A 57,671-nucleotide genomic window follows, 5' to 3' on the forward strand; every position below is an offset into this window, starting at 1 on the left:
CTTCGACAACTGGCTGCTCTGGTTGAGCTGCGACTTCCGGCTCCACTGGCTCTTCAGCCATTGATGCCATCGCATCTTCTTCACCAAACTCTGGTAGCTCTAGCTCATCGAAGTCGAACTCTTCCGCTTCAGCAACTGGCTGCTCTGGTTGAGCTGCGACTTCCGGCTCTGCTGGCTCTTCAGCCATAGATGCCATCGCATCTTCTTCACCAAAGTCTGGTAGCTCTAGCTCATCGAAGTTGAACTCTTCCGCTTCAGCAACTGGCTGCTCTGGTTGAGCTGCGACTTCTGGCTCTGCTGGCTCTTCAGCCATGGATGCCATCGCGTCTTCTTCACCAAACTCTGGCAACTCTAGCTCATCGAAGTTGAACTCTTCATCTTCAGCAACTGGCTGCTCTGGTTGAGCTACGATTTCCGGCTCCGCTGGCTCTTCAGCCATTGATGCCATCGCATCTTCTTCACCAAACTCTGGCAACTCTAGCTCATCGAAGTTGAACTCTTCATCTTCAACAACTGACTGCTCTGGTTGAGCTGCGACTTCCGGCTCTGCTAGCTCTTCAGCCATAGATGCCATCGCATCTTCTTCACCAAACTCAGGAAGTTCTAGCTCATCAAAGTTGGACTCTTGCGCTTCAACAACTGGCTGCTCTGGTTGTGATGACTCTTCATCAAGTAACCAGTCTTCCTCTTGAGGAACGCCAAACTCGTTCGGAGAAGTATTTGGTGTTGGTGTTACTTTTGGCTCTTCAAACTCAGGCTCAATAACCTCCTCTACCACTGGATCTGGTAGATCTGATGGCTCTGACTCAAGAGCTGATTCAGCTTCAAAGGCAACCTCTGCACCTTCCAAAGGCTCATCTTGAGCTTCTGCTTCAGACAGCTCGTTAAGTAAAGCATCGCCTTTAGGTGAAATCTCTTCCAAATCACCAACGAACTGATTCCGGTCAAAACTGCGCTCTTCCTCAGCTTGTACTGACTGCTCATCTTCAGCTTGAGAGCCTTCTACTTGCTGCTCAGAAACTAGCGCATCAATGTCAAAGTCAGTGTCTAAAGAAGAGGAGCTCTCTTCAACCGCTGGCGACTGCTCTGCTAGAAGTTCCTCAAAGCCAAGTGATGATAATAGTTCATCTTCATTGCTCTCTGTATCGTCTTGACCGATAAGTTCATCAAATGCATCTTTATCGGACTCGGAGTCCTCTTCAAGAAATTCATCAGCGTCCGAATCTAATAATTCATCGAGCAACTCTGTGCTATTTTCATCTAACTCCAATGCCTCTGAATCATTATCAAAACCTGACAGTTGCTCTAATTCATTTAGAGGATCGAAGTCTTCACTATCATCCTCATCTAAATCAATCAGTTCATCGAGTAGGTCTGTGCTACTTTCGTCAATGTGCTCTTCATCGTAGCCTGCAAGTTCTTCAAGCTCTTCAAGTGGGTCTAACTCTGACAGTGAACCGCCATCATCTTCTCCGAGCAACTCATCGAGTAAAGCAGATGCATCGCTGTCTTCACTCAAATCAAACTCATCGTTCGCTGTTGATTGAGCTTCTTCAACCTCTTCGGCTGGTTGCTCATACTGTGCTAATAGCTGATCGATGTCATCATCAGATGCCATTCCAGCGCCAAACGCATTTTCGTTTACTTCACTTGGAGAACTGTCTTCAATCGGAGCATCATCTTCTTCTGCAAGTCCAGAGAACAAGTCATCGAGCATTGATTGATCTAATGCACCCGATTCAAGTTCTTCTGTTGGTTCATCAGCAGATAGTAGTTCTGAGAACTCATCTTCTGACATAGACAAACCAGTATCTGCCGGCTCATCAGAGAGATCGAAAGCAGAGTCATCACCTGAAGCGGTATCATCTAAATCTAGTTCTGGTGATACTTCATCTAGTGCGCGTTCCATCTCTTCAAGACCTAACGCTTTCTCTTCACCATTAACGCTGATTCCATTAGCTGACGAATCAAAGTCATCTAAACCAACATCAAGGTCGCCATCGTCACCAATACCAGCGAATGGATCTTCTCCATCTTCCCCTTCAAGATTGAAGTCAAGATCGTCATCATCCAAACTTGCAAAGACGTCGTCATCCTCTTGACCGCTGTCATCAGAGAACAGCTCGTCATGGTCACTATCATCACCAAAGAGATCATCATCTAGACTCAACTCTTCATCAAGCTCATCAATGGAGTCACCAATAGCGAGCGGTGCAGCTGCCATTTCAGGTGTAGGCGTTTCTGTTTCCGCGGCTTCTTCTTTCGCAGCTGAACGACGTCCCAACAGCATCACGATCAATAAGGCAATCAATACACCTGGAATCAATGCAGCGAGACCAACTAACCAGCCATTGGACAAAATTTTATCCAATGTGCTCGGCTGCATTCTTTGTTGCTCAGCAACGCGTTGACGTTCTTCAGCTAATAATTTTTCAACTTCTGAGCGAATGCGCTCTTCGTCATTTAATTCAGTTTTTAAAGAATCTACTTCGGTTTGAACTTCAGACAGCATCAACCTCAAATGGTGATTCTTTTCTTCGAGTGATTCCAACTCGCCTTGAGATACTTGTAGCTTTTCTTTTAATGCCGATACCTGTTGCTCTCCCTGAGGAGAAGTTTCCACTTTAGGAAGCGGTTTCTCTGTAATCTGAACTTCCTCAGGTTGAACCACATTTATCTTCGGTGTAGTAGTTTGAGGCTCAGGCTTTGCTTGGACTGGGCGTACAGGTTCAGGCTTAGGTTCAACAGGTTTTGGCTGTGTCGCTTGATTGAGTTTTGCCTGATGCGCCTTCATTACAGCCGCCGCTTGAGCGGTTGTAGCAATCCGAGTTTGCTCAAGAGATGGCACTCTTAAACGGCTACCAGGTTCCAAGAGATGGATATTCTGATTCTCAAACGCTTGAGGGTTGATACGATAAATGGCAAGTAGCGTTTGCTGAACAGAAACTGAGTTTGATGGCCTTAACTTAGTCGCGATAGACCATAACGTTTCATTTTGACCGGTAGGGCCGTAAAAACGTGAAGGCTGTAAATTTTCTGGAGTCGCTGGAAGCGCTCTTTCTATCTGCTCTGCATAACTCGGAGCAGCTTGCACTTCACCAGAGGGGCCGACAAGTCGAATTGCTTCAGCCTGTACCACTGACGATGTCTGAGTCGCGCCCATCAGCATTAGTGCAGCTAATAGACGCTTATAGTTTTGATGCATAAAAAGCTCAGTCTGTGTGCTAAAAATAATTTAAATGGTGATCGGTTAAATATATCGGATATAGCGAGCAAAACTATAGGTTTGAGGATAAAAAATGTGGGGCTCGCGAAATATTCGTACTAATCTCACACAATTTTTTTCAGATAGAACAAAAAAGCCTCGCACTGAGCGAGGCTTTAAGATCCTTAATCAAAGTGACCAAGTACCAATTAATAGTAGTCGCGGATTAGAACTTCTGCGATTTGAACCGCGTTAGTTGCTGCTCCTTTACGAACGTTATCCGCAACGACCCACAAGTTTACGCCGCTGTGGTGGCTGATATCGTTACGGATTCGACCAACCATAACATGGTCTTTACCGCCCGCATCGCGAACTTGTGTTGGGAAATCTTCACCGTGGAATACTTCAATACCATCCGTTTGCTCAAGAAGGTTGATAACTTCTTGCGCATCAATTGGAGAACGAGTTTCAACGTGAAGCGCTTCTGCATGACCGTAGAACACTGGTACTCGAACACACGTTGGATTTACTGTGATCGATGAATCGTTGAAGATTTTTTGCGTCTCCCACACCATTTTCATTTCTTCTTTGGTGTAGCCGTTTTCCATCATCTGGTCGATTTGCGGAATACAGTTAAACGCGATCTGCTGAGAGAATTGCTTCTTGTCAGCTGGTAGACCGTTTAGCAGTTTCGCTGTTTGACCTGCAAGCTCATCAATACCTGACTTACCTGCACCAGATACAGACTGGTAAGTCGATACGTTGATGCGCTCGATACCAACTGCATCGTGAATTGGCTTCAGCGCCACCAGCATTTGAATGGTTGAACAATTCGGGTTCGCGATGATGTTGCGGTTACGGAACTCTGCAATCGCTTCTGGGTTTACTTCTGGAACAACAAGAGGAATGTCGTATTCGTAGCGGAAGTGTGACGTGTTGTCGATTACGATAACACCTTCGTCAGCTGCAATTGGTGCCCATTTAGCAGATAGTTCACCGCCAGCAGAGAACAACGCAATGTGCGCTTGAGACCAATCAAACTCTTCTACGTTTTGAACACGTACCGTTTTACCATTGAAGCGGTAAGTCTTACCTTCACTGCGCTCACTCGCGAGTAGGAAGATTTCGCCTACTGGGAATTTGCGCTCTTGAAGCACTTCCAAAATTGTTTCACCGACCGCACCGGTCGCACCTAATACGGCAACATTGTATTGCTGGCTCATTGACTTACCTCAACCTGAAAACCTAGTTCTGCTAATGGTGCAAGATTACATGTTTCATTACCCATTAGCGTGACAGCGCTGTACTCGCGGCGATCCCAGTAGTTCTTACGCATCAGGTCAAAAGAGCCTGGCTTACTGATTTCGCGGCGGAAAAGAGCGTCATCTTTACGCACATCATAGATTAACTGCGTGATGTTGTGCAGCGTCGCTTCATCCCATGCTCTGTCCAATACCATAGTCGGAACAGGCGCGGTTGGCAGTAAATCGCTGGCATGCGCACGTAATTCGTTATTTAAGAACTCACAGTAGCTGTTGAAAATCATCGTCGTACCGCGAGCTTTCCCTTCCAGACCATAGCCTGCAACGTGAGGGGTTGCGAATGCTAGCAGAGGCAGAAGCTCCATATCAACCTCTGGTTCAAATTCAAACACGTCGAGTGCCGCTGTAAAGCCGTCGTTTTTCAGTAAACGTTGCTTAAGCGCTTGGTTGTCCACGACTGGACCGCGTGCCGCATTGATAAGAATTTGATCGCTACGAAGACCATTTAGCACCTTCTCATCAATCAGATGATGCGTTGGGTATGGGCCATCTTTGGTGATTGGCGTGTGCAGCGTAATGATGTCAGAACGTTCGATCAACTCGGCTAGCGGAGTGAAGATGCGAGAATCACCCTCTTCTTGTTTGAACGGGTCATTAATAAGCACATTAATGCCCATGCCCTTCAAACATTTTTCAAGATAGCTACCGACTTGCCCCGCGCCAATGATGCCAACGGTTTTATCGAAAACCGAGAATCCTTGCTGCTGTGCTAACACCATCATGGCACTGAACACGTACTCAGCAACACCAACTTTGTTACAACCTGGTGCTGCGGTGAAGAAAATACCTTTCTCTTGCAATAGTGCTTGGTCTACATGATCCATGCCTGCCGTTGCTGTACCAACGAACTTCAGCTTGTTTGCTTTGCTGATCAGCTCTGCGTTTACTTTGGTGACCGAGCGAATCATTAGCGCATCTACATCCACTAAATCATCGGCTGTCAGTGTACGACCGGGTTTTAGAATCACTTCTCCGAGTTGGCTGAATAGCTCTTCAGCGTACGGCATATTTTCATCAACAATAATTTTCATAGCGCCAGCGTTTAACATCCATTTGTATGAGTTCGTTTATTCGCAAGATGCGAAGCTAAAGCGATTGTGCCCTTTTCTTGAAAAATCTCAACAACTATACCCAAGTGACTTTCAAAAGCAGGTTTCAGAAAAGAAAAAGCCCGGCTAAATTAGCCGGGCAAAGTTCCAGAACAAAAGGATCCTATCCCGCTCTCCTTGGGATAAAGTCTGCGTCTGTTCGATCAGTTGACCTGATCAAGCTCTGGAAACTGGTTTGTTGGTCGGTTCACTCCACGAAGAGAATCACAGCCCAACAAATTCAGTTAGCTTTGGGTCGCTTATGCTTGGTACTTTTTGATTACCAATGTCGCGTTTGTACCACCAAAACCAAAGCTGTTTGACATAACTGTCGTTAGCTCAGCGTCACGAGCTTCCGTTACAATGTCTAGACCTTGTGCTGCTTCATCCAAGTTAGAGATGTTCACACTTGGAGCAATGAAGCCATTGTCTAGCATTAGAGTTGAATAAATTGCTTCGTGAACGCCAGCAGCACCTAGTGCGTGACCTGTCATCGCTTTCGTTGCAGAGATAGCAGGGCTGTTGTCACCAAATAGCTCTTGGATAGCACCTAGCTCTTTCACGTCACCAACTGGAGTCGATGTACCGTGCGTATTGATGTAGTCGATAGCATCAACATCTTGCATTGCCATCTTCATACAGCGAACCGCACCTTCACCTGATGGTGCTACCATGTCGTAACCATCAGAAGTCGCACCGTAACCTACGATCTCACCGTAAATTTTCGCACCACGAGCTAGAGCGTGCTCAAGTTCTTCGATAACCAGCATGCCGCCGCCGCCAGAGATAACGAAACCATCACGGTCTGCATCGTAAGTACGAGATGCTTTATCTGGAGTCTCGTTGTACTTAGTAGATAGTGCGCCCATCGCGTCAAACATCATAGTTTGAGACCAATCTAGCTCTTCACCACCACCAGCGAATACGATGTCTTGCTTGCCAAGTTGGATAAGCTCCATCGCGTGACCGATACAGTGTGCAGATGTTGCACAAGCTGAGCTCATTGAGTAGTTCACACCACGAATCTTAAATGGTGTTGCAAGACACGCAGATACTGTTGAAGACATAGTACGCGGCACCATGTAAGGACCTACGCGTTTTACGCCTTTCGCACGCATTGTGTCTGTCGCAACTGTTTGGTTGAATGCAGAAGCACCACCAGAACCAGCAACGATACCTGTACGATCGTTTGAAACTTGTTCTTCAGATAGACCAGCGTCTTCAATTGCTTGCTGCATGGATAGGTATGCATAAGCAGCCGCATCACCCATAAAGCGCATCTGCTTACGATCAATGTGCTCTGCTGGGTTGATTTTCAGATCACCCCAAACCTGCGAGCGCAGACCGTTTTCTTTAAACTGCTCAGACGCAGTGATGCCAGATTTGCCCGCTTTAAGAGACGCTAGAACTTCTTCGACGTTGTTACCGATACTTGAAACAATACCCATACCGGTGATTACGACTCGTTTCATTATGACATTCCTATAATTCAAAAATCAGCTAGATAATAACTAAGATAGTCAACAAAAGTGGTCAGCTTTCCCATAAATTCGTACAATCGACGAATTCTAACCGCGCCAAATCACATATTTGCACCATTATGACTTCAATTAAAAATGCAGAACTTGGTTGGAACGAAGCTGGGACACCAGTTTCTGACCAATTTGATGATGTCTATTTCTCCAACGTAAACGGTCTTGAAGAGACGCGCTACGTGTTCCTCAAACAAAATCATCTACCAGAAAGATGGCAGGAATTTGACCAAAGACGTTTTGTTATTGGTGAAACCGGATTTGGCACAGGGTTGAACTTCTTAGCTGTGTGGCAATGGTTTACCGAATTTCGTCGCGAATATCCAGAGGCAGCGCTAAAAGAATTGCATTTTGTCAGCTTTGAGAAGTACCCACTGAGCAAGTCGGACTTAGAAAAAGCGCATCAATCATGGCCAGAATTGGCAGAGTTTGCCGAAAAACTGCAACAGCACTATCCTGCCGCAGTGCCTGAGTGTCATCGCATTGTTTTAGAAGACGGCGCTATCACACTCGATCTTTGGTTTGGCGATATCAAAGACTGCATGCCGCTTGTTCCTTATGCTGAGCAAGGCTTGATTGATGCTTGGTTCTTAGATGGTTTTGCACCAAGCAAAAACCCAGAAATGTGGAACCAAAACCTATTCAACGGCATGGCAAAATTGGCGAAACAGGATTGCACGGTCGCAACCTTTACGGCAGCGGGCTTAGTGCGTCGAGGCTTAAACGAAGCGGGCTTTGCAATGAAGAAAGTCAAAGGCTTTGGCACCAAACGTGAAATGATCGCCGGTTCGATGGAACAACGTGAAAGGCATTCAAACCACTTACCTTGGTTCAACCGCACTGCGTCAAGTAATCACGATTCCATTGCGATAATAGGTGGCGGTATTGCAAGTGCGGCTCTGGCAAAAACGCTGGTTCGCCGCGGTCAAAATGTCACACTCTACTGCAAAGATGCTCAACCTGCTGAAGGAGCATCAGGAAACCGCCAAGGTGCTGTGTACCCATTATTAAATGGTCCCCACAAAGGCGTTTCTCGTGTGTTTGCTCCGGGCTTTTTGTTTGCCCGTCAGTTTGTTGACCAAGCAGCGCAAGATATCCAATTTGATCACGATTGGTGTGGCATCACGCAACTCATGTGGGATAACAAATCTGCAGACAAGTTGGAAAAAATGCTTGCTGGTAATTTCACGCCAGAGTTGATTCACAAACTATCTGCTGAAGAGACGGCTGAAAAAATTGGCTTGCCGATCGATATGGCATCGGTTCATTACCCTCTTGGCGGTTGGTTATGTCCTGCTGAACTAACTCGTGGTTTGATTTCTCGGCTAGAAAAAACAGAGCTTTTTGAAGCGAAGTTCGAGCATCAAGTAAAATCACTAGATTGGGATGACGCGCGTCAGCTTTGGACATTGAAAGCGAACGGTCAAAGCTTTGAGCACTCCACTGTAGTGGTTGCTAATGGCAGTGAGTTCCAAACACTAAGCCAAACCGCTGATCTACCAATGGGTCAGGTAAAAGGTCAAGTTAGCCACGCACCAGCGACAGAAACCTTGTCCAAGCTAAAAACGGTACTGTGTTACGACGGTTACATGACACCTGTTAACCCAAATAATCAGCACCTATGTATCGGTGCAAGCTACGACCGTAGCCACCTCGATTACGAGTTTGACGAGGAAGCACAAAAAGACAACGCCGAGAAGTTGGTGAAGTGTTTGCCAAACCAAGCTTGGACGAAAGAAGTGGATACCTCTGGTAATTTATCACGCCAAGGCATTCGCTGCGTTAGCCGTGATCACCTGCCGTTTGTAGGTAACGTAGGCGACTTTGAAATCATCAAAACGCAATATGCGGATCTACAAAATCAACAAGAACAAGACATCGAAGCGATTCACCAGTTCCCTAACCTATTCTGTTTCCTAGGGTTAGGTTCTCGCGGTTTGAGCTCAGCGCCCCTAATGGCAGAAGTGTTGGCATCACAAATCTGTGGTGACCCGTTACCACTGCCTGTTGATGTACTGACTGAGCTGCACCCAAGCCGTATGTGGGTTAGAAGACTGCGTAAAGGTAAGGCGATTACTGAGTTGTAACGCGTTTCGAGTGCGTAAAGACCCCCTCCTAGCCTCCCCTTAAAAAGGGGAGGAACAAGTTCTTAGCCCCACATTCGTCCTACCCCTTTCCAAGGGGGAGTTAGAGGGGGTAGCTCTGAGAACAAACAACCACTTCTCGCCTCATTTTGAACAAGTGAAGAACAAGTTCTTAGCTCCGCATTCGTCCTCCCCCTTTCTAAGGGGGAGTTAGAGGGGGTTACCAGTTTTTAGTTCAATGCTGCCACAGCCGCTTTCACTTGCTCGGCAACTTCCGCATTACGGAACTGACCTGTTTCCAAATCAAAGTTATCGTAGAAGCTTGGAACAGATTGTGATGCTTTCACTTCAGCACCGAAGTAAGGAGCAGAACCTGTTGCCGCAGCCAAAACCGTTTGTGCACCACCAGGACCTGGTGACGTCGCTAGGTACACCGCAGGTTTATTTTGGAATACGTTGCGCTCGATACGTGTCGCCCAATCGAATAGATTTTTGTAAGCCGCTGGGTAAGAACCATTGTGCTCAGCAAAAGAAACCACCAACGCATCAGCCGCAGCGATGTCTGCAAGGAACGCCTTTGCACCTTCCGCTTGCCCAATTTCTTTCTCTTTGTCTTCACTGAACAGAGGAACATCGTAGCTATTGAGGTCTAACACTTGCACATCTGCACCTTCAACAAGGTTGGCAGCGTAAGTCGCAAGGGTTTTATTGATAGAGGTGGAGCTAGTAGAAGCGCCGAATGCGATAATTTTCATGGTTGTAATCCTTTGGTCACGTTTTGTACTCACTAGAGTAAAAGGTGAGCCTAGGTGCTACAACCACAAAAATTTTAAGGAGAGATTCGAAAATTTCGAAGGAGTTTATATCAACTCTTTTTAGTTTTGACTAGAAGCTTAGAGCAACTAACCGAGCCTTAAGCTTGCGCTTGGAGCTCTTGCCACAGATCGCTCACTATCACGCGATCCGCAGGCGTCAGTTCTGAGCGCGCTGCTTCGAGGCTATTTTCGATGCGAGATTTCAGCTCTGTCACATCGTTAATGCCTTCTTCTTCACACGCTGCAGCAGACAGAGAAATGTGACCACGCAAATAACCACCAGCAAACAATTCATCATCCGATGCCGTTTCAATGCGAGCATCAATCAGTTCTAGTAGTTTTTCTTCAAATTCAATAATCATGGAGCTTCTCTGAGGTTATTTAACGATAAAGTCAGACGTTTCCAGCGGCTTGGTTTGGTAAAAAGCACACAACGCATCCGATAGCATTTTCACGCGAGGCGGAAGACCGTTTTCTAGAATACCCATTACTTCATTGTGCACTTTGTGCATGAAACCAAGACGATCTGGTTCAAAATCGCCGTGTAGATTGTCACAACTGACGTTAAAAGGGAAGTCAGCACTTTTCGCTAGAATCCACTCATACGCTTGAGGGCGAATTTCCACTTTTTCAAACTCAGCTTGAACCTCGGCTGTGCGGCCGTCAGGTTCATACCAGTAACCAAAATCTTCCAGCAAACGACGCTCGGGTCCTGCTACGCACCAATGGGCAATTTCGTGTAGCGCTGACGCATAGAAACCACGAGCAAAAATAATCCGATGATGGGGATGCTCTTGATCTGCTGGTAAGTAAATCGGCTCATCACCACCGAGTTCTAGCTTAGTATTAAAAGACTCGAGAAATGTATTATTGAAAATGGTGATAAGGTCTTGATATTCGTGGTTCATGATCGATTCTGTACTTCAAATTGATATGCGGTGCGCATTGTCGCTGTTTTTGTTACGCAGGTAAAGCCACACAACAAGTTTGGTTATTAGCTGAGTTTATCTGAAAGCGGCTTTCTCCATACAATTTCTCATTCGTCACAGATCACATTTCCCACTACACTCACGCCTTATTTTTAAGCTTAATGCTGGCGACTTCAACGCCACTTAAAGCGAGATTCTTTTTGGGTTTGAGCCCCTCCCAAGGCTTAAATCTTGTTGGTAAGTTTTGCTGCTGTTTTCCTTAATCTCAAGGATCATGACAGAGCCCTTTTATTTGAGTGTCCCCTTATGCTGCTAAGTGTGTTGTACATCATTGGTATCACGGCCGAAGCCATGACTGGTGCATTGAGCGCTGGTCGAAGAAAAATGGATTGGTTTGGCGTTATGTTGGTAGCTAGTGCAACGGCAATTGGTGGCGGTACAGTACGCGACATTCTACTAGGTCACTACCCACTGGGTTGGGTAAAGAACCCAGAATTTCTAGCAATCACATGCGTTGCCGGTGTACTAACGACTGGCTTAGCAAAATGGGTAATTAAGCTGAAAGGTCTATTCATTCGTTTAGATGCACTTGGCTTGATCGTATTTAGCATCATCGGCACCAAGGTAGCGATTGGCATGGGCTTGCACCCTGGAATCTGTATGGTATCTGCATTGGTAACTGGCGTATTTGGTGGTCTGCTACGCGATTTGATTTGTCGCCAAACACCACTTGTATTGCACGAAGAGCTTTATGCCTCTGTGGCACTTATTGCATCTGGTTTATACCTAGCTCTGCTTGAATTCAACGTACCAGATGTAACCGCGACGATTGTCACTCTGATTACTGGTTACATGCTGCGTATGGCTGCAGTACGCTTCAAATGGCGCTTACCTTCATTCCACTTGGAAACAGAAGGTTCAATTCACTAATTGAATTCGAAACCAATTGAAACCCCATTAAAAAGGCAGCTCATTGAGCTGCCTTTTGTGTTTATAAGCTAAAACCTCCATCAATATCGAAAGCAGCACCTCGCAGCCCAATGGATGACTCAGATAGTAGAAACTCTATCGCAGGAACTATGTCCTTTGGCGTTAAAATTCTACCTGCTGGTGTCTCTTTCATCGCCAATTTCAACCCATTAAATGCTTCTTGAGACATTCCTGCTTTCTCTTGAATATCGGTAGCTGTTACTCCTGGCCGTACGCTGTTAATACGAATCCCTCGTTCAGCAAGTTCTAGATTCAATACTCCCACTAGACCTTCTAGCGCCATTTTACTCGACGTATAAAGTGAAGAATTCACAAAGGCCTTTTCAACAACCAAACTGGAGACCATCACGACACTGGCCGGGTTATTCATCACCGGAAGTAACGACTGCAACATAAAAAACGGCGCTTTAAAATTGGTATTTAAAGTAAGCTCAAATTCTTCAAGCGATGTAGTTCCTAATTCGTTAGGGAAGTAAACACCAGCATTAAAAACCACGCCATCCAACTTAATATTCAGCGCTTGAATCTCTTTACCAATAGCTTGTACATCATGGTGGTTTTCATTGTCACACAGTAACGTAGTGATGTTAGCGCCTAATCTTGTTGCAACATCATCTAATTTCACTTTATTTCGACCTGTTATAACAACGTGATAGCCTTCACTTGCTAACTTTCGAGCTAATTCCAACCCTATCCCAGACGTTGCTCCCGTGACCAATATTGCGTTTGACTTCATGTTTTCCTTCCTTTGAATTGAATCCAAAGTCAGGTTAATTGAAAGTAACAATAATTATTAGCTACCAAACCATCATCATTTTGTTTCTATATGAGCACCAATAGCCTCTTTGATATCCATAAATTACTCCCACACTTGGCAACCTTTCGCCTTGTCGCAGAGCGAGGAAGTTTTCAGTCTGCAGCAAATGAACTCAATTTACCGCGCTCTTCTGTAAGCAAGAAAATTCGCCAGTTAGAAGAGATTGTAGAGCAACGCCTGCTCCAAAGAACCACTCGAAAGCTAACTTTAACTGAGGCGGGAGAAGCGTTACTCAATACTACTCAAGAACTTCCTTCTCTATTAGACAAGATGGAGACCTTTCTACTCGACCAACAAACGATACCGAGTGGCAAGGTGAAAATCAGTTGCTCGACACTTCTTGGGCAACACTATTTGCTACCTCAAATGAAATATCTGGTAGCTTGCTTTCCACAGATCCAATTTCAACTGAGTTTTGATGACAACTGTGTCGACTTAATTGAGAGCAAAATTGATATTGCAATCCGGATAGGTGAGTTACCAGACTCACCAATGCTGGCGAGAAAGATTGGAGAAAAGCGTTGGTGCTTCGTCGCAAGTGATGACTATTTAAAAGTGAATGGCTATCCCACCCACCCGAACCAATTGGTTTTCCATCAGTGTTTAGTTTTTGCCAATCAGACTTCTACACAGAACCATTGGCAATTTGTCGATGAAAATAAAAACATTGAATCCGTATCAGTAGAGGGCGCAATACAAAGTGATGATGCAAGGGCCTTGGTAGAGTTGCTCAAACAAGGAGTAGGTATTGCGAGACTTGATCCTAATGTCATCGCATCAGAATTAGAGAGCGGCGAACTGACAACCATACTCGACAGCTATACTGTGGACTTTACCGCTCCCATTCAACTACTTTGTCTCGGAAAAGCCACTCATTCCAAAGCGAGTAGAGCGGTTTGGGATGAGCTCGCAAGAGTTCTTCCTCCGCGACTCAAAATAAAAAAATAGCGCCCATCGGCGCTATTTTTTTAAATCTTTGGAGTCTCGGTTTGTACACCATGGTTTTGACCACGGTGTCGTAGCAAGTGATCCATAACGACAATAGCCAGCATCGCTTCTGCGATAGGCACGGCGCGGATACCCACACATGGGTCATGACGACCTTTAGTGATCAACTGAGTTGGTTCACCTTCTTTAGTGATAGTCTCGCCTGGAACCGTAATGCTTGAGGTTGGCTTAAGCGCGATGTTTGCCACAATCTCTTGGCCGGTAGAGATACCGCCAAGAATGCCACCCGCGTGGTTGCTACCGAAGCCTTCTGGAGAAAGCGTATCACGGTGCTCGCTGCCTTTTTGGTTTACCACATCAAAACCGTCGCCGATTTCCACGCCTTTCACCGCATTGATGCTCATTAGCGCATGCGCAATGTCTGCATCTAGACGATCAAATACAGGCTCACCAAGACCAACAGGCACGTTCGTTGCCACAACCTGAATTTTTGCGCCAATGGAATCGCCTTCTTTTTTCAGGTCACGGATAAGTTGGTCAAACGCTTCTACTTTGTCTGCATCTGGGCAGAAGAACGCATTATTTTCGATTTCATTCCAATCCACTTTATCGATTGAAACGTCACCCATTTGCGACAAGTAAGCGCGGATTTCAACACCGAACTCGTCTTTCAGATATTTCTTAGCGATTGCACCAGCCGCCACACGCATTGCCGTTTCACGAGCAGACGAACGGCCGCCACCTCGATAATCGCGCACACCGTATTTTTGGTGGTAAGTGTAATCAGCGTGTCCTGGACGGAACTTGTCTTTGATGTCTGAGTAGTCTTTAGAGCGTTGATCTGTGTTCTCGATCATCAAACCAATTGAAGTACCTGTTGTTTGACCTTCAAATACGCCAGAAAGAATTTTTACTTCGTCCGGTTCACGACGTTGGGTAGTGTAACGTGATGTGCCAGGACGGCGACGATCAAGATCCGTTTGCAGATCTGCCTCAGTGATTTCCAAACCTGGAGGGCATCCGTCTACGATACATCCTAGTGCGATACCGTGACTTTCTCCGAATGTCGTCACTCGGAAATGTTGTCCGATACTGTTTCCTGCCATTACTTCCTCAAGTTCTTGTCGCCACGCTCTCCATGAGCGCAACTGCTTTCCAATTCTTCGTGAATTCATAGTGGCGTTATTACGTTTTGATGTAAAGCCCGATTTAGTGGAAAAAACAAAACTGGTTGTATTTTCCTAACTCAGTGCGAAGCGGATAAAAAAACACCGAGCACAAGGCTCGGTGTTTTCATTATTTGATCAACTCGTTAGTTTCGACTGACTTAGTCTTTGTACAGTTTGAACTCTTCTGCACATTCAACCAGCTGGTCACGCGTTAGCATGAATACGCCGTGACCGCCGTTCTCAAACTCAATCCAAGTGAATGGAATTTGTGGGTACTGTTCCATCATGTGAACCATTGAGTTACCAACTTCACACACAAGAATACCGCTATCCGTTAGATAGTCTGGTGCGTTTGCTAGAATACGACGAACCAGTTTTAGACCGTCAGTACCAGCTGCTAGACCTAGCTCAGGCTCGTGCGTGAATTCGTCTGGTAGGCTGTTCATGTCTTCTTCGTCCACGTAAGGTGGGTTAGACACGATCAAGTTGTACTTCTCTTTTGGTAGATCGCGGAACAAGTCAGAACGGATTGGGAATACTTGCTGCTCCATGCCGTGATCTTGTACGTTTTGCTCAGCAACTTGAAGTGCGTCGGTTGAGATATCGATCGCGTCTACTTCTGCGTCAGGGAATGCATGTGCACAAGCAATTGCAATACAACCAGAACCCGTACATAGGTCCATGATACGCGTAGGCTCTTCCACCAACCAAGGTTGGAATTCCGCTTGAATCAATTCACCGATTGGAGAACGTGGCACAAGTACACGCTCGTCAACGAAGAACTCAAGACCGCAGAACCATGCTTTGTTGGTTAGGTATGCAGTTGGTGTACGTTCGTTGATGCGTTTTACTACGCGCTCAACAATACGCAAACGCTCGCTTGTCGTTAGGCGAGAGTTCAATACATGCGGAGGCACGTCAATCGGCAAGTATAATGTTGGCAGGATAAGCTGAACCGCTTCATCCCACGCATTATCAGTGCCATGACCGTAAAACAGGTTAGCGGCGTTAAAGCGGCTTACCGTCCAACGAATCATATCTTGAAGGGTATGCAGCTCCGATACCGCCTCTTCTACAAAAATCTTATCCAAAATTGCCTCCGAAAAGCGCTACAATACTGCCATAAATTGTAAAAATGAAATTGTTAACCTAATGAGCAAAAAAGACACCGAACACGATGACGATTTCGCCTTATTTCAGGATGCAGTACAGGGCGTAAAAAAGTTGCGACAGGATACCATAATCCAGCAGCCAAAAAAAAATACTAAGCAAAAAGAAATCAAACGCTCGAACCGTGAAGCGAGTGATTCTGAGTTTTACTTTTCTGATGAGTTCGTTCCACTTCTTAACGAAGAGGGACCAACTCGTTATGCGCGCGACGATGTGTCCACTTATGAAGTGAAACGACTTCGTCGTGGTGTGTATGTGCCGGATGTCTTCTTAGACATGCACGGCATGACACAGCAAGAAGCCAAGCGCGAGCTCGGCGCGATGATCGCTTACTGCGTGAAAAACGAAATCCACTGTGCGTGTGTGCAACACGGCATTGGTAAGCATATCTTGAAGCAGAAAGCGCCGCTTTGGCTGGCTCAACATCCAGACGTAATGGCATTCCACCAAGCGCCTCTAGAATTTGGCGGCGATGGTGCCCTACTGGTGCTACTTTCTATTCCAGAAAAATAAGGCACTAGCTAGCAAGAACGACAAAGGCAGGTTGACCCTGCCTTTTTGTTTGTCTCGAGCTGGAATCCCGAGTTCTAACGTCCTATGGCGTGATATGCCACAGTACTTCACCGCGTTGTGTTTGCGGATCATATTCAATACACGCTAAACCTGATGTCGGGAACATTGGTGGCGTCATGTCTTTTACAAACTCTGACGTTAAGTACCCCACCAGTGGTAAGTGTGACACAAACAGCAGTGATTCAAGCTTTTCTACTTCGATCAATGCATTTGCAAAATCAAATACTTGGTCTGATTGCCCATAAGGCGTAATCTCTTCACACGTTTCGACGCTCTTTGCCGAAAAGTGTGCGCTGATTTCTTGCCAAGTTTGCTCAGCCCGAATGTACGGACTCACCAATACTTTATCGAATTGGGCAAAACCTTGTTCTTTACATGCACGAGCAACTGCTTCCGATTCAGTTCTGCCTCTTGGGGTCAGTTGTCTTTCTGCGTCGGAGTTCGCAAAATGTTCCGCTTCACCGTGACGCAAGATAAATATTTTCATGTTATTTCCTAGGGATAGCTAACGCTACCAAAAGGTTGACTGCTATCTTTATATGGATAGCGGGCTAACTTTAATAATGCTGGAATCAAAATACTGATATAATTATCGGTTCATTATACCAATTCGCTTGCTAAAGATAGCGACTTTCTTAACAATCTATTAAAAAGAATATACTCAGTTCATCACATTCTACGATGAAGTTATGAACTCAGTGCATTCCTTCAAATAGCTCGAACCCCATAGCAACAGCTAGTGGGCTTATGCAGTACTCTTACGAATAACAAAAATGCGGCAAGCAGTATTTGTCGAAGCGCAGATTTGCGCCTCCCCACTCAGGGATCATAATTACTGTAATGCGAAATCTGGAGACGCATCGTGCACCTAAGTCCAAACGATTCAAATCAATACCGCTACATTACATTGAGTAACGCTCTGCGCGTATTGCTGATTCATTCTGACACGGCTCAACAGTCGGCAGCAGCCCTAGCAGTTAACGTTGGACACTTTGATGACCCAATGGATCGTCAAGGTCTGGCACACTACCTAGAACACATGCTTTTTTTGGGTACGGAAAAATACCCTAAAGTTGGCGAGTTTCAAAGTTATATTAGTCAACATGGTGGCACCAACAATGCTTGGACGGGTACTGAGCACACCTGTTTCTTCTTCGATGTGACACCAACAGCATTTGAAACGGCACTCGACCGCTTTAGTCAATTTTTTACCGCACCACTGTTTAACGAAGAAGCGCTAGATAAAGAGCGCCAAGCAGTCGACTCCGAATACAAGCTCAAACTCAATGATGACTCTCGCCGCCTGTATCAAGTAAACAAAGAAGTCATTAACCCTGAACATCCATTCGCTAAATTCTCCGTCGGCAACGCAGGTACACTAGGCGATCGCGATGGCAAATCCATTCGCGATGAGATTGTTAAGTTTCACCATTCACAGTATTCCGCAGATTTGATGACGCTAACTTTGTTTGGTCCGCAATCTCTGGATGAACAGCAAGCGTGGGTGGAAACCATGTTTGCTGATATTCCAAACCACCAGCTGCGCGGTAAGTCGATCGATGTGCCAATCGGCACTGAAGACAGCACAAGCATTTTGGTCCAAGTCGAACCAATCAAAGAATTCCGCAAACTGATCCTGACTTTCCCAATGCCAGGAATGGATGAGCACTATAGCGTGAAGCCCCTCTCCTATTTTGCCCACCTGTTAGGCTATGAAGGCGAAGGCAGTCTGATGATCCAATTGAAAGAGAAAGGCTGGATCACTTCCCTCTCTGCAGGGGGTGGCGCGAGTGGCAGTAACTATCGAGACTTTACGGTGAGCTGTACACTGACGCCAAGCGGCTTAGATCATGTCGATGAGATCGTTCAAGCTGTATTCCAGTACCTTTCCATGATCAAACAAGATGGCATGGATGAGTGGCGCTACCTGGAAAAACAAGCAGTGTTAGAATCGGCTTTCCGCTTCCAAGAGCCATCTCGTCCAATGGATTTGGTCAGCCATTTAGTGATCAACATGCAGCACTATCAACCGGAAGACACGGTTTATGGTGACTACAAAATGGCAGGCTACGATGAAGAGCTTCAACGTTCATTGTTGCAATATCTTTCGGTTGAAAATGTTCGTGTCACGTTGATTGCAAAAGGTTTGGAATACAACCAAACCGCAGAGTGGTACTTCACGCCTTACTCGGTCACCCCATTCAGCGAAGACCAACGTCGTTTCTATCAACAAATCGATCCTAGCTGGCACTTCGTGCTACCAGAAAAGAACCCATACATTTGTTATGACCTAGACCCGAGACCATTCGAAAATGGAGGGTCGCTACCAGAATTGGTTGAAGATCTCGAAGGCTTCCGACTCTGGCATCTGCAAGATGACGAATTCCGCGTGCCAAAAGGCGTCGTGTATGTCGCTATTGATAGTTCTCACGCGGTAGCATCTCCGAAAAACATCGTGAAAACCCGGCTATGTGTTGAGATGTTCCTCGATTCTCTGGCGCAAGAAACCTACCAAGCGGAAATCGCAGGCATGGGCTACAACATGTACGCTCACCAAGGCGGAGTTACTCTCACGCTGTCGGGCTTTAGCCAAAAACTGCCTCAACTGCTAGAGATGATTCTGCATCGTTTTGCGGCGCGTGAATTTAGTCCTGCTCGATTTGAAACCATCAAACAGCAACTGCTACGTAATTGGCGAAATTCTTCCCAAGATCGTCCTATTTCGCAGCTTTTCAATGCGTTGACAGGATTACTTCAACCAAACAATCCACCATTCGCAACATTGGTTGAAGCACTTGAAGAGATTGAGGTGGATGAGCTGTCTGTGTTTGTGGAGTCGATTCTTGCCGAGCTGCACGTTGAGATGTTTGTATATGGCGACTGGCAGCGCCAGCAAGCTCACAATATGGCAACTACCTTGAAAGATGCTCTGCGCGTAAAAGAGCAGCGCTACGAGGAGGCGCTCCGTCCATTGGTCATGCTGGGTGAAAACGGCAGCTTCCAACGTGAAGTGCATTGCAACCAGCAAGATTCTGCGGTTGTTATCTACCATCAGTGTGAAGATATAGAGCCTCGCAATATCGCCCTGTACTCACTTGCGAATCATTTGATGTCCGCAACCTTCTTCCATGAAATCAGGACTAAACAGCAGCTTGGTTACATGGTCGGCACTGGCAATATGCCGCTTAATCGTCATCCAGGTATAGTGCTTTACGTGCAATCACCTAACGCAGCTCCCGCCGAACTGGTTACCTCGATTGATGAATTCTTAAATGCTTTTTACATGGTGCTATTAGAGCTCAATGAGTACCAGTGGCACAGTAGTAAACGAGGGCTGTGGAACCAGATAGCAGCGCCAGACACGACGTTACGTGGCAGAGCGCAGCGCCATTGGGTTGCCATCGGAAACAAAGATACTGAGTTCAACCAGCGAGAAAAAGTACTACAGGAATTAAAAAGCCTTACCCGTACAGATATGATTCGTTTTGTCGTAAATGAACTTAAACCTCGTACTGCCAATCGTTTAGTAATGCACTCTCAAGGAACATCGCATATTGATGCTCCGCGTATTGATTTAGGGCTAGAAATAGGTTCAACAGAGGAATTTCAACTGCGTCCAAAAGACTGTGGTTTAGGGTAAAGCTCAACCACAGGACTGGCGTAAAATAGTAAAAACGTGACTTTCGTTTATGCTGTAATAACGGTGTTCAATCAACATACAAACCCGAGGACTACATGAAAAAGCTACTTTTACTTGCTGCTGTACTAATGCCACTTGCACCCGCTGCTTACGCAGATATCTCAATTAAAGGTGACGGCTTCGAGTTAAGTGAGGACTGTTTGCGCCTTGATGGTGATAACGTATCAATTAAGTCAGACGACTGCTCTGGCAAACACGACAAAGGAAAAGGGAAAGGTAACGCCAGTATCCATGGTGATGATAACCCTGGAAAAGGTCATGGAAATGATAAAGGAAAGGGAAAAAACAAAGGCAAGAATGACGACTAATTGTCTGTAAACGGCTCCTCTTTCAGAAATCAAAAAGGCTTGCATCACGCAAGCCTTTCTAATTTTTGCTATGGCAATTAGTCGTAGAAATTACGACCTTCGCCAGCTCGAGTCAGCAAACCATCACATGGCGCGTAACGATCGCCGTATTTCGATGCAAACTCGTTCATTTTCTCAACCAGCTCTTTCAAACCGAATTGATCCATGTAGCGGAATGGACCACCTAGGAATGGCGGGAAACCAATACCAAAGATCGCCCCGATATCGCCATCTCGTGGAGAACGAATAATACCGTCATCTAAACAGCGAACGGCTTCGTTTAGCATTGGCAATACACAGCGTAATGCAATGTCACTGTCGCTCAGTTTTGATTCTGGCGTTAGGTTCAGCAGCTTGTACACAGACTTATCGACTTCTTTCTTCTTACCTTTGTAGGTGTAGAAGCCTTTGCCACTCTTACGGCCTTTACGACCGTCGTTCAGTAGTGTGTCGAACACGTCTGGACCTTTGAATCGCTCGCCCAACTCATTAACCAAGATCGGCATGATTTTCGCACCGATATCAACGCCGACTTCATCCAACAAAGTAATCGGACCAACTGGGAAACCGAAGTCAAGAAGAGCACCATCAAGTTGTTCGATCGGCTCATTTGCCAGCAAGATGTGCGCAGCTTCGTTCATGTAAGGTGCAAGAATACGGTTTACATAGAAACCAGCTTTGTCTTTAACAACGATTGGTGTCTTGCCCTGTTTCTTCGCAAGTGCAACAACCGTAGAAATGGTCTCTTCTGACGTAGTTTCATGAGGAATCACTTCCACCAGCGGCATTTTCTCTACAGGGCTGAAATAGTGCAGACCGACGATGTTTTCTGGGCGCTCTGCTTTTTCCGCAATTTTGTGGATTGGCAGAGAAGACGTATTGGTCGCAAAAATGGTTTCCGGTTTAGCGTTCGCTTCAATATCCGCAACCATCTTTTGCTTCAGATCGAGATCTTCAAACACCGCTTCGATAACCACATCAATATGGTTGAAGCTTGTAAAATCAATACCACCAGACAATTGCAGCATCTTCGATTGCAGACCTGCTTTCGAGATAATGCGGCGCTTACGCTGTTTTTCGAACAACTTGTAGTTATAGTTCAATGCGTTAAGCACACCATCATTGCTGACGTCTTTAATTCGTACTGGCACTTTTGCTTTCGCAACAGAAACGTGGCTGATGCCCGCCCCCATTAAACCGCCACCCAACACGCCAACTTTATTGACTGTAGCTGGGTCTGCTTCCGCACCGTTTTCTTTCTTCATTTCAGTGGTAGCAAAGAAGATAGAGCGTAATGCTTTAGATTCCGAGCTCATCACCAGTTCGCCAAAGCGCTTCGCTTCAAGCTCTTGACCTTGCGCAAATCCCTTTTCAAGGCCATGCTGGATCACTTCTAAAATCGCAACCGTTGCTGGGTAGTTACCACGGGTCTTTTCATTGGTTTTCTTCGCGGCTTGCTCAAACACAAACTTACGACCTAAACCGCTGCCCGACATCAACTTCTCTTTGGTCGATTGCTTCTTCTTACCTTTGCTCTTCCCTTTTTCGATAAGCTGTTTTGCTACATCAAGAAGGATTGTATGTGGCACACACGCATCAACAACGCCCAGTTTTTTCGCTTTCTTAGCACGCAGTTGTTTACCTGTAAGGATTAAATCTAACGAAGGCAACAGACCAATCAAACGCGGAAGACGTTGAGTACCGCCAGAACCTGGCAGCAGACCAAGCTGCACTTCTGGCAGGCCTAGACGCGTTTTATCTGAATCGGTACATACACGGTAGTCACACGCGAGAGCAAGCTCTAAACCACCACCAAGACACGGACCATGAATCGCAGCAACAACCGGATAAGGCAGATCGGAAAGCTGTTGGAACAACTCTTGACCTTGCTTAGCCAATGCCTCGGCTTCACTTGCCGTGGTGCACGCTTCAAGCATACGAACATCGGCGCCCGCGACAAAATTATCTGGTTTTAGGGAGTGAATGATCATCCCTTTTACGCCACTGGAGTCTTTGAGTAGAGCGAAGATCTCTTTCATCTCATCTGCAAACGCAGCTTGCAGAGTGTTCATTTTTTCGTTTGGCACATCGATGGCTAGCCAAGCAATGTTCTGCTCATCAATCTTTAGACTAAATGCTTTTTGCTCGCTCATTACTCAACCTCCAAAATCATTGCTGCGCCAAGACCACCTGCGGCACATGCTGTATTCAACGCAAGACCACCGCCACGACGTTTAAGCTCACGCAGTGTTTGGGTCATCATACGAGCGCCAGTTGCTGCAAATGGGTGACCGTAGGCAATTGACCCCCCCCAAGAACGTTGAACTTATCCATATCGATTTCACCTATCGCTTTCGAGCGACCTAGGTTTTCTTGGGCAAATTTATCAGAAGCAAACATCTTTACGTTCGCCAATGCTTGGGCAGCAAAGGCTTCGTGCATATCGATAAGCGTCAGATCTGAAAGTTCTAGACCTGTGTTCTCCAACACTTTTGCTGTCGCGTATGTTGGTCCCATTAGCATGTCCATTTCCACACCAATGGCTGAGAATGCATAACCGCGAATGTAGCCCAGAATTTCCATGCCAAGCTCTTTCGCTTTGCCTTCACGCATTAGCATCACAGCTGCACCACCATCGGTTAATGGCGTACTGTTCGCTGCTGTTACGCTGCCGTATTGGCGATCAAAGGCCGGACGCAGTTTTGCGTAGCCTTCTAATGTTGAGTCATGACGAATGTTGTTATCTTCAGAGATCCACTTTTTGTAAGGTTCAGGGAAAGCGGTCATCACTTCATCTTGGATCTTTCCGTCTTTCCAAGCTTGCGAAGCTAAAGAATGAGAACGGTGCGCCAAAGCATCTTGCTCTGCACGAGTAATGCCGTGCGATTTCGCCATTTGCTCGGCAGTCTGGCCCATAGAAAGCCCCGTCGAATATTCAGCCACTGCCGGCGGCACTGGCATTAAATCTTTGAAGCTGAGTTTCTTAAGAATGTTGAGCTTTTGACCCAGCGTTTTGGTTTTGCTTAGCGCAAGCAAGTTAGCGGCAAGTTTCTTCGAAACACCAATTGGCAGAACAGATGAAGAATCCGCACCACCCGCGATACCAACATCAATGCTGCCCGCCATAATGCTTTCAGCCACGTTGACTGCAGCTTGAAAGCTGGTTGCACACGCACGAGTCACACTGTACGCATCGGTATAGATATGCATACCGGTACCAAGCACGATTTCACGTGCAATGTTTGGCGCTTCTGGCATTTGAACTACTTGCCCAAATACCACTTGTTCGATGAGTTTCGGATCGATGTCTGTACGAGCAAGCATTTCGCTCACTACCATTTTGCCTAAATCGACCGCTGGCACCTGGCTGAACTCAGTGCTTTGACGAGCAAAGGGGGTTCGTAGCCCTGCGACAATAGCAACACGTTCACCGTGGCGTGTTTTCACTTCCTGCTTGCCCATTGTTTCTCCTTAAATACAAGAGGTCTGACCTGATGCATTGTAATCAGTTTGTTAAATTTATCAAACATGCGTTTAAATAAACGTGAAGCGAGTAGATCTATTGCGCTAGTTCATTGATTCTTCTGCGTTTAAGATAAACGAACTATATAAGCTCTAGTAGGAAGAGAGGGGGAAGTGGAAAATTGGCAAAAAAAAACCACACAAAACTGTGTGGTCGGAATATCTATAAAACAATTAACATACGCCAATTGTAAAATTAATCAGTTTCCTGATTAGGAGAAAGTAAAGTCAGCCTTCAAAAGGAAGTGTCATCTTGCTCAACATGTTAGTCGCAATGACTAACTAGATGACAAGATGTACTATAGCCCCTTCAGTGTATGAGATTTTGAAATAGATCAATTTTTATGGTGTTTTTATATATTCCTGTTCACTCAAAGATCAAAAAGAGTATTTGAACGGTATCGAGCTGACAAACGACATCATAAAAAACAATAAAGACAAATTATCATCGCTCTCGGTAAGCGACTGACTATATGACTATTAATTTATGCTGCTGAGCTACATTGATATGTAGTCACTTTGGTATTTAAGACCTCACAGAGCAAGATGGAGGCTCCTGTGGCAATATTTAAAATGTTCGGAAAGAAAAACTCCGACAGTCCGGTCAACTCTGATATGGACAGACAAAGAAAATACGAAGCTCTTGTTCGGGGCTATCACAGAGACTTGTATCGCTACGCATACTGGTTGTGCAAGGATAAGGCGGTTGCAGAAGATTTGGTTCAAGAGACCTGTCTGCGTGCATGGAAGTCGTTGGATAGTCTTCAAGATGAAAAGGCTGCGAAATCTTGGCTTATTACCATATTAAGACGAGAAAACGCGCGCCGCTTCGAACGTAAACAATTTGATTTGGTTGATATCGATGACTACGGCAATGATGCTAAAGTTACCGATGACCCACATCATCAACAGGAATGGCTACAAGCTCAGATCATGAAGCTTGATGTCGAATATCGTGAACCTTTGTTTCTTCAAGTTGTGGGCGGTTTCAGTGGCGAAGAAATCGGCAACATTCTTGAACTAAACAAGAACACGGTAATGACGCGCCTATTTCGTGCACGTAATCAATTAAAAGAGATGTTGGATTCTCAAGATACTCAGAGAGGACAAAAAAATGGATGATTTAGAGTTTCGTCGTCGTATTTTGTCGGATCCAAAACAAAAGGATGAAGAGATTCTCCAAGCTATCGCTAGTAACGACGCTAATAGTAAGTTTGTTGATGACGTTTTGGATCTTGACCTAAAGATTAAGCAAGCCATGAATGTGGATGCACCGGAAGATCTTGCTGACAAAATTTTATTTAGCCAGACATCAAACGCACTTGATGAAGATAACGTGGTTAGACCAAACTTTGCACGTAAAGCGATGGCTCTAGCCGCATCCGTTGCCTTTACCGCAGGTTTACTCGTTGGGCAGATCAACTGGGGGAATGTTGTGGTTTCTCCTGCGCAAGCAAGCTTAGCTGATACCGCGATTGAACACGTCATCGCCGAAGAACCGTTTGTGAAAGCGTTAAATGAAGACGTTTCAAGCAAACAAGTAAACGCCAAGATGATGCCCTTCCATTACCAGTTTACTAAGAGCTTCCCTTATCACGTTTACTATCTAAACCATTGTGGTTTCGCTGACTCACACGCACTGCACATGGTTTTCGAGGGGTCGAAAGGCAAAGTGACGATGTTCATTACTCAAGTAGAGAGTGATGCAACCGTCGGCTTCGATAAAGATGGAATGACTGGCGTTGTAAAACCTGTTGGGTCCAACAGTATGATCCTAGTAGGTGAAAGCGGTGAAGATGTTGAAACCATCGCTGACAAGCTAGCGACGCTTATTCAGCCGATGTAACAACTTCAGCGAAACTACGCTACTAACAAGTTAAAAGCCGCTAAATTTCGAAATTTAGCGGCTTTTTGTTTATAAAACACCACAAAAGCATTCACACCACCTATTTGATTTAGAGTCAAAACTCTAATTTATGCACTTTAGATGCAATTTCCCGACATTTAGACATCATTTCTGCAATTTTTATTCAAATTTATTCAATGGTCGGATTTGTATGGTCCACTCTTAATACTAATATCTGCGCCACTGAGCAAAAGCTCAACTTATCGTCCAAAGAGACGAAACTAATAAGGAATAAAAAATGACTCAGAACACGCGTCTGTTTAAAAAGACTCTCCTAGCAGTAACGGTTGCAATGGCATCAGGCCAAGCAATGGCAGCTGGTTTCCAGCTAAACGCACAATCAGCGACAGGTATCGGTCGTGCATTCGCAGGTGATGCTGTAATTGCAGATAATGCATCTGTAATGGCTCGTAACCCTGCAGCAATGGCTCTATTTGACAAAATGGAACTGTCGGTAGGTTTTGAGAGCATTACTTCAATGATTGAAGTAAAAGATGCAACTTACCGCGGTTTAACTGCCCCACTAGGTACATCTTCAAACTACGACGATGCAGGTGACACTTCTATTGCACCCAATATCCACCTAATCGTTCCTGTAAATGACAAATTTGCTTGGGGTGTAAATGCTTACTCTAACTTTGGTACCAAGACTGAGTTTGATGACAGCTTTGTAGCAAAAGAGTACGGCGGCCTGACTGACGTTAAAAGTGCAAACCTCGGCGTTGCAGGCTCTTACCGTCTAAATGATCAATGGAGCTTTGGTGCTGGTCTAGATCTTATCTATGGCCAAGGTACCATGAAGCGCGAACATGGCATGCTAGGTACTCTAGTGGATGTTGATAAAGCTGATGGTTGGGCAGTAGGCTTTAACGTAGGTACGGTTTACGAGTTAGACGAAAACAACCGCTTTGGTTTGTCTTACCGCTACAGCCCAGAGATGGAAGCAAAAGACGACAAAGGTCAGAAAATCACACTTCCTCTACCAGATATGGCAGAGTTCTCTGGCTACCATAAAATTACCGACACTAAGTTTGCCGTACATTACTCTGTTCAGTACATTGGCTGGAGCGCCTTTGATCAGATCGAATTCCGTAACCTTCAGGGCTCACCACTTGGTTCAAGCTACGATAAGCAATACCAATGGCAAGATGGTTGGCACTACGCAATTGGTGGTACTTACTACCTAAACAGCGATTGGACGCTTCGTACAGGTTACATGTACGACACAAGCGCACAAGATTCCCTAACTTCTGTATCGGTTCCTGATTCAGACCGTCAATGGTTCTCAGCAGGCTTCACATATCACATCGATAACAAGTCAAACGTAGACTTTGGCTTTACTTACCTAATGGGTAAAGATGTAGATGTAAACGAGTCAACGCCGAACCCAATGCATGTTCCAGGAAACCCTCTAACAGGGCCTGCAAACATCTCATCGCTATCAGCGACAACCCATGCAGACGCGATTCTATTCGGCTTACAATACAGCCGCAGCTTCTAAGCAGTAAGCGACGAACTAATATAATCACTCTCTATGTAAAAGGCTGGAATTCCAGCCTTTTTTCTTATCTATTCCAGATAACTTCCCGTTTTTAAGCGCACAACTGTACCTCTAAGACACCATTATAACTCACAGTTGTTCGCTGAGTTTTATTCACACAGCAGTTACAGTCAGATAAAGATTCTACAAAATGCTCATTTTTTAGGAATTTAGACCAAAAACACTGTTTTATTGGATTTTCGTTTTTAAAGTAATAACTCTAGTCGTAAACTTTCGCCCCACGTTATAAATAACTCAGCGAACATTACAATGAAAACCAACAAGACTCTCCTTTCAGCAGCAGTGGCATTTGGCCTATTGAGCACATCAGGTGTTGCAAACGCAGCAGGTTTCCAACTTGCAGAGTACTCAGCAACAGGCCTGGGCCGTGCATACGCTGGCGAAGCAGCAATGGCTGATAACGCAAGTTCACAATGGCGTAACCCAGCAATGCTAACTTACCTAGAAGGTACCCAAGTGTCTGTTGGCGCAATCTATGTAAACCCAAACATTGATGTTAATGGCACGACAACTGCTAAGAACCCAATTACTGGCCAGCCAATCTATCACTCTGCATCTTCAAAAGACTTTGCTCATGATGCCATCATTCCAAACTTCTACCTGTCACATCAGTACAATGACAAATTTGCTATTGGTCTTGCGTTCGGTACGAACTACGGTATGGAAACAGACCTAGGTAAAGATTTCGCTGCAGCGAACTTCGGTAACGAAGCGAGCGTAACGTCAATGGAGGCGAACCTAAACGCGGCATACAAGCTAAGCGAAGCATTTAGCATTGGTGGTGGTATTCGTTACGTTATAGCTGACGGCAGTATTGGTGCGGTAATGCCTCCTCATATGGGTCCATATGCAGGCAAAACACTTAAATACATGGAAGGTGATGACAAAGCTTGGGGTTGGCAAGTTGGTGCTGCATGGCAAATCAACGAAGATAACCGCATTGGCTTTGCTTACAAATCTGAAGTTGAGCTAAACCTTGAAGGGCATGCTGAAGGTTTAGGGTTCGACCTTGTGGCTCCTGTCGCTAAACCGCGTTACAACGGTTCTATGGAGTTGGCGCTTCCTGCAACTGCAGAACTAGCAAGTTTCCACCAATTAAATGACCAGCTAGCAGTACACGCAAGCATTAACTGGACAGATTGGAGCAGCTTTAAAGAACTCGTTGCAAATATCCCTGAGTTTGGCGGTAATGCCGATCAACTAGTAAAAACTGAAAACTGGGAAGATAACTACCGCTTTGCTGTAGGTACAACTTACAAACTAGATCAAAAATGGACACTGCGTTCAGGTGTTGCGTACGACATGTCAGCTGTTGATGACAAGTACCGTACGACGACAATTCCAGAGACTGACCGTCTATGGCTAAGTGTTGGTGCTGGTTATGAGTGGTCTAAGAACCTGACATTAGATGCTGGCTTCACATACATTTTCGCAAAAGATGCACCTATCAGTGAGCCTCGTGATGCTTCTGACAATGCTGCAGCAGCTTTTGGTGGAACATTTGAAGGTGAAGTAACTGGTAACGTTTGGCTGATTGGTGTTCAAGCGAACTACAAGTTCTAATTTGAACGCTATTTATCGATAAACGAAAGTTACCGATAAAAAGAAAGGCTTGGTGAAAACCAAGCCTTTTTGTTTTGCGACTTACTGAAGCGTTTAGAAGTCTTCTTCCAAGTACTCATCCAAGTATGCTTCTTCGTCTTCATCCACGTCATCAGTGTTGTTGATTTCTGCTTTGAAATCTTGACGTTGAAGATAAATATCACGCGTTAACACGTATGGATCTGGAGACGCTTCGAGCTGCGCTTCTTGTGGTACCACCAATGCACGTTTTTCCATGCCCTCAAGCGCCCACTTGCCTAAGCCTGCCCAGAAGTTAAGGTAAGAAAGCGGCACATACATGCCATCAACCGTATCTGTCACTTCACGCAATGTATAAGGTCCATAACCTGGTATCATAAAATATGGCCCATTACCTACGCCATAGTGACCAACCGCATCGCTAAAGGCTTTATTATCATACTTAGTAATACCTGCGGCAGTTGCTATATCAAACACCCCAAAGATACCAAAAGTGGTATTAATCCAAAAACGGTTAAAGTGATCCACCGCTTTCGTACCGTTACCCATCACCAGGTTGTTTACGACACTCGCAGGCTCATCTAAGTTTGCTAGTACGTTCGCGATCCCCGACCGAATAGGTACAGGTGTGTAATCGACATAAGCTAGAGAAATTGGGCGTACTAGATATGGGTCTAGGTAATCGTAGTTTATTTCCCACATTGCTCGGTTAAAGCCTTCAAGTGGATCATAAACACTAGAGGTCGAGTTATTAACTTCACTTTCTTCGCTTGTTACTTCTTCAGGTGCAGATGAGCAACCTGTTAAGCCAACGGCAAGAAGTAGCAAAAAGGCAGATTTACCCTTGTTATACATTGTCTGTTCCATACGAACTATTACTATACCTAAATGTCCTTAGCTGCAGCATACAAGCTAAAGCGTGTATAAAAAGTCACTTGGGTATAAAAATAAACGAAGGCCAGCAAAGCTGACCTTCGTCATTCTACTCTATAGTTGGTGGGCGTACCACAAAGTGGTAAACACATTCACTATGGGCAGCGCATACAATAAGCGTTACAACTATTGATATTGATTATTAATGGTAACTTCTACCGGCTGACCAAAATCAACAACTTGGCTTTCACCGTGCCAATCTTGATCACGTGTTGCTACATTACCGTCAGAGTCAACGCGAACACGTACGATCAACTTATCCAGTGAAGAAAGCTTTTGACCATCCATCATTGCATTGCCATCGTCCAATACAACGGTGCGAGGGAATGTACCCAATGGGTAACGAGCTGCAGCAACTGGCATTGGAGAGCCATCTGCACGGTGAACCGATACAATCAATACCGCACTTGGATCCAGCTGCACGTCAGGTGCAACCTTAATGGTAACGGCCACACTCTTATCTGGTGACACCGCTTCGCCCATTTGCTTACGCGCACTTTCAATGCTGCGTCCCAGCATTTCATAACGGCTGTCTTCTGGACCAATCATTTGTTGCATGATACCCCAGTACTTAATTGCCGCTGGAAAATCTTGACGTTCGAATGCATCAAATGCAAGTAACGAGAATACACGTAGATCGACGTAATCTTGCTGCATCAACTTACCTAGCAGCGAACGCGCTGTCGCCTGATCCATGTCGTCTTGAGAAAGCATTAGAGCTTGTGCGTAACCAAGTTGGACATCAGGATCATTCGGCTCTAGCTTGTATGCTTTTTCCATTGCATCAATTGAAGTTGTTACATCGCGATTAGCCAGAGCGATACGACCTAGTAGCAACCAACCTGTCGAATCTTCTGGCTGGTAGTGTAGACGAGTACGAAGCGCCAAAGATAAGTCGGCCATTTCATCATCACTTAATGGCTCAGATGAAGCAGACATCAACTTTTTAGAAAGCTCAGGAAGGTTAGATGTCACCTCTTGCCACTGCACCACATCTTGAGAAGCACCAAACTTGTAGTACAAACCATAACTCAGAGCTACAGTCAGAATCACAGATGGAATCAAGACGGCAATCGGGGAAACCTTGGTTTCTTTCTGCGTTTTTTCTCCTGGAATGTCATCCAGAAGAGATTGTTTTAGATCTGAAATCAGATCATCTTGACTCTCAACCAGACCTTCATCTGTTTCTTCAGCAAGTTCAGAAAGGCGGTCTTTATAGAACGCCTTGTTGAGTTCATCACGTAACACTTCATCGTTGTTGGCTTTTTGCTTAAGCAATGGTAGTGCAACTAACGCACACGCTATCAGCGTTAGAACAACGGTAGAAATCCAAAATAGTGTCATTACTTCTTATCTCCGTTGTTCTCATCATCAAGCAGTGATTTAAGGCGCGCCTCTTTATCCGCGTCCCATTGCTCATCATTAGCTTGTACGGCTTTCGCTTTTGATTTTCGGCTACGTAGCACGATCAAACCAAAGCCACCTAGTACCACTGCTAGCGGCCCTAGCCACAGAATTGCAGTCGCAAAAGTAAACGGAGGATTGTAAGTCACGAAATTACCATAACGAGCAATCATGTAATCCACGATCTCATCTTTCGACTTACCTTCTTTGGTCATTTCGTACACTTTGTGGCGTAGGTCTTGAGCCAATTCCGCATTCGAATCAGAGATTGTGTTGTTCTGACATTTTGGACAACGCAGAGTATGACCAAGTTCTTTGAACTGTTGTTCTTGCTCTAGGTTATCAAACTCATACACTTCAATCGCTGCATGGGCAGCAAGAGAAAACGTCAAGGCAGCGAAAGCCGCTAGAATTAACTTTCTCATTGCTTCGCCTCCTCTACCAACTTGGTGTAAAGCGGTTCTAATGTTTCCGCCCAGTTACGTGGATTTACATCACCGACATGGCGGTAACGAATCACACCATTTGCATCGATAACGAACGTTTCAGGAGCCCCGTATACACCTAGGTCTAGACCTAGCATACCGCTACCATCAAACAAGCTGATCAGGTATGGGTTACCAAGATCATTCAACCAACCGATGGCTTTGTTACGATCATCTTTGTAGTTCATACCGATGATCTTAACGCCTTTACCAGCCAATTCGTTTAGGTATTTATGCTCAGCATAACAAGTCGGACACCACGTCGCCCAAACGTTCAGCAGCAAAGGTTCGCCTTTGAAAATAGACTGATCGTATTGCTTGCCTGGTTCCGCGAGATCTTCTAAGTGAAACTCAGGAACAGGTTTACCCACTAATACAGATTCGAGCTTAGTTGGATCGTCACCTTCTTGGTTGCGAACTAACTGAGTTGCAAAGATACCCGCTAACACCATGAAAGCGACCAACGGGATAAATAAGACTTTCTTATTCATTTTATGCCTCCTTCTCCGCTAGCTTTGACTTTTCGTCTTTCTTAGCCGCTTTTCGGAAGCGGTAGCGTCTATCTGAGATAGCCAGTGCACCACCCAAAGACATGATCAATGAACCAGCCCAGATCCAACGAACGAATGGTTTGTAGTAAATACGAACGGCCCAAGAACGGTTATCTTCTAGACGCTCACCCATTGCAATGTATAGATCGCGAGTGATACCACGGTCGATTGCCGCTTCTGTCATCATTGACTTCGCCGTACGGTAGAAACGTTTCTCAGCGTGCAGTGTGTTCACATACTTACCATCATTGGTGATTTCGAAGTCCGCGATGTAACCATCGTAGTTTGGACCATCTTTGTCACGTAGGCCTGAGAAGTAGAAATCGTAACCGTAAATCTTAAAGTGCTCACCAGGTGCCAAGCGTACATCACGTTCGATGCTGTAGTTTTGCACCATTGCAATACCAATCACGGTAACCGCAAGACCAATGTGACCCAGCATCATTGCCCAGTGGCTACGTTGAAGTTTACGAACACCTTCGCCGAAGCTATGACGGTGCGTAGCACGCTCGTACAACTCAAAGCCATGCATTGCGATGATCCAGATTGCCATCACCCAACCGACGTAAGCCATCACTGAGAAGAAGTCAGCGAACAGGAACACGCACACGGCAGCCAATGCGAAAGCAAGCACACCAGAAACAATCATTGGCTTAATAAGCTTAGATAGATTGTCGCGCTTCCAACGAATCATAGGACCAATGCCTAATAGGAAGGCAAACGGCATCATCAACCATGCGAACAGCATGTCGAAGAATGGTGCACCGATAGATACTGAACCAAGACCAATTTGTTTGTGAACCAATGGCAACAAGGTACCAACCAATACTACGACTAGCGCAGCAATCAGAAGAACGTTGTTAGCAAGTAGCGCGTTCTCACGCGACACCAAATCAAAATTACCACGTACGCGAACCGCTGCACCTTTCACAGCGAATAGCAGGAGTGAGCCACCGATTACAAAGACTAGGAAACCTAGGATAAACATGCCGCGAGATGGATCAGACGCGAACGCGTGTACCGATACCAAGATACCGGAACGAACCAAGAAGGTACCAAGCAAACTTAATGAGAATGCTGAGATCGCTAGAAGTACTGTCCACGCTTTAAATGTACCGCGTTTTTCCGTTACCGCTAGAGAGTGCATTAATGCTGTACCCGCCAGCCAAGGCATGAATGATGCGTTTTCTACTGGATCCCAGAACCACCAGCCGCCCCAGCCCAGTTCGTAGTAAGCCCACCAAGAACCTAGTGCAATACCTAGTGTTAGGAATACCCAAGCTGCCGTTGTCCAAGGACGAGACCAACGAGCCCAAGCCGTATCAAGACGACCTGTCATTAAAGACGCAATCGCAAACGAGAATGCAACCGAGAAACCTACGTAACCCATGTAAAGCATTGGTGGGTGAACGATCAAACCCGGGTCTTGAAGAAGTGGGTTCAAATCACGACCATCTACCGGGAAGAATGGCAGTGTACGTAGGAATGGGTTTGAAGTAAGAATGATAAACAGTAAGAAGCCTACTGAGATCATACCCATTACAGCAAGTACACGTGCCACAGATTCTTGTGGCATGCCACGGCTGAAAGTCGCCACAGCAACTGTCCATGCGGCTTGGATAAGCACCCAAAGCAATAATGAACCTTCGTGCGCCCCCCCCAAACTGCCGTCAAACGGTAGTACCAAGGTAATTGGCTGTTTGAGTTACTTGCTACGTATTGCAGCGTGAAGTCGTTGGTATAAAAACCCCAACACAAAATAGCAAATGAGAAAAACAACATGATAAACATCGACCATGAAAGCGGTCGTGCTGTGTTCATCAGCATAGTGTTGTTATTTGATGCGCCCCATAATGGCAGCACACTTAGGAGCACCGCCATCGCAAGCGAGAGTATGAGGGCAAAGTGACCGATTTCTGCAATCATTGGTCGCTTCCTTGTTTTTGTTCAGTAGTGTACTGCAAAGGTTCATGCGTTTTCTTCATTGCTTCCGCAATTTCAGGTGGCATGTACTCTTCATCGTGTTTCGCGAGAACCTCGAAAGCTTTCACGGTAGTCGCATCTTCAAGTACGCCTTGAGCAACAATACCTTGCCCTTCTCGGAACAAATCTGGAAGAATACCTTCATAAACGATGGTTACTTTAGGGCCAACGTCATGGAGGTCAAATCGTACTTTTAGCGATTCAGGGTCTCGGCGTACCGAACCTTCAACGACCATACCGCCAATGCGAAGGCGCTGACCAACTTCTGGCTTTGTACCATCAGGTTTACCGTTCACCAATTCCGTCGGCGTGTAGAATAGATCCATATTTTGGTTGAGCGCATAAAGCATCAAACCGATGGTGGCACTAATACCGATAAAGATCGCTAAAACGATGCCTAGCCTCTTTTTACGTCTCGGGTTCATAACGTGTTCTCCATATTCTTCGCCGCGTCGATGCGCGATTGACGATCAATTTTCGCTTTCACCTCTTTCAACAGTGCATCCCCACGGCGGATGCTTGAAATCAGAAGAATAAGCATAGATAAGAATGTAATACCAAACGCGCTCCATACATAAGCTGCGTAACCACCCATGGCAAATAGTTCGCTCAGAGATTCAAAATGCATAATCAATTACCTCACTGAGTTTTTTCAGTCGCGAGCTTACGCACCCAAGGGCGGTGACTCTCTTTGCTGATAATTTCGTTACGGAAGCGCACCATCGTGACGGCGCCAAAGAAGAACGCAAAACCAAAGATGTTTAGCAATAATGGCCAAAGCATGTTGGATGAGATGGATGGTTTTTCAAATTTAGTAATAGTCGCGCCTTGGTGTAACGTGTTCCACCATTCTACTGAGAAGTGAATGATTGGTAGGTTAACAACGCCCACGATAGCCAAAATGCCGGCTGCTTTTGCTGCTGTTTTCTGATCGTCAAACGCGTGGTACAACGCTATAACGCCAAGGTAAAGGAATAGAAGAATAAGCTCTGAAGTTAGGCGTGCATCCCATACCCACCAAGTACCCCACATTGGTTTACCCCAAACGGCCCCTGTAAGTAGGGCAATAAAGGTAAATACCGCACCAATAGGAGCCATTGCAAGTGCAGCCATATCTGAAAGGCGAACCTGCCACACTAAACCGATAAATGCGGCGATAGCATAGACATGTACACACCCATCGACCAAATAGCCGAAGGTACGTGGATGTAGATGATTCGGAAACTATCACCTTGTTGGTAGTCCGAAGGCGCAAAGGCAAGGCCCCAAACGGTACCAACCGATAAGCATACGAGGGCCAATGCTGCAAACCAAGGGAGCAGTTTACCACTAAGGTGATAGGCTGCTTCTGGCTTGGCGTAAGGATGTAGCCATTTCCACATGTTAAGTTCTCACTCTTACTTCAGGGACACTGTCGTGACGGCCGAGACCGTAGCAGTGCTTTAATAATAATTCTTTGATCAAACGTCGCTTAAATTGCTTTTATTGAGTTAGTTAACACTAACTCGCAATGCTGCGCTGATGGCGAATGGCGTAAGGGTCATCGCTCCCATCAGCATTGCGCCTAAAATTGCCAGTTGTCCGTTATACGACATACCTAATGCCGCAGCATCAATTGCGGACGTTGCGAAAATCAGAATCGGGATGTAGAGCGGAAGAATGAGCAAACTCAAAAGAACGCCGCCTTTTTGCAACCCAACCGTCAGTGCTACGCCAATAGCACCAATAAAACTCAGCGTCGGAGTACCGATAATTAATGTCAGTACAATCGATAGCCAAGTATTAAAATCAAGAGAAAGCAGAACCGCCAATAAAGGGCTGATTAAAATCAGAGGCAATCCCGTCAGTAACCAGTGAGCTATGACCTTTGAAATCACAACAAGTTGCAATGGAATTGGCATCAGCATCATTTGCTCAAGCGCGCCATCTTGATAATCATCACGGAATAAACGCTCTAATGATAATAAGGCAGACAGCAGTGCAGCAACCCAAACAATGCCAGCTGCAATACGTGCTAACAAATTAGGCTCAGGACCGATGCTGAGAGGGAAAAGTGTGATCACGATGATGAAGAACCACAACGGGTTCAAGATGTCCGCTTGACGGCGAAATGCAATCAAAAGCTCGCGGCGGATAATGGTAGTCATGGCCGAAATCATATCAATCACCCAGTTTTATTTTTCTAAGTTTCGGGCTGTCTGCAAACATGTCTTGGTGCGTGGTTAAGATCACGATCCCGCCGTTGTCTGCATGACTTGCGAATAGAGACTCGAGCACTTTAACGCCTTGCTTATCGATTGCAGTAAGAGGCTCGTCCAGAATCCATAAGATTTGATTGCTTAACCACAGCCGTGCCAACGCAACACGACGCTGCTGTCCAGCAGAAAGCTGTGCTACAGGCACGTCTTCTCTGCCCGCGAGCCCCACTTGAGTGAGCGCAGCAAAGATATCTTCGTTAGAGGAACGATTATTATGGATAGATTGGTAAAAGCGCAGGTTTTCAAACGCGGTCAGTTCACGTTTAACACCTGTTTGATGCCCTAAGAAAAGTAAATCTTGATGGAAAACATCACGAGATTTCTCAACCTCTTCTCCCTTCCATTTAATGATGCCTTCGTCTCTATCACCTAACCCAGTGACAATACGTAGCAATGTCGTTTTTCCGGTGCCGTTACGTCCTTCAATTTGGACCAATTCACCAGGTCTAATTTCGAATTGCAGGTTTTCAAACAGGACCCTTTCATCACGGATCGCAGTTAGGTTAGAGACTTCTAACATAGGGCTTCAACTAAAAAATGAACGAGCCGCTATATTAACACAGCTTAGTTGTGACAAAACAGGATAAGAAAGCGATGATGTATGTAAGTTCGTGAGTTTTTGTTAACTTACTGTCACATTTTAATAAAATTAACTATAACTGGTTATAAGCTTTTATTTTAAAAATAAAAAAGGAGCCGAAGCTCCTAAGTTTTGTTTATCGACGTCTTCCTCGCGAGGGGTGTCGATGCTCATCAGACGGGTGTCCACTTAAAGGTGGAATTTTTTCCTTACCTGCAAGCTTCTTCTGTAAAGAGAGCATCAATTCCGCCTCTGCTTTTGGTAGTTCGCACTCTTCGATCAGCTCATTGATATCAGCACCCAATTGAACCATTTTTGTTGCTCGGCTATACAAACGTCCGTCTGTATCCGCATGCTCAAGTTCATGTATGCGCTCGCTTAAATGCTGGATGATATCTTGCTGCTCTGAAACTTTTTGCCCTAATCCAATGACAACCGAACGAACTTCCAATAGCTGTTTATTGAGTTTTTGAGTCTCTTTCTCTGCATGGCGATACTGAGCACGCTGCTGATCCAATTGCTTTTGCAATCCAGAGCGTATCCGTGCAACCGATAACAGCAAGACTAAGACAATAAAGACAACCCCACCAATAATAAGCGGGGCTGAAAGGAAGGAGTCTTCAATCATTATAGGTGAGCCATCTCATCCCATTCGTCTTCGCTTAGTAGCTTGTTCAAATCAACTAGGATTAGCAACTTACCATCACGGTTGCTCACACCTTGGATGAACTTAGCACTTTCATCAGTACCTACTGAAGGCGTAGTGTCGATCTCTGACGAACGTAGGTAAACAACTTCAGCTACGCTATCTACCAGAATACCAATAACTTGACGTTCTGATTCAATCACGATGATACGAGTGTTATCTGTTACTTCGCCTTCCATTAGGCCAAAGCGCGAACGCGTATCAATAACGGTAACCACATTACCACGTAGGTTGATAATACCTAGAACGTAATCTGGCGCACCTGGAACTGGTGCAATTTCAGTGTAGCGAAGCACTTCACGAACTTGCATTACATTGATGCCGTAAGTTTCTTCTTCTAGTTGGAACGTCACCCACTGAAGAACTTCGTCATTCGATGTATCTTTCTTCACTTCTACTTCAAAAGCTTGAGACATAGTAAATCCTCGTTTATGTCGTTCCCGACCACAATTCTATTTTAGTGATTTTACATCTAAACCAGCGTTTAGCATGCCAATTAGTGCATGGACATGAATTAAAGCACACATTTTTTCTTTAACCATGCCAGCAAGCCAAGGTCTCTTGCCTGCTTGTTCACGCCAGCGCACTTTGTCCACATTTAGTGTTTCGGTGCCAAGTAATTGATTACTTGCCAGCCCCCACATACTTTCACCAAGCATCACTACATATTCGTAGCTATCTTTGTATTCGTCGCTCGAAAGCTTATCGGGCATCACCCATTTAGCGGTATCGACAACGTCGTATTGATTCTCTCTGCTGGTTTGAAGGCCCAAATACCAATCCGGGCGACCAATCAAATGGTTCAATTCAGCAATTCTGTGTATTCCACCGAGTTCATCCAGAGGAACCGCAAAAGTGACACCATTGACATCAAAGTACAGAACCTGAAAATCTTCACTTCGCTGCGTACTCTCCCACTCTCTTGATGGCTCGGGGCCAGCTTGAGTATCGAGCTCGACTTCCACCTCTAAGTCTGTATCAACAATCGGTTCAACAATCTCTTCTACAGGCTCGATGGCGACCGTTTCAAGAGCACTATCTGGCATAGAAGGCTCTTCGATGGTCCATTCTTGAATTTCTTCTTCAACCGCGACTTGTTCCGCAACCTCAACTTCAACCTCTTGGTGCTTGGTCTCAGATGCAATATCAATCGTGTTCTGTTCCAGAATATCGTCAATATCCAGCTCTGCGACCACATTCGTCGACTCAAGCTGACTAAGAAGTCGTTGCACATCCTCAAGATTTGGTGCTTCTAGCTCTGGAGAATATACCTCATGGTATTGATAAGATTCTGGTTGTGAATATTCAAGCTTCAGCTCTGGCTCTGGCTCTGGCTCTGGCTCTGGCTCTTCAGAGCTTAATTCCTGTTCTAGTAAGTCAAGAGGACTTTCTTGTGATTCAAACTCTTCATCAAGTAAAGCACTAAAATAGTCATCTAGTGCTTGCTCACTCGAAAGTACTGGCTCATGTTCACTCATCAATTGCTAACCTCTCTAGATAGATCAGCAACTGTTTATAAGCAAAGACCCCTCGGCTTCCTGATGCAAAGTGCGACGCTGGTAAGCGCTTCAAACTTGCATCTCTAAACTTAGTATCAATTGGCACTGCTGAAGTCCAAACCTTGTCTGGGTAATCTTTCTTCAACTGGGTCAATGTCTGCAAAGATGCTTTGGTGCGTTTGTCATACATCGTAGGTACGATCGTTACTTTAAACTCATCTTTGCGAGACTTTTGCATGATGGTCAAAGTGCGAATCATCCGTTCCAAACCTTTCATTGCCAAAAATTCAGTTTGGACAGGAATCAAAATTCGATCGCTTGCAGCAAGTGCATTTACCATCATTACACCCAGTATTGGCGGGCAATCAATCAGTACGTAATCGTAATCTTGTTCGACTGCTTGTAGGGCTCTTTTTAAGATCAGTCCCATGCCGCTGCGATTCCCCATCACTCGATCAAGCGTCGCTAATGACATATGAGCAGGGATAATATCGATGCCTTCAACCTGAGTTTCAAGAATCAATGGACGAACTGTACTACTGTTAAACGTTCTTAGCTGGAAAAGGTCGAACAAGCTTGAACTCACCGCATCTGGGTCAAAGCCAAGGTAGGTCGTCAACGATGCATGAGGGTCGGTATCAACCATCAATACACGATGCCCTTTTTGGCTTAACAAACCAGCTAACGTCACAGTCGATGTCGTTTTTCCTACACCACCTTTTTGGTTAGCTACACTCCAAACGATCATGATTTTTCCTACGCTAAGCCAACTTCGACCAACATGCGCTCTGCAATACGTTCTAAAGGTAGGTCTTCTGTTGAGATCCCTGCTTTAGCGACGGCTTGAGGCATGCCATATACGACGCAGCTTTCTTCATCCTGCGCCCAAATTGTCGAGCCAGCAGACTTAAGCATGCGTGCACCTTCTCGACCATCTGCACCCATGCCGGTTAGCACCATTGAAAGTACTTTATCGCCATAAATTTTCGCAGCAGAACCAAAAGTAACGTCAACACATGGTTTGTAGTTCATTCGATCGCCGCCATCGATAATACGAAGGCGTGCGGCTCCCGCTCTACCATCCACCATCATCTGCTTACCACCTGGTGCGAGGTACGCTACACCAGCTTGCAGCACGTCGCCATCAGCCGCTTCTTTCACCTGAATCTTACACAGAGAATTCAAACGACTTGCGAAAGCTGCTGTGAACGTCGCTGGCATGTGCTGAATCAGAACAATTGGGTGTGGATAATTAACCGGCAGTTTGGTGAGAATTTTCTGCAGTGCCACCGGACCACCTGTAGAGGTGCCAATTGCCGTTAGTTGATATTTCTTACCTGAAGCTCTGAACTTTGCCGCTACCGGTCGTCCAGTCGCTGGCGTCGCCGTTCCGTTAGTACGTAAAGCAGTTGGGCGAGAAGCTGTGCTGCTTGGCGTCGCTGCAGGCTTTGCAATTGGGCGACGCATAAACGCGCGCTTGGCTGCAATCTGAATAACGCGCTGCTGTAGCAATGTCACTGCTTCATCACGGTTGCGTGCAATGTCTTCAAATTTCTTTGGAAGGAAATCAAGAGCACCTGCGTCCAACGCATCAAGGGTCGCTTTTGCACCATCATGCGTCAAAGATGAAAACATCAATATTGGCGTTGGTGCTGCCGCCATGATTTCGCGAACTGCGGTGATGCCATCCATCACCGGCATTTCGATATCCATTGTAATGACGTCGGGCTTTAGCGTTTTCGCTTTTTCAACAGCCTCTCGGCCGTTTACTGCAACGTCAATAACTTCAAGGCGCGATTCTGAATTGATGATCTCGCTAACGCGACGTCGAAAGAAACTTGAATCATCAACAACTAATACTTTAATCGCCATTTTTATCCTTTATATCTTTCTACTCAACTTAAATACGAGACGCAGCCGCGTATTGTTTGAGTAGGTCTGGCACGTCTAGAATCAATGCAATGTGACCATCGCTGGTAATCGTCGCACCCGCCATGCCTGGCGTGCCTTGTAGTAAGTTGTCTAGTGGCTTGATAACCACTTCTTCTTGACCTATTAAAGTATCCACTACGAAGCCAACTCGTTGACTGCCTAGCTGAACGATAACAACATGTCCATGGCCAGAACGCTCTGCGACTTTTGTGCCACGTTGCGCCAACCAATTCTGTAAGTAGAACAGAGGAAGCGATTTATCACGTACGATAATCGTCAACTGACCATCAACAACGTTAGTACGACTTAGGTCAAGGTGGAAAATTTCATTAACCGATGCTAACGGTAGTGCAAATGGATGCCCACCGACGCCAACCATTAGGGTTGGAAGAATTGCTAGCGTTAGCGGTACTTTGATGGTGATCTTCGTACCCTTACCTAGCTCAGAATCGATATCGATTGAACCATTCAAGGTATTGATCGCAGTCTTAACCACATCCATGCCAACACCACGACCTGAGATGTCTGAGATCTTCTCTTTACTAGAGAAGCCTGGTGCAAAGATGAGGTTGAAGCACTCTTTGTCCGACAGACGTGCTGCAGCATCTTCGTCCATCATGCCGCGTTTCACCGCGATACCACGAAGCTTATTCGGATCCATACCGCCGCCATCATCGACGATAGCCAGTTCGATATGATCACCTTCTTGAGATGCTGACAAGATCACTTTACCAGTACGAGACTTACCCGCCTTCGCTCGGTCATCAGGCATTTCGATACCATGGTCAACTGAGTTTCGTACTAAGTGGATTAGTGGATCCGCAAGCGCCTCTACAAGGTTTTTGTCTAGATCGGTTTCTTCACCGCGCATTTCCAGCACGATGTCTTTTTGTAAGTTACGCGCCAAATCACGTACAACACGAGGGAAGCGGCCAAATACTTTCTTGATCGGCTGCATACGTGTCTTCATCACCGCGCCTTGAAGGTCTGCAGTAACGACATCTAAGTTCGCAACAGCTTTCGACATTTCTTCGTCATTGCTGTTTAAACCAAGACTTAATAGTCGGTTACGAACCAAGACTAACTCACCAACCATGTTCATTATCGTATCAAGGGTTGATGTATCTACACGAACGGTCGCTTCAGCTTGAGGCTTCTTAACTGCAGGAGCCGCTGCTTTTGGCTCTTCTTTTACGGCAACGGGTTTTGCTTCTGGCTTAGGTGCTGGAGCCGGAGCTGAAACTGGTGCAGGAGCAACAGAAGGTTGAGTCGGTGCAGCTGGTTCGTTAGTTGAGTTTGCGGAAGCTGGCTTAGTCGCAAAATCAAGCTCTTCGATAGAAGGGCCTTTGCCTGAACCATGTAGCTCATCCAACAGCTTTTCAAACTCTTCATCGGTCATCAAATCACTGTCTGCAGATGGAGCTGTTGGCGCTGGCGTAGCTGGTTCTGGCGCTTTAGGTGTTTCAGGTTCAGTTGCAAAGCTTGATGCAGATGGGCTTTTACCAGCACCATGTAGTTCATCCAGTAGACGCTCGAACTCATCGTCTGTGATATCACCACTATCCACTGGTGCGCTTGCAACTGGTGCTGCTGCAGGCTGTGCAGCGTGTGCGCCTGGAGCACTACCTTTACCATGCAACTCGTCCAGAAGCTTTTCGAACTCGTCCTGCGTAATCTCATCAACAGAGCTTGCACTAACGCTTTCAACTGGCGCTGACACTGGTTCTGGAATAACGACTGGCTCAGGTTCAATAACAGGTTCTGGTTCAGCAACAGGAGCAACGGCGACCTCATCTTCAGACTCAGGTCGACATAGACGATGTAGCTCTTCAAGTAACGCCGGATCCGCGGCTTCTAGAGCATCACGATCTTGAACTGCTTGGAATTGAGTATTAACAGTATCCAGTGCTTTTAGCATGGTATCCATCAAACTCGGAGTTACGGAACGTTGGCCATTTCGCAACACATCAAATACGTTTTCAGCGCCGTGACAGGTATCAACCAGTTCGGCTAGCGACAGGAATCCTGCTCCACCCTTTACTGTGTGGAACCCACGGAAAATAGCGTTCAGTAGATCTTTATCTTCAGGGTTATTTTCTAACTCTACAAGTTGCTCAGACAGCAACTCCAGAATTTCTCCGGCTTCAATTAGAAAGTCCTGAAGAATATCTTCGTCTAAATCGTAGCTCATACGTTACCTTTAAAATCCAAGACTGGACAATAAGTCATCGACTTCGTCCTGCGATGAAACTGCATCTTCCCTCAATTCTGGGTGAAGAATTGGGCCTTCCGCTTCACTTGAGCATTTTTGCTTTGTGTCAGAAGCTTCAACAGGTTTGCTAGCTGTTTCTTCTTCTGGTTTGTTATTCGAAAAGACCGTCAATATTTCCACTAAACGCCCTTCCACCTCATTCACGAGTGTAATTACTCTGCGAATGATTTGACCAGTTAAGTCTTGGAAGTCTTGCGCCATTAGAATTTCGGTTAGTTGACCACGTAATTCTGTACTGTCACCTTCAACTTGAACGAGGAGTTCATCGATACGGTGGCAGAGGGCTTTAAACTCACTTAATTCAATTCGACCATGCATGAGTTCGTTCCATTGAGGACGAACTTGCTGTAAGCAGTTATTTAAGTTGTCCGCCATCGGTAGGCAACATTCCACTGCATCCATCGTCTTGTTTGCAGCCAGTTCAGTTTTCTCGATCACGTACTGGAGACGATCCCTTGCATCTGGGATTTCATCTTTAGCGATTTCCGTCATACGTTGATCGATATTGAACTGCTTCAATGAGTCATGAAGGTCACGTGTAAGAGTTCCGATTTCTTGAAGCATCGGATTTCCTTTCCCTTCATATATGGAAGCAACCAGCGCATCTGCTTGTTCTTGCTCTCCATTTTCTAATAACTGGACGAGAGACTTCGCCTGCTCTAGTGAGATCATCCTGAATAGACCCTTTTACGTTTTGCTCTTTCTAATTACTACATTATGTTAAGTGAGCCATCTATTTTTAGATTTAAAGTATTTGACGACTCAGCTAACGAGTAAAAGTAAGGACTTATAAACGTTCGAAAATTTTATCGAGTTTTTCTTTTAGTGTTGCCGCTGTAAATGGTTTAACGATGTAACCGTTAACGCCAGCTTGAGCAGCTTCAATGATCTGTTCACGCTTTGCTTCAGCTGTGATCATAAGCACAGGAAGATGCTTCAATTCAGCATCTGCACGAATATGTTTTAGAAGGTCAATACCCTGCATTCCTGGCATGTTCCAGTCAGTTACAACGAAATCGAAGTCACCTTTTTTCAGCATTGGTAATGCAGTTAAACCATCATCTGCCTCTTGGGTGTTATTGAAACCCAAGTCACGAAGTAGGTTTTTGACAATACGGCGCATTGTTGAGAAGTCATCAACAATAAGGATCTTCATGTTTTTATTCAAAATTGCCTCCACTGAATCAAAAATCAGTGTTTTTAGTCATTTTGTGTCCACGCACTCAACTTAGTGCGTAAACGTTGCATCGCTTGGCTTAGTATTTGGCTAACGCGAGACTCACTCACACCTAATACATCACCAATTTCTTTCAAATTAAGTTCTTCGTCATAATAAAGCGAAAGTACCAAAGCTTCACGCTCAGGTAGCTGTTTTATTGATTCAACCAGTGCTTTTCTAAACGATTCATTCGCCACACCTTTGAATGGATTATTGTCATCCGAATCTTCGGCTGGCGTTATGACATCATCAGAGACGCCCAGATCTTCGATACCTATGAGCTTGGAGCAATTAATATCCGTCAACGCGTTATGGTATTGCTCTATTGAAAGCCCCATATGAGCCGCAACTTCAGCATCACTAGGATCTCGATTCAGCTGAGCCTCTAGCTCTGCTATCGCTTGATTAATCTCTCGATTATTTTTATGAACAGAACGTGGTACCCAATCCCCTTTGCGAATGTCATCTAACATCGCACCACGGATTCGAATACCTGCGTATGTTTCAAAGCTCGCACCTTTAGAACCATCATAATTCTGCTGAGCTTCGATAAGACCGATCATTCCGGCTTGGATTAAATCCTCAACCTGAACACTCGGCGGTAAACGGCCTAACAGGTGGTGAGCTATACGTTTGACCAGCACAGAATAACGTTCAATGAAAGCCTGCTGGCTATTGACGTTGCCACGCTGATCATAAGTAAGCGCTTTATTCACCAAAAGGGTCCTCTGAGAATTCATTACGATGCAGCAATCTTTCTACAAAAAATTCTAAGTGGCCACTTGGCGTTTTTGGAATCGGCCAAGTCAGTGCCTTGTTCGCTAATGAGCTGATTGCTAAAGCAGCTGGTGAGCGAGGAAAAGCATCCACTACAATTTTTTGCTTCTTAACTGCTTGTCGTACTTTATCATCTAATGGAATACATGCTACGAGTTCAAGGCTCACATTCAAGAATCGCTCTGTGACTAGCGTCAACTTTGCGAATAATTCTCTGCCTTCACGATAACTCCTGACCATATTTGCAACAACTTTAAAGCGTTGAACTTGGTGTTCTTTGCTTAAAAGCTTGATCAGTGCATAAGCATCAGTGATTGAAGTTGGTTCATCACAAACGACTACAACCACATCTTGAGCTGCTCGTGAAAAACTGATAACCATATCAGAAATACCCGCGGCTGTATCAATCAGTAACACATCCATTTCATCTTCAAGGCTACCAAAAGCACGAATCAAACCCGCATGTTGAGCCGGTGACAATTCCGTCATGCTTTGTGTGCCTGAAGTTGCAGGTATTATCTTTATACCATAAGGACCTTCAACAATTGCATCTTTTAACTCACATTCGCCTGCAAGTACGTGTCCTAGATTACGTTTTGAGCGAATACCGAGCATAACGTCGACATTGGCAAGGCCTAAGTCAGCATCGAGTACCATCACCTTTTTGCCTTGGCGTGCCATACAAATTGCCAAACCAAGTGTTACGTTAGATTTACCCACACCACCTTTACCACCCGTTACCGCAATAACTTTAGTGAGTGATGGCTGTGTTAAGCGACGGAGGCCGCTTGCTTGATCGTGTATCATATTCTCAGTCATAGTAGTCCGCCGCCCTAGAGTCCTTCGTTGTCACTATTCCAAAAGTGAGGTTCGTTCTCTGTCGACTTCTCTAACAGTTCGTTTGCTTTCGCAATCATGTATTTTGGTTGTGCAATCACAATGTCTTCAGGTACACGCTGTCCGTTTGCGATATACGCGACTGGCATTGCATTTTGAATAACTACGCTAATGAACTCACCTAAGCTTAGGGATTCATCCAACTTAGTTAAAATGCAGCCAGACAATGGAATACGTTTAAAGTGGTCTAGTGTTTCTTGTAATACGCGTCGTTGAGCTGTCGCTGGCAATACAAGGTAACTGTGGATGACCTCTCCACTCTCTTGCATCAATGTATCCAGTTGCTCTGATAGACGAACATCACGTTGCCCCATACCTGCAGTATCAACCAAAATCAGACGTCTGTTTCGTAGTTGATATATAACATCGGCCAATTCATCAGAATCTTTAGCAACTCTTACAGGACAACCCATAATTCTGCCATATATTGACAACTGTTCATGTGCACCAATTCTATAAGTGTCTGTTGTCACCAAGGCAACGTTGTCCGCGCCATACTCCATCGCAGCACGAGCAGCTAGCTTTGCCACTGTCGTCGTTTTACCAACACCAGTAGGGCCTAGCAGTGCGACAACACCACCACGTTTCAATATATCTTGGCGTGGTGTCGAAATCTGATCAGCGACCAGTGCTAGTAGAGCCTTCCACGCTCTTGAAGGTTTCGTGTCTTCTGGAATATAGCAAGCCATCTGGTCCGCTAGCTCCGGAGATACACCCATACGTTCTAACCGTTTAATCAGCATTGCTCGTAGAGGTTCACGGCGCTCAACTTCCTGCCACATAAGCCCCGAGACTTGATGCTCCAACAAACGACGTATCGATGTCATTTCTTCTCGCATGTTCTCGAGCTCACTTGGCGAATTATCTTTTTCGTCAGAAGGTCGACGGCGATCATAACGTGTCGGATCCAGCTTCGGACTAGGAGGACTGAATCGATCATCTTGAGCAATAAGTTTGGCCAGAGGCGAATCAGGCTGGTAAGGAGCTGGCTGGTTATAGTTCTCTCTGTGCTTAGTTTGTCTTTGCAACAGCGCTGATAACGAATCCTCATTTTCAGCCACATGGTCATCAGATTCCGACGCACCATGGCTATACTGTTTGAGCATGTTCGCAAAGCGTTTTGTCATCGAACCCGATTTCTCGGTACTGTTGTTCAAACTAATTTTGTCTTCATCTAATCGACGATCTTCAAAACGGCTCGCGGCGGCAGAAGACATTTGTTGATGTTCACTATAACGATTTGGTGTAGTAGAGCGACTAGGTAGCGCTTTTGCACTGCTCTCTCCAGCAGCTGCGTTGGACTCGCCATCTATCGCAGCTACGATCTCTACGCCACCCGCTACTTTCTTGTTCGACATGATCACCGCATCCGCTCCAAGTTGTTCTTTCACTTGAAGCAACGCTGAGCGCATATCTTTGGCAAAAAATCGTTTAATTTTCAAACTACGAATCCATTATAATGGGTTATTTAATTACCCACGGCTTGCACAATTCTGATCTGTTTTTCATCCGGGATTTCTTGGTACGAGAGCACCCTTAAGCTTGGTATTGTGTTTTTGACAAACTTAGCCAATGTTGAACGCAATACGCCAGAAGTCAGTAGAACTGCAGGTTCCCCCTTCAGCTCTTGTTCTTGTGTCGCTTGACTCAAGGAAGATTGCAGACGCTCTGCCAATCCTGGCTCAATACCTGCGGATTCTCCTCCTGAAGCCTGCATTGTCTGATGCAAGATTTGTTCCAGCTCAGGAATCAGTGTAATCACTGGCAACTCAGGCTCTATGCCATTGATTTCCTGGACAATTAGTCGTTTAAGAGAGATACGAACCGCTGCTGTTAGAATGTCAGGTTCTTGACTCTTACTTGAGTACTCAGCCAGGGTTTGGATGATGGTTCTAATGTCTCTAATTGGTACCGCTTCATTAAGCAAGTTTTGCAGCACTTTCACAACCACACCAAGTTGCAGTTGGTCAGGAACAAAGTTCTCTACCAGCTTAGGCGCACTTCGCCCAAGCATTTCAAGTAGGTTCTGCACCTCTTCATGCCCAATGAGCTGTGAAGCATTATTGGTTAGCAATTGGCTTAAATGGGTTGCGAGAACCGTTGAAGAGTCCACTACGGTGTAACCTAAGGCTTGAGCGTGTTCTCTCTGTTCTTCGCGGATCCACACAGCTTCGAGACCAAATGCAGGGTCAATTGTTGGTTCACCCTCGATCATGCCATAAACTTGACCAGGGTTTATTGCAAGTTCTTGGTCTGGCTTGATTTCAGCTTCACCAACGGCAACACCCATTAGCGTAATACGATAGCTATTTGGCGTTAGTTCTAAATTATCACGTATGTGTACAGCCGGAATCAGAAAGCCAAAATCCTGAGATAGCTTTTTACGCACACCTTTAACCCGTTCGAGCAACTCCCCACCTTGGTCTCTATCCACTAGCGGAATCAAACGATATCCTACTTCTAGACCAATAATGTCCACTGGCTGCACATCATCCCAAGAGAGTTCCCTTTGAGAGATAGGTTCGTTCCCACCTTCAAGCTCTGCGGGCGGCTTAGGCTCTTTCGCTTTTTGTTTCTGCTTTTTATCTAGCCAATAAGCAGCGCCACCAGCAATGGCCGCAAGGGAGAGGAATGAGAAATGAGGCATGCCCGGAACAATACCCATAACACCTAAAATTGCCGCCGTGATCATCAGTGCTTTCGGGTTATCAAACATCTGAAAAATCAGCTGCTCGCCCATATCTTCATCAGTATTTTGACGGGTTACCATCATCGCAGCAGCGATTGATAGTAAAAGTGATGGTATCTGCGCAACAAGGCCATCACCAATCGTCAGCAGGGTATAGATTTGCATAGCTTCAGAGAAGCCTAAACCATACTGCGCCATACCGATGGATAAACCACCAATAATGTTGATGAATAGAATTAAGATACCAGCAATGGCATCACCTTTAACAAACTTTGACGCACCATCCATCGAACCATAGAAGTCGGCTTCTTTGGTAACTTCGAATCGTCTTGTTCTCGCCTGCTCTTGATCGATAAGTCCCGCGTTCAGGTCGGCATCGATGGCCATCTGCTTACCGGGTAAAGCATCTAGGGTAAAGCGAGCACTAACTTCAGAAATACGACCTGCACCTTTGGTAACTACCATAAAGTTGATGATCATCAAGATTAAGAACACCACCAAACCAACAGCGTAGTTACCACCAATTACAACATTACCAAAAGCTTCAATAACGTTACCGGCTGCGTTACCACCTTCATGACCATAAAGAAGAACGACACGAGTTGACGCAACGTTCAGTGCTAAACGAAGCAACGTTGCAATAAGAAGTACTGTTGGGAATGCAGCAAAGTCAAGCGGACGTCGTGTGTAAACCGTAACCAATAACACCACCATCGCAAGCGCGATGTTGAAGGTAAAAAACATATCCAGCAAGAAGGCAGGAATAGGTAAGACCACCATTGCAAGGGTGGCAAGTACCATTACTGGCGCGCCGATAGCCGGCATTGAACGCTGTGGTATTTTGGGCAGCTTATCTGCAAAAGGCAGGCTTAACTTCATATTTAGGTGGTGTCTCAGCTTTGATGTCTGCTCGTCTCGACGGGACGAGGGAGCGATAGCACTCATTCGTAAGTGCTAGGTATTGTTGTTGATAAACACGATTTAAGCAATCTGTGTACCAGCATAAACGCCAAAATAATGACTAAAGATCAAAGTAATTCTCAATCCTTTGATCTTTAGCTAATTTCCCTAAGCATTAATGTCGATATTCTGGGGGAATAGGTAACTCATAGTCCTTGAGTTTTGGTCTTTGTCCACCACGCTTGCGGTACTGCTTTAACTGGAATACGAAAGCGAGTACTTGTGCGACAGCGGTAAATAGTGCATCAGGAATCTGCTGTTCTAACTCAGTGGTGTAGTACAGTGCACGCGCTAAAGGAGGTGCTGGCACAATCGTAATGTCATTCTCTCTCGCAATCTCACGAATTTTCATCGCAATATGATCGGTTCCTTTGGCAACCACGACAGGCGCACGGTCTGTTTTTTGCTGATAACGAAGTGCAACAGAAAAGTGTTCTGGGTTGGTGACAATAACATCCGCTTGCGGAACATCAGCCATCATTCTTCGTTGAGCGGCTTCACGTTGTAGCATTCGGATACGGCCTTTAACCTCTGGTTTACCCTCCGTATCCTTGTATTCGTCTTTCACTTCTTGCTTGGTCATTTTGAGTTGGTCAGCGTGCTGCCAGATCTGAAATGGAATATCAATCGCGACAACTATCAATAGCGAGCAACTGATCAGCAAGACGAAGTTCAGCAAGATATCGAGTGCATGGAAAATGTTTTGCGGATAAACATCCATACTAAGCTGAATCAAATCAGCCTGTGATGCTTGGATCAAGTATATCGCCACCCCTGTCACCAAGCCAACCTTTAGGATTGATTTGACCAACTCAACCCAGCTTTGTAGCCCAACCATTCGCTTCAGGCCACTTAGTGGGTTCATTTTTGACAACTTAGGCATCGCCGCTTCTGCAGAAAAGCTGATTCCCCCCACGCCAGCCGCGCCAATCACCGCAGCAATAAAGAGCGTCAGTAGGATCAGCAGCAGAGGTAGCAGTAAGGAAGTAAGAGCACCGCCCGCGATATCAAACAATTTGGCGACATCAAAGATTTCATCGCGCTTAAGAGCGAACAAGCGGCTCATGATAGAAAACAGAGCACGAGCCAAAGATTCACCGAACCACATTAAAGATACAGCACCGACGATGAGCACCGAGGCCGATGCAAGCTCTTTAGAACGAGCCACCTGCCCCTTTTCTTTGGCTTGTTGTAACCGTCGGGGGGGGTGGCTTCTTCGGTGCGTTCTTGACCGTCTGACTCTGCCAAACCAGCCTCCTAACAACTCAAGCGAATGAGGTTACAAATTTGCTCCTCACCCACTGTCCAATACAGTAAGTAGTGGCTATATAAGCCAGCCAAAATATACCAGCACAACAACAAACCAACCATCAAAGCAAAGGCAAAACCGAGCGAAAAGATGTTTAGCTGTGGTGCGGCACGAGTCATTACACCGAAAGATAAGTTAATAGTAAGTAGCGCAATAATGCCAGATAAAGACATGCTCAATGCCGTTTTAAACATAATCCCCAACCAGCTTGCCATCTCTCTATAATCAACCGCATTCAGACTGCCTGAACCAATTGGTAGAGTTTTAAAGCTAAACACCACCAGCTGTAGCATTTTCAGGTGCCCATCTGTTGCTAAGAAGAATAAGGTCGCCAAAAACATGAAGAGTTGACCAAGCAATGGGGTATTTTGACCATTAGCCGGATCGACCATCGATGCAAAGCCTAAGCTCGACTGCATACCTAATATCTGGCCCAGCAGAACAAAAGTTTGAATCAAAAACTGAGTAACCATCCCCATTGCAACGCCGATAATGATTTGCTCAGCGATGGTCATGAAACCACGAAATGAGAGCAATTCAATATCTTGAGGAACTGCCGGAATAGCTGGCATCACGGCAAACGTAATTGCTAACCCGAGGTAAAGACGAATACGTGGCGAAACAAAGCGAGCACCAGTCACAGTCATTACCATTAACATTGAAGATATACGGACATATGGCCAAAAGTAATTGGCTATCCAATCCAGTACAATGTCAGTTGGGTATTCCATCACAATACCTTGTTAATAAAGCACTTGAGGCAAGCGCTCAATCAAACCAAAAAAGTACTCCATCAGCATTTGCGTCATCCAGTGACCAAATAGCATTAGGGCCAACAAGGTCACAATCAAACGTGGCAAAAAGCTCAATGTCTGTTCGTTGATAGACGTTGCCGCTTGAAAGATTGCCACGACTAAACCAATTAATAAGCTGGGAATAATGATGGCGCAGACCATGACCAGCACCATCCACAAAGCATCTCGGAAAAGCTCGACAAACATTTCAGGAGTCATAATTATTCCTCTTCAAATTTGCCCAGCTACAAAGCAAAGCTGCCCGCTAGGGTTGATAGTATTAAGTTCCAGCCATCAACTAACACGAACAACATTAGCTTGAATGGCAGGGATACAATCATAGGCGAGAGCATCATCATACCCATCGCCATCAGTACTGACGCGACCACTAAGTCAATAATAAGAAACGGAAGAAACAGCATAAAACCAATCTGGAAAGCTGTTTTTAGTTCAGAAGTGATAAAAGCAGGGATCAACACCGCCATAGAGACATCTTCAGGGTTTGTCACTTCCGCCCCAGACATATTAACGAACGTTTCAAGGTCTTTAACGCGAGTCTGCTTGAGCATAAATGCTTTCATTGGCTGTTGTGCTGCATCAAAAGCTTCTCGCGCTGTGACTTGCTCGTTTAAATATGGCTGAATGGCTGTTTCATTCACTTCATTGAGTACTGGGGACATCACGAAAAAAGTAAGGAACAACGCAATGCCAATAATGACCTGGTTTGATGGCGTTTGCTGCAAACCCATAGCCTGGCGCAGAATGGACATGACGACCACGATACGAGTAAAAGAAGTCATTAAAATGACCATCGCCGGCAAGAAGCCAAGCATGGTCATCAGAGCCAGAATTTGCAGCGTAACGGAATAATCTTCGCTACCATCTGGATTGGTCGTCATGGTAAATGCCGGAATGCCGCCCGTGTTGGAAACCGATAACGAGTGGCTTGCACCTTTATCACTCTCCATCGCTTGCACTGTAACACTGCCTCCAGGGGCTAAGTTGGCGGGTAATGCGCCTTCTTCGGCTTGAGCGAACGCGGCTGACGACGTTAATAGACTTAGCATCAAGACAACAAGGCCGATGACCAGTCTAATTGGATTATCCTTTATCATTCTTTTTAATCAGTTGACTAAATTGACTAGCAAATGCATTGGTCGCCAACTCATCCTCTTTTAGCGGCTGTTCTAGTTTAGCCAGGGTTTGAATCGATTGACTGGTAATACCTACCAGAAATTGCTCTTCTCCGACTTGCACGACTGCGATACGCTCTTTCGTTCCGACAGGTAACTGGCTGACAATTCTTAAACCTTTTTGCTGACCCATTGCTGGAACCTGCATACGCTTTAACAGCCATGCCAAAAAGATGATGACACCAATGACAAGAACCAATGAGCCCAATGTCGTCGCCATATCCAAACTATTTGGCGCCGCTGCAAATGCATAAGGAGCACTCAGCGCAAGGCTCAGTGCTCCTGTCATTTGCATCAACCGTGTATTGATTGAACTTCTCATACTAGCGTAGCTTTTTGATACGTTCAGTTTGGCTAATTACGTCCGTCAGACGAATACCAAATTTGTCGTTGACGACAACAACTTCACCATGAGCAATGAGTGTACCGTTAACTAACACGTCAAGGGACTCTCCCGCTAAGCGGTCCAGTTCCACGACAGAGCCTTGGTTTAACTGCAATAGATTTCGAATGCTAATCTGAGAACGACCGACTTCCATCGAGATAGTCACGGGAATATCCATGATGGTATCAAGCTTACGTCGCTCATCTTCAGAAATAGGCGCAGAGGTATCTTTCAACTCTTCTAATGGCGCTGCAAGCACTTCATCAACATCAATTGATGGTGCTGATGGATCTTCGCCAAGAGCTGCTGCCCATTCGTCAGCAAGTTTTTGATCGTCACTTGGTTCCATTATTGTGTCCTGTCTTAAATCTTCTTTGTTCTTCCACCTTCGCTATCAATTCAGCAAAGGCATTGAAATACTGGCATGTTAATTTAATCGTCATCATCGCTTTCAAGCTCAGACATAATGTCCTTACCCAAAAACGCCAAATCCGTTTTTACTACATGTGGACGTTCGATTTCCTCAGAAACTTGCACTGCCAGCTTGTCTTCTGAGCGCCCCATTTTGACTCGATAGGTGGGTAAATCTTCAATGAACATCGTCGCATGTTCTGGCATCTCAATCGGGATCACATCACCCGGTTGAAGTTCCATCAAGTCACGTAGAGAGATGTCTTTCTCCAGCAAATTCACACGAAAGTTTACCGGGCAATCCATGATCTCTTCACGCAGAGCAGAACTCCAACGTACGTCTGTTTCCATCTTGTCAGATTGAACACCCGCATCCAGCAATTCGCGGATAGGTTCAACCATCGAATAAGGCATCACAACGTGAAAATCGCCGCCACCGCCATCAACCTCGATATGGAATGAGCTGACAACAATCACTTCTGTCGGGCTCACGATGTTGGCCATACTAGGGTTTACTTCTGAATCAAGATATTCGAACTCCACACCCATGACCGGAGACCATGCTTCTTTGTAGTCTTCAAAAACAATTTTTAGGAGTAATTGAATAATGCGTCGTTCGGTTGGGGTAAATTCACGACCTTCGATTTTGGCATGGAAGCGACCATCGCCACCGAAGAAGTTCTCTACCAGAATAAACACCAGACGCGCTTCCATAGTGATCAGTGCCGTACCTTTTAACGGACGAAAACGCACCATGTTCAGACTAGTTGGAACGTACAGGGTATTTTGGTATTCACCAAACTTCATCATCTGTACGCCATTGATCGACACTTCTGCCGTTTTACGCAACATGTTAAACAGACTGATCCGCATGTGTCGTGCAAAGCGCTCGTTGATAAGTTCGAGCGTCGGCATGCGACCACGTACAATTCTGTCTTGAGATGAGAAGTCGAAGTTAACGGCACTCCCCGTGTCTTCGTCCATGGGTTCATCGACGTCATCAACATCGTCTACACCATGTAATAGCGCATCAATCTCATCTTGGCTTAATAGATCTGTCACGTTTTACCTATTGAATAACAAAGTCTGTAAATAGGACTTTTTCGATAACTGGTTTACCAACCGCAGCATTCAGCGCAGCTTTGATATCGTCAGTCGCTCGGTTTCTTAACTCAATTCGACCATCCGGAGAGCGCAGCTGCTCAACCGTAGCAGAAGCAAACGTTGATAGAAGAGAGCTTTCTATAAGTGGTGAGTGATAGCGAGCTAAGTTTTCATTTTCACTACCACGAACCATAAGTTGTGCTTTGATTTGAACAAGTCGATCCCGGCTATCACCTGTTACATTGAACACAAACGGCTGCGCAATATTAACGTAAGCGATTGGGTTTGCTGCCGCGACAGCTTGCGCGTCTTGTTCAACCGCGGCTTGTTCAGGTTCACTAGAGCCCATTAAAAAGAATGCAGCAGCACCGCCACCACCAAGCAATACGACGACTGCAATGATGATAATTAACAATTTACTTTTGCCTTTAGGCGCGTCAGCACCTTGTGGTTGTTCTTCTGCCATATTCTTCTCTTATGTTATTTGACGCTAAAACTCTGATATTTTATGCGTAAAAACTAATTCCATCACGCTTTGAAGTCACATTCAAATCAAGATTCACATCAGCATCAAAGTTTTCATCTGATTGGCCAGAAAAACCTCGCTCTGAGCCACCTTTTCCAGACTGTTCTGATGCGGTATACCCTTGTTGTTGACCACTACTCTGCTGCTGAACAGAAGAGTCAGCAAGCTGCATACCTTGTTGAGCAAGCATTTCTCTTAAACGAGGTAGCGTCTGTTCAATCAAATCTCGAGCTTGTGGATTACTAACCGTAAAATGAACATTGGCTAAATCGTTGTTCATTGTCATGCGGATCTGCATACGCCCTAACTCTGGCGGATCTAAGCGGATATCGAGGTTCTTAAGATTCTTCGACATCATCATCTGCACTTTTTCTGCAACTTGTTCATTGGCCAACTCTTTGGTTAGCTGCAGTGGTAGTTGAGCTTGCTGAGCCGCATCAACTCGCGCCTGTTGCTGGGCCGTTACGCCTTGCTGACCTGCTGCTGCTTGAATTTGTCCCGCTAAACCATGCTGGGCTTCTGGTTTGTCCTGCTGGTGTGAAGTGCCTTTCAGTGCGCCAGCCGCTAGACTTGCGCTCATTGCCTTTTTACTCAAGTCTAGATTCGCACCTGCGTGCGCTGCAGGGGTCATATTGGCTGCAACCAAGGCATCTGGCATTGCCGCCATCGCCGCAGCTTTATCTGCATTTGATGTCACCGTTGTTTGCACATTGGCTTGCGTTACTGCATGTTTTAGGTCTTGCGTAGCAAGTTGGTGCGCTTGTTGAGCACTCGCAGCTGAAGCCGCTACGCGACTTTGATTAAGCGTTGCTTGATGCTCGGCCATCGCCACTTTCACATCACTAGGTAAAGCGACAAATTGGGCTAACTCTTGCTCTGGGATATCCGCGACCAACTCGCCAGATTTTAGCCCTTCAATTATCTCGATTTCTTTTGCAGACAGAGGCTCACCCTGCGCTAACTTGGTATCAATAATGTCCAGCTCAGCAAGAGCTACGCGTTGTACTTCAACTGCCTCGCTTTCTAGTGGTGCTGTTTCTAGTGGTATTGCCTGATTAAGAGCTTCTGTACCGACTAGCGCTTGAGCGCCTTGTGCTACGACTTGACCATTGACGGCTGCTTGGGTCGTCGCATTCACCATCGCTTCCGCATGGACCGCCTGTGTGCTTGGTGAGTTCCAATCAATCTGCGCCGCTGATGGGATGTCACCACCTTGTTGTGGCTGAGAAATGTTTGGCACATGTTGTACGTTTGACGCATTCGAAGCGACAACTAGCGGCTTGCCATCAGCGTCTAGCATCACTTTTTCAGGGTCAACCGAAGAATTCGTCTCCATCCCTTTGATAGACGTATCTGTCGCTAAAGCTTTTTGTTGCTCCGAAGTTAGGCGAGCACTTTGCACATTACTCGCGCCCGCCGACACCATAACGCTTTCTGGTGGCAATGCTTTGCCACTATCTACAGAAAGCTCGTTTGATTGAAGCGTTTGGTTTGCTTGCTCAATACGCCCAAGTAGCTGCTGACCTTCTCCCATCGCGCTCTTCA

At 45.6% G+C, this 57,671-nt stretch carries 50 protein-coding genes and 4 pseudogenes (1 of these 54 running past the window's edge); 10 read left to right on the forward strand and 44 right to left on the reverse strand.

Annotation, left to right across the window (positions count from 1 at the left end; all coding sequences use genetic code 11):
• From B853_RS10505 to fabB, 4 genes are all read right to left on the reverse strand, one after another.
• On the reverse strand, positions 1 to 3,205 hold a 3,205-nt coding region (locus tag B853_RS10505), incomplete at its 3' end, for a FimV/HubP family polar landmark protein (protein WP_128826876.1).
• 209 nt (positions 3,206 to 3,414) lie between these two features.
• Positions 3,415 to 4,428, reverse strand: a complete 1,014-nt coding sequence (locus B853_RS10510) for an aspartate-semialdehyde dehydrogenase (protein WP_010449535.1) — start codon at positions 4,426 to 4,428, stop codon at positions 3,415 to 3,417.
• Complete coding sequence (locus B853_RS10515; RefSeq protein ID WP_038884350.1) at positions 4,425 to 5,558, reverse strand: 4-phosphoerythronate dehydrogenase; 1,134 nt, start codon at positions 5,556 to 5,558, stop codon at positions 4,425 to 4,427. The genes B853_RS10510 and B853_RS10515 overlap by 4 nt, the downstream gene beginning before the upstream one ends.
• A 317-nt stretch (positions 5,559 to 5,875) precedes the next feature.
• The gene (gene fabB / locus B853_RS10520) at positions 5,876 to 7,087 is read right to left on the reverse strand and encodes a beta-ketoacyl-ACP synthase I (RefSeq protein WP_010449539.1); all 1,212 of its coding nucleotides are present in this window, start codon (positions 7,085 to 7,087) and stop codon (positions 5,876 to 5,878) included.
• A 128-nt stretch (positions 7,088 to 7,215) separates the two neighbouring features.
• On the opposite strand from fabB, the gene mnmC reads away from it, so the two are divergent.
• Complete coding sequence (gene mnmC / locus B853_RS10525) at positions 7,216 to 9,234, forward strand: bifunctional tRNA (5-methylaminomethyl-2-thiouridine)(34)-methyltransferase MnmC2/FAD-dependent 5-carboxymethylaminomethyl-2-thiouridine(34) oxidoreductase MnmC1 (protein ID WP_038884347.1); 2,019 nt, start codon at positions 7,216 to 7,218, stop codon at positions 9,232 to 9,234.
• Positions 9,235 to 9,461: 227 nt separating this feature from the next.
• Here mnmC and B853_RS10530 read toward each other — a convergent pair whose 3' ends face one another.
• The 3 genes from B853_RS10530 to B853_RS10540 form a co-directional block, all read right to left on the reverse strand.
• A complete protein-coding gene (locus tag B853_RS10530; protein ID WP_038884345.1) occupies positions 9,462 to 9,986 on the reverse strand; it encodes an NADPH-dependent FMN reductase in 525 nt (174 codons plus the stop codon).
• A gap of 158 nt (positions 9,987 to 10,144) precedes the next feature.
• Positions 10,145 to 10,408 (reverse strand): YfcL family protein, encoded by a 264-nt coding sequence (locus tag B853_RS10535; RefSeq protein WP_010449546.1) that lies wholly within the window; start codon positions 10,406 to 10,408, stop codon positions 10,145 to 10,147.
• A gap of 15 nt (positions 10,409 to 10,423) precedes the next feature.
• Positions 10,424 to 10,954, reverse strand: a complete 531-nt coding sequence (locus B853_RS10540; RefSeq protein ID WP_038884343.1) for an elongation factor P hydroxylase — start codon at positions 10,952 to 10,954, stop codon at positions 10,424 to 10,426.
• Between the two features lie 327 nt (positions 10,955 to 11,281).
• On the opposite strand from B853_RS10540, the gene B853_RS10545 reads away from it, so the two are divergent.
• Entirely contained in the window at positions 11,282 to 11,905 is a 624-nt protein-coding gene (locus B853_RS10545) for a trimeric intracellular cation channel family protein (RefSeq protein ID WP_005433103.1), read from the forward strand.
• Positions 11,906 to 11,966: 61 nt separating this feature from the next.
• Here B853_RS10545 and B853_RS10550 read toward each other — a convergent pair whose 3' ends face one another.
• Positions 11,967 to 12,701: an SDR family NAD(P)-dependent oxidoreductase gene (locus B853_RS10550; protein ID WP_038884342.1), complete on the reverse strand. Its 735-nt coding sequence runs from the start codon at positions 12,699 to 12,701 to the stop codon at positions 11,967 to 11,969.
• A gap of 90 nt (positions 12,702 to 12,791) precedes the next feature.
• On the opposite strand from B853_RS10550, the gene B853_RS10555 reads away from it, so the two are divergent.
• On the forward strand, positions 12,792 to 13,730 hold the full coding sequence (locus B853_RS10555; protein ID WP_038884341.1) for a LysR family transcriptional regulator: 939 nt from the start codon (positions 12,792 to 12,794) through the stop codon (positions 13,728 to 13,730).
• A gap of 20 nt (positions 13,731 to 13,750) precedes the next feature.
• On the opposite strand, the gene aroC is transcribed toward B853_RS10555, so the two are convergent.
• Both aroC and prmB read right to left on the reverse strand, forming a co-directional pair.
• A complete protein-coding gene (gene aroC, locus B853_RS10560; protein WP_005433120.1) occupies positions 13,751 to 14,836 on the reverse strand; it encodes a chorismate synthase in 1,086 nt (361 codons plus the stop codon).
• Positions 14,837 to 15,057: 221 nt separating this feature from the next.
• On the reverse strand, positions 15,058 to 15,990 hold the full coding sequence (prmB, locus tag B853_RS10565) for a 50S ribosomal protein L3 N(5)-glutamine methyltransferase (protein ID WP_010449553.1): 933 nt from the start codon (positions 15,988 to 15,990) through the stop codon (positions 15,058 to 15,060).
• 61 nt (positions 15,991 to 16,051) lie between these two features.
• Between prmB and smrB the strand changes: the two genes are divergently transcribed.
• Positions 16,052 to 16,582, forward strand: a complete 531-nt coding sequence (smrB, locus tag B853_RS10570; protein ID WP_010449555.1) for an endonuclease SmrB — start codon at positions 16,052 to 16,054, stop codon at positions 16,580 to 16,582.
• Between the two features lie 82 nt (positions 16,583 to 16,664).
• Here smrB and sixA read toward each other — a convergent pair whose 3' ends face one another.
• Positions 16,665 to 17,129 carry a phosphohistidine phosphatase SixA gene (sixA, locus tag B853_RS10575; protein ID WP_038884340.1) on the reverse strand — a complete coding sequence of 155 codons (465 nt, stop codon included), beginning with the start codon at positions 17,127 to 17,129 and terminating at the stop codon, positions 16,665 to 16,667.
• A gap of 375 nt (positions 17,130 to 17,504) precedes the next feature.
• Here sixA and B853_RS10580 point away from each other — a divergent pair, with 375 nt between their 5' ends.
• Positions 17,505 to 20,282 carry an insulinase family protein gene (locus B853_RS10580; RefSeq protein ID WP_038884339.1) on the forward strand — a complete coding sequence of 926 codons (2,778 nt, stop codon included), beginning with the start codon at positions 17,505 to 17,507 and terminating at the stop codon, positions 20,280 to 20,282.
• Positions 20,283 to 20,377: 95 nt separating this feature from the next.
• The gene (locus B853_RS10585) at positions 20,378 to 20,650 is read left to right on the forward strand and encodes a hypothetical protein (RefSeq protein ID WP_010449561.1); all 273 of its coding nucleotides are present in this window, start codon (positions 20,378 to 20,380) and stop codon (positions 20,648 to 20,650) included.
• A gap of 77 nt (positions 20,651 to 20,727) precedes the next feature.
• Here B853_RS10585 and fadJ read toward each other — a convergent pair whose 3' ends face one another.
• Both fadJ and fadI read right to left on the reverse strand, forming a co-directional pair.
• Positions 20,728 to 22,842, reverse strand: a complete 2,115-nt coding sequence (gene fadJ, locus B853_RS10590) for a fatty acid oxidation complex subunit alpha FadJ (protein WP_038884337.1) — start codon at positions 22,840 to 22,842, stop codon at positions 20,728 to 20,730.
• Positions 22,842 to 24,151 (reverse strand): annotated as a pseudogene (gene fadI / locus B853_RS10595) (acetyl-CoA C-acyltransferase FadI). Before fadI ends, fadJ begins: the two are co-directional and overlap by 1 nt.
• A 606-nt stretch (positions 24,152 to 24,757) precedes the next feature.
• Here fadI and B853_RS10600 point away from each other — a divergent pair.
• From B853_RS10600 to B853_RS10615, 4 genes are all read left to right on the forward strand, one after another.
• Positions 24,758 to 25,333 (forward strand): sigma-70 family RNA polymerase sigma factor, encoded by a 576-nt coding sequence (locus tag B853_RS10600; RefSeq protein WP_038884331.1) that lies wholly within the window; start codon positions 24,758 to 24,760, stop codon positions 25,331 to 25,333.
• Entirely contained in the window at positions 25,326 to 26,057 is a 732-nt protein-coding gene (locus B853_RS10605; RefSeq protein WP_010449568.1) for a DUF3379 domain-containing protein, read from the forward strand. Before B853_RS10600 ends, B853_RS10605 begins: the two co-directional genes overlap by 8 nt.
• Positions 26,058 to 26,355: 298 nt before the next feature.
• The gene (locus tag B853_RS10610; protein WP_038884330.1) at positions 26,356 to 27,618 is read left to right on the forward strand and encodes an outer membrane protein transport protein; all 1,263 of its coding nucleotides are present in this window, start codon (positions 26,356 to 26,358) and stop codon (positions 27,616 to 27,618) included.
• A 309-nt stretch (positions 27,619 to 27,927) separates the two neighbouring features.
• Positions 27,928 to 29,241, forward strand: coding sequence for an outer membrane protein transport protein (locus tag B853_RS10615; RefSeq protein ID WP_038884328.1), 1,314 nt, complete (start codon positions 27,928 to 27,930; stop codon positions 29,239 to 29,241).
• A gap of 93 nt (positions 29,242 to 29,334) precedes the next feature.
• On the opposite strand, the gene B853_RS10620 is transcribed toward B853_RS10615, so the two are convergent.
• From B853_RS10620 to B853_RS10770, 31 genes and pseudogenes are all read right to left on the reverse strand, one after another.
• Positions 29,335 to 30,114, reverse strand: coding sequence for an MlaA family lipoprotein (locus B853_RS10620; protein WP_038884327.1), 780 nt, complete (start codon positions 30,112 to 30,114; stop codon positions 29,335 to 29,337).
• A gap of 204 nt (positions 30,115 to 30,318) precedes the next feature.
• Entirely contained in the window at positions 30,319 to 31,536 is a 1,218-nt protein-coding gene (gene ccmI, locus B853_RS10625; protein ID WP_010449574.1) for a c-type cytochrome biogenesis protein CcmI, read from the reverse strand.
• The gene (locus tag B853_RS10630; protein ID WP_010449575.1) at positions 31,536 to 32,021 is read right to left on the reverse strand and encodes a cytochrome c-type biogenesis protein; all 486 of its coding nucleotides are present in this window, start codon (positions 32,019 to 32,021) and stop codon (positions 31,536 to 31,538) included. The genes ccmI and B853_RS10630 overlap by 1 nt, the downstream gene beginning before the upstream one ends.
• Positions 32,018 to 32,572, reverse strand: coding sequence for a DsbE family thiol:disulfide interchange protein (locus B853_RS10635; RefSeq protein ID WP_038884325.1), 555 nt, complete (start codon positions 32,570 to 32,572; stop codon positions 32,018 to 32,020). Before B853_RS10635 ends, B853_RS10630 begins: the two co-directional genes overlap by 4 nt.
• Before the next feature lies 1 nt (position 32,573).
• A pseudogene (locus B853_RS10640) lies at positions 32,574 to 34,558 on the reverse strand (heme lyase CcmF/NrfE family subunit).
• Entirely contained in the window at positions 34,555 to 35,040 is a 486-nt protein-coding gene (gene ccmE, locus B853_RS10645; protein WP_010449578.1) for a cytochrome c maturation protein CcmE, read from the reverse strand. The pseudogene B853_RS10640 and the gene ccmE overlap by 4 nt, the downstream one beginning before the upstream one ends.
• Complete coding sequence (ccmD, locus tag B853_RS10650) at positions 35,037 to 35,243, reverse strand: heme exporter protein CcmD (RefSeq protein WP_010449579.1); 207 nt, start codon at positions 35,241 to 35,243, stop codon at positions 35,037 to 35,039. Before ccmD ends, ccmE begins: the two co-directional genes overlap by 4 nt.
• A gap of 11 nt (positions 35,244 to 35,254) precedes the next feature.
• Positions 35,255 to 35,997, reverse strand: a pseudogene (locus tag B853_RS10655) (heme ABC transporter permease).
• A gap of 108 nt (positions 35,998 to 36,105) precedes the next feature.
• Entirely contained in the window at positions 36,106 to 36,774 is a 669-nt protein-coding gene (ccmB, locus tag B853_RS10660) for a heme exporter protein CcmB (RefSeq protein WP_038884322.1), read from the reverse strand.
• A 1-nt stretch (position 36,775) separates the two neighbouring features.
• Positions 36,776 to 37,393, reverse strand: coding sequence for a cytochrome c biogenesis heme-transporting ATPase CcmA (gene ccmA, locus B853_RS10665; protein WP_010449583.1), 618 nt, complete (start codon positions 37,391 to 37,393; stop codon positions 36,776 to 36,778).
• Between the two features lie 196 nt (positions 37,394 to 37,589).
• Complete coding sequence (locus B853_RS10670; protein WP_010449584.1) at positions 37,590 to 38,081, reverse strand: DUF2802 domain-containing protein; 492 nt, start codon at positions 38,079 to 38,081, stop codon at positions 37,590 to 37,592.
• A complete protein-coding gene (locus tag B853_RS10675) occupies positions 38,081 to 38,575 on the reverse strand; it encodes a chemotaxis protein CheW (protein ID WP_010449585.1) in 495 nt (164 codons plus the stop codon). The genes B853_RS10670 and B853_RS10675 overlap by 1 nt, the downstream gene beginning before the upstream one ends.
• A 36-nt stretch (positions 38,576 to 38,611) precedes the next feature.
• A complete protein-coding gene (locus B853_RS10680; RefSeq protein ID WP_038884863.1) occupies positions 38,612 to 39,637 on the reverse strand; it encodes a chemotaxis protein CheW in 1,026 nt (341 codons plus the stop codon).
• Positions 39,630 to 40,406, reverse strand: coding sequence for a ParA family protein (locus B853_RS10685; protein ID WP_038884864.1), 777 nt, complete (start codon positions 40,404 to 40,406; stop codon positions 39,630 to 39,632). The genes B853_RS10680 and B853_RS10685 overlap by 8 nt, the downstream gene beginning before the upstream one ends.
• 8 nt (positions 40,407 to 40,414) lie before the next feature.
• On the reverse strand, positions 40,415 to 41,530 hold the full coding sequence (locus B853_RS10690) for a protein-glutamate methylesterase/protein-glutamine glutaminase (RefSeq protein WP_010449588.1): 1,116 nt from the start codon (positions 41,528 to 41,530) through the stop codon (positions 40,415 to 40,417).
• 28 nt (positions 41,531 to 41,558) lie between these two features.
• Positions 41,559 to 43,781: a chemotaxis protein CheA gene (locus tag B853_RS10695; protein ID WP_038884866.1), complete on the reverse strand. Its 2,223-nt coding sequence runs from the start codon at positions 43,779 to 43,781 to the stop codon at positions 41,559 to 41,561.
• Positions 43,782 to 43,790: 9 nt separating this feature from the next.
• The gene (locus B853_RS10700) at positions 43,791 to 44,534 is read right to left on the reverse strand and encodes a protein phosphatase CheZ (protein ID WP_038884868.1); all 744 of its coding nucleotides are present in this window, start codon (positions 44,532 to 44,534) and stop codon (positions 43,791 to 43,793) included.
• A 115-nt stretch (positions 44,535 to 44,649) separates the two neighbouring features.
• Entirely contained in the window at positions 44,650 to 45,018 is a 369-nt protein-coding gene (gene cheY / locus B853_RS10705; protein WP_017635949.1) for a chemotaxis response regulator CheY, read from the reverse strand.
• Positions 45,019 to 45,062: 44 nt separating this feature from the next.
• Positions 45,063 to 45,797, reverse strand: a complete 735-nt coding sequence (locus B853_RS10710) for an RNA polymerase sigma factor FliA (RefSeq protein WP_038884870.1) — start codon at positions 45,795 to 45,797, stop codon at positions 45,063 to 45,065.
• Positions 45,790 to 46,677: a MinD/ParA family protein gene (locus B853_RS10715; protein ID WP_029561023.1), complete on the reverse strand. Its 888-nt coding sequence runs from the start codon at positions 46,675 to 46,677 to the stop codon at positions 45,790 to 45,792. The genes B853_RS10710 and B853_RS10715 overlap by 8 nt, the downstream gene beginning before the upstream one ends.
• A 14-nt stretch (positions 46,678 to 46,691) precedes the next feature.
• Positions 46,692 to 48,197 (reverse strand): flagellar biosynthesis GTPase FlhF, encoded by a 1,506-nt coding sequence (gene flhF, locus B853_RS10720; protein WP_038884871.1) that lies wholly within the window; start codon positions 48,195 to 48,197, stop codon positions 46,692 to 46,694.
• A 26-nt stretch (positions 48,198 to 48,223) separates the two neighbouring features.
• The gene (gene flhA, locus B853_RS10725) at positions 48,224 to 50,323 is read right to left on the reverse strand and encodes a flagellar biosynthesis protein FlhA (RefSeq protein WP_010449595.1); all 2,100 of its coding nucleotides are present in this window, start codon (positions 50,321 to 50,323) and stop codon (positions 48,224 to 48,226) included.
• Positions 50,324 to 50,519: 196 nt separating this feature from the next.
• A pseudogene (gene flhB, locus B853_RS10730) lies at positions 50,520 to 51,652 on the reverse strand (flagellar biosynthesis protein FlhB).
• Positions 51,653 to 51,661: 9 nt separating this feature from the next.
• The gene (fliR, locus tag B853_RS10735) at positions 51,662 to 52,444 is read right to left on the reverse strand and encodes a flagellar biosynthetic protein FliR (protein ID WP_010449599.1); all 783 of its coding nucleotides are present in this window, start codon (positions 52,442 to 52,444) and stop codon (positions 51,662 to 51,664) included.
• Between the two features lie 12 nt (positions 52,445 to 52,456).
• On the reverse strand, positions 52,457 to 52,726 hold the full coding sequence (gene fliQ / locus B853_RS10740) for a flagellar biosynthesis protein FliQ (RefSeq protein WP_038884875.1): 270 nt from the start codon (positions 52,724 to 52,726) through the stop codon (positions 52,457 to 52,459).
• Positions 52,727 to 52,752: 26 nt separating this feature from the next.
• Positions 52,753 to 53,622, reverse strand: a complete 870-nt coding sequence (gene fliP / locus B853_RS10745) for a flagellar type III secretion system pore protein FliP (RefSeq protein ID WP_010449602.1) — start codon at positions 53,620 to 53,622, stop codon at positions 52,753 to 52,755.
• Positions 53,609 to 54,022 carry a flagellar biosynthetic protein FliO gene (fliO, locus tag B853_RS10750; protein WP_029561024.1) on the reverse strand — a complete coding sequence of 138 codons (414 nt, stop codon included), beginning with the start codon at positions 54,020 to 54,022 and terminating at the stop codon, positions 53,609 to 53,611. Before fliO ends, fliP begins: the two co-directional genes overlap by 14 nt.
• A gap of 1 nt (position 54,023) precedes the next feature.
• On the reverse strand, positions 54,024 to 54,434 hold the full coding sequence (gene fliN, locus B853_RS10755; RefSeq protein WP_010449605.1) for a flagellar motor switch protein FliN: 411 nt from the start codon (positions 54,432 to 54,434) through the stop codon (positions 54,024 to 54,026).
• A gap of 83 nt (positions 54,435 to 54,517) precedes the next feature.
• A complete protein-coding gene (fliM, locus tag B853_RS10760; RefSeq protein ID WP_010449607.1) occupies positions 54,518 to 55,558 on the reverse strand; it encodes a flagellar motor switch protein FliM in 1,041 nt (346 codons plus the stop codon).
• Between the two features lie 7 nt (positions 55,559 to 55,565).
• Positions 55,566 to 56,066 (reverse strand): flagellar basal body-associated protein FliL, encoded by a 501-nt coding sequence (gene fliL / locus B853_RS10765; RefSeq protein WP_010449610.1) that lies wholly within the window; start codon positions 56,064 to 56,066, stop codon positions 55,566 to 55,568.
• Between the two features lie 40 nt (positions 56,067 to 56,106).
• Positions 56,107 to 57,671, reverse strand: the 3' portion of a protein-coding gene (locus tag B853_RS10770; RefSeq protein WP_038884886.1) for a flagellar hook-length control protein FliK. The gene runs 547 nt beyond the window's last position; 1,565 of the gene's 2,112 nt are visible here — the last part of the coding sequence; the start codon falls outside the window, past its right edge — the gene reads right to left on this strand; the stop codon is at positions 56,107 to 56,109.

Origin of the sequence: Vibrio rotiferianus CAIM 577 = LMG 21460, from assembly GCF_002741985.1 — a bacterium.
Lineage (GTDB): Bacteria > Pseudomonadota > Gammaproteobacteria > Enterobacterales > Vibrionaceae > Vibrio > Vibrio rotiferianus.

Coding starts and splice junctions, on each gene's coding strand:
- B853_RS10550 (WP_038884342.1), bottom strand. CDS start 12,701: ATGAAGTCAAACGCAATATTGGTCACGGGAGCAACGTCTGGGATAGGG.
- B853_RS10515 (WP_038884350.1), bottom strand. CDS start 5,558: ATGAAAATTATTGTTGATGAAAATATGCCGTACGCTGAAGAGCTATTC.
- B853_RS10700 (WP_038884868.1), bottom strand. CDS start 44,534: ATGATCTCACTAGAGCAGGCGAAGTCTCTCGTCCAGTTATTAGAAAAT.
- B853_RS10585 (WP_010449561.1), top strand. CDS start 20,378: ATGAAAAAGCTACTTTTACTTGCTGCTGTACTAATGCCACTTGCACCC.
- ccmB (WP_038884322.1), bottom strand. CDS start 36,774: ATGATTTCGGCCATGACTACCATTATCCGCCGCGAGCTTTTGATTGCA.
- B853_RS10670 (WP_010449584.1), bottom strand. CDS start 38,081: ATGATTGAAGACTCCTTCCTTTCAGCCCCGCTTATTATTGGTGGGGTT.
- B853_RS10545 (WP_005433103.1), top strand. CDS start 11,282: ATGCTGCTAAGTGTGTTGTACATCATTGGTATCACGGCCGAAGCCATG.
- fliO (WP_029561024.1), bottom strand. CDS start 54,022: ATGAGAAGTTCAATCAATACACGGTTGATGCAAATGACAGGAGCACTG.
- B853_RS10695 (WP_038884866.1), bottom strand. CDS start 43,781: ATGAGCTACGATTTAGACGAAGATATTCTTCAGGACTTTCTAATTGAA.
- B853_RS10610 (WP_038884330.1), top strand. CDS start 26,356: ATGACTCAGAACACGCGTCTGTTTAAAAAGACTCTCCTAGCAGTAACG.
- cheY (WP_017635949.1), bottom strand. CDS start 45,018: ATGAAGATCCTTATTGTTGATGACTTCTCAACAATGCGCCGTATTGTC.
- smrB (WP_010449555.1), top strand. CDS start 16,052: ATGAGCAAAAAAGACACCGAACACGATGACGATTTCGCCTTATTTCAG.
- B853_RS10715 (WP_029561023.1), bottom strand. CDS start 46,677: ATGACTGAGAATATGATACACGATCAAGCAAGCGGCCTCCGTCGCTTA.
- fabB (WP_010449539.1), bottom strand. CDS start 7,087: ATGAAACGAGTCGTAATCACCGGTATGGGTATTGTTTCAAGTATCGGT.
- aroC (WP_005433120.1), bottom strand. CDS start 14,836: ATGGCAGGAAACAGTATCGGACAACATTTCCGAGTGACGACATTCGGA.
- B853_RS10680 (WP_038884863.1), bottom strand. CDS start 39,637: ATGAGTGAACATGAGCCAGTACTTTCGAGTGAGCAAGCACTAGATGAC.
- B853_RS10605 (WP_010449568.1), top strand. CDS start 25,326: ATGGATGATTTAGAGTTTCGTCGTCGTATTTTGTCGGATCCAAAACAA.
- ccmI (WP_010449574.1), bottom strand. CDS start 31,536: ATGACACTATTTTGGATTTCTACCGTTGTTCTAACGCTGATAGCGTGT.
- B853_RS10620 (WP_038884327.1), bottom strand. CDS start 30,114: ATGTATAACAAGGGTAAATCTGCCTTTTTGCTACTTCTTGCCGTTGGC.
- B853_RS10535 (WP_010449546.1), bottom strand. CDS start 10,408: ATGATTATTGAATTTGAAGAAAAACTACTAGAACTGATTGATGCTCGC.
- B853_RS10530 (WP_038884345.1), bottom strand. CDS start 9,986: ATGAAAATTATCGCATTCGGCGCTTCTACTAGCTCCACCTCTATCAAT.
- ccmA (WP_010449583.1), bottom strand. CDS start 37,393: ATGTTAGAAGTCTCTAACCTAACTGCGATCCGTGATGAAAGGGTCCTG.
- mnmC (WP_038884347.1), top strand. CDS start 7,216: ATGACTTCAATTAAAAATGCAGAACTTGGTTGGAACGAAGCTGGGACA.
- sixA (WP_038884340.1), bottom strand. CDS start 17,129: ATGAAAATATTTATCTTGCGTCACGGTGAAGCGGAACATTTTGCGAAC.
- B853_RS10635 (WP_038884325.1), bottom strand. CDS start 32,572: ATGAATAAGAAAGTCTTATTTATCCCGTTGGTCGCTTTCATGGTGTTA.
- ccmD (WP_010449579.1), bottom strand. CDS start 35,243: ATGCATTTTGAATCTCTGAGCGAACTATTTGCCATGGGTGGTTACGCA.
- B853_RS10540 (WP_038884343.1), bottom strand. CDS start 10,954: ATGAACCACGAATATCAAGACCTTATCACCATTTTCAATAATACATTT.
- B853_RS10630 (WP_010449575.1), bottom strand. CDS start 32,021: ATGAGAAAGTTAATTCTAGCGGCTTTCGCTGCCTTGACGTTTTCTCTT.
- B853_RS10685 (WP_038884864.1), bottom strand. CDS start 40,406: ATGATCGTTTGGAGTGTAGCTAACCAAAAAGGTGGTGTAGGAAAAACG.
- B853_RS10600 (WP_038884331.1), top strand. CDS start 24,758: ATGGAGGCTCCTGTGGCAATATTTAAAATGTTCGGAAAGAAAAACTCC.
- flhA (WP_010449595.1), bottom strand. CDS start 50,323: ATGAAGTTAAGCCTGCCTTTTGCAGATAAGCTGCCCAAAATACCACAG.
- B853_RS10510 (WP_010449535.1), bottom strand. CDS start 4,428: ATGAGCCAGCAATACAATGTTGCCGTATTAGGTGCGACCGGTGCGGTC.
- B853_RS10555 (WP_038884341.1), top strand. CDS start 12,792: ATGAGCACCAATAGCCTCTTTGATATCCATAAATTACTCCCACACTTG.
- fliP (WP_010449602.1), bottom strand. CDS start 53,622: ATGATAAAGGATAATCCAATTAGACTGGTCATCGGCCTTGTTGTCTTG.
- fliQ (WP_038884875.1), bottom strand. CDS start 52,726: ATGACTCCTGAAATGTTTGTCGAGCTTTTCCGAGATGCTTTGTGGATG.
- B853_RS10690 (WP_010449588.1), bottom strand. CDS start 41,530: ATGGCGATTAAAGTATTAGTTGTTGATGATTCAAGTTTCTTTCGACGT.
- fliR (WP_010449599.1), bottom strand. CDS start 52,444: ATGGAATACCCAACTGACATTGTACTGGATTGGATAGCCAATTACTTT.
- fliN (WP_010449605.1), bottom strand. CDS start 54,434: ATGGAACCAAGTGACGATCAAAAACTTGCTGACGAATGGGCAGCAGCT.
- fadJ (WP_038884337.1), bottom strand. CDS start 22,842: ATGAGCGAGCAAAAAGCATTTAGTCTAAAGATTGATGAGCAGAACATT.
- ccmE (WP_010449578.1), bottom strand. CDS start 35,040: ATGAACCCGAGACGTAAAAAGAGGCTAGGCATCGTTTTAGCGATCTTT.
- B853_RS10675 (WP_010449585.1), bottom strand. CDS start 38,575: ATGTCTCAAGCTTTTGAAGTAGAAGTGAAGAAAGATACATCGAATGAC.
- fliL (WP_010449610.1), bottom strand. CDS start 56,066: ATGGCAGAAGAACAACCACAAGGTGCTGACGCGCCTAAAGGCAAAAGT.
- B853_RS10615 (WP_038884328.1), top strand. CDS start 27,928: ATGAAAACCAACAAGACTCTCCTTTCAGCAGCAGTGGCATTTGGCCTA.